The organism is Pseudomonas sp. TE21394 (assembly GCF_054057835.1).
In genome coordinates this window covers 2,220,526-2,276,668 of the sequence record NZ_JBSRZR010000001.1, presented here as the reverse complement: position 1 = coordinate 2,276,668, position 56,143 = coordinate 2,220,526, and the positions used below count along the sequence as shown (strand labels likewise).

General features: G+C 63.5%; 53 protein-coding genes (2 of these 53 running past the window's edge). 25 read left to right on the top strand and 28 right to left on the bottom strand.

What is annotated here, in order from left to right; all coding sequences use genetic code 11:
• A protein-coding gene (locus tag ACVWZT_RS10600) for a ParA family protein (RefSeq protein ID WP_186672219.1) crosses the window boundary here: on the bottom strand, positions 1-124 show its beginning. It extends 650 nt beyond the left edge of the window; 124 of the gene's 774 nt are visible here — the first part of the coding sequence; it begins with the start codon at positions 122-124; the stop codon falls past the left edge of the window.
• Positions 125-213: 89 nt separating this feature from the next.
• Positions 214-1,107, bottom strand: coding sequence for a LysR substrate-binding domain-containing protein (locus tag ACVWZT_RS10595; protein WP_457469254.1), 894 nt, complete (start codon positions 1,105-1,107; stop codon positions 214-216).
• Between the two features lie 165 nt (positions 1,108-1,272).
• Here ACVWZT_RS10595 and ACVWZT_RS10590 point away from each other — a divergent pair, with 165 nt between their 5' ends.
• A complete protein-coding gene (locus ACVWZT_RS10590) occupies positions 1,273-2,460 on the top strand; it encodes an MFS transporter (RefSeq protein WP_296232819.1) in 1,188 nt (395 codons plus the stop codon).
• 36 nt (positions 2,461-2,496) lie between these two features.
• Here the strand turns inward: ACVWZT_RS10590 and ACVWZT_RS10585 are convergent, their stop codons facing one another.
• From ACVWZT_RS10585 to pilM, 11 genes are all read right to left on the bottom strand, one after another.
• Positions 2,497-2,844, bottom strand: a complete 348-nt coding sequence (locus tag ACVWZT_RS10585) for a NirD/YgiW/YdeI family stress tolerance protein (protein WP_296232734.1) — start codon at positions 2,842-2,844, stop codon at positions 2,497-2,499.
• A 116-nt stretch (positions 2,845-2,960) separates the two neighbouring features.
• Positions 2,961-4,025: a uroporphyrinogen decarboxylase gene (gene hemE / locus ACVWZT_RS10580; protein WP_085677953.1), complete on the bottom strand. Its 1,065-nt coding sequence runs from the start codon at positions 4,023-4,025 to the stop codon at positions 2,961-2,963.
• Between the two features lie 236 nt (positions 4,026-4,261).
• Positions 4,262-5,680 (bottom strand): FAD-dependent oxidoreductase, encoded by a 1,419-nt coding sequence (locus ACVWZT_RS10575; RefSeq protein WP_013974599.1) that lies wholly within the window; start codon positions 5,678-5,680, stop codon positions 4,262-4,264.
• A 106-nt stretch (positions 5,681-5,786) separates the two neighbouring features.
• Positions 5,787-10,232, bottom strand: coding sequence for a glutamate synthase large subunit (gene gltB, locus ACVWZT_RS10570; RefSeq protein ID WP_296232729.1), 4,446 nt, complete (start codon positions 10,230-10,232; stop codon positions 5,787-5,789).
• 372 nt (positions 10,233-10,604) lie between these two features.
• The gene (locus tag ACVWZT_RS10565) at positions 10,605-12,233 is read right to left on the bottom strand and encodes an AAA family ATPase (RefSeq protein ID WP_457469251.1); all 1,629 of its coding nucleotides are present in this window, start codon (positions 12,231-12,233) and stop codon (positions 10,605-10,607) included.
• 15 nt (positions 12,234-12,248) lie between these two features.
• Positions 12,249-13,346, bottom strand: coding sequence for a 3-dehydroquinate synthase (gene aroB / locus ACVWZT_RS10560; RefSeq protein ID WP_296232725.1), 1,098 nt, complete (start codon positions 13,344-13,346; stop codon positions 12,249-12,251).
• Positions 13,347-13,444: 98 nt separating this feature from the next.
• Positions 13,445-13,963, bottom strand: a complete 519-nt coding sequence (gene aroK, locus ACVWZT_RS10555; protein WP_225779590.1) for a shikimate kinase AroK — start codon at positions 13,961-13,963, stop codon at positions 13,445-13,447.
• Positions 13,964-13,967: 4 nt separating this feature from the next.
• Positions 13,968-15,230, bottom strand: a complete 1,263-nt coding sequence (locus ACVWZT_RS10550) for a type IV pilus secretin PilQ (protein ID WP_296232723.1) — start codon at positions 15,228-15,230, stop codon at positions 13,968-13,970.
• Positions 15,154-16,161, bottom strand: a complete 1,008-nt coding sequence (locus ACVWZT_RS10545) for a pilus assembly protein PilP (RefSeq protein ID WP_457469249.1) — start codon at positions 16,159-16,161, stop codon at positions 15,154-15,156. The genes ACVWZT_RS10550 and ACVWZT_RS10545 overlap by 77 nt, the downstream gene beginning before the upstream one ends.
• Complete coding sequence (locus tag ACVWZT_RS10540; protein WP_296232719.1) at positions 16,158-16,694, bottom strand: PilN domain-containing protein; 537 nt, start codon at positions 16,692-16,694, stop codon at positions 16,158-16,160. Before ACVWZT_RS10540 ends, ACVWZT_RS10545 begins: the two co-directional genes overlap by 4 nt.
• Complete coding sequence (pilM, locus tag ACVWZT_RS10535) at positions 16,691-17,572, bottom strand: type IV pilus biogenesis protein PilM (RefSeq protein WP_457469248.1); 882 nt, start codon at positions 17,570-17,572, stop codon at positions 16,691-16,693. Before pilM ends, ACVWZT_RS10540 begins: the two co-directional genes overlap by 4 nt.
• A gap of 188 nt (positions 17,573-17,760) precedes the next feature.
• Here pilM and ACVWZT_RS10530 point away from each other — a divergent pair, with 188 nt between their 5' ends.
• On the top strand, positions 17,761-20,211 hold the full coding sequence (locus ACVWZT_RS10530) for a penicillin-binding protein 1A (RefSeq protein WP_296232717.1): 2,451 nt from the start codon (positions 17,761-17,763) through the stop codon (positions 20,209-20,211).
• A gap of 96 nt (positions 20,212-20,307) precedes the next feature.
• On the opposite strand, the gene ACVWZT_RS10525 is transcribed toward ACVWZT_RS10530, so the two are convergent.
• The 3 genes from ACVWZT_RS10525 to rpmE form a co-directional block, all read right to left on the bottom strand.
• On the bottom strand, positions 20,308-21,576 hold the full coding sequence (locus ACVWZT_RS10525; protein WP_296232715.1) for a malic enzyme-like NAD(P)-binding protein: 1,269 nt from the start codon (positions 21,574-21,576) through the stop codon (positions 20,308-20,310).
• A gap of 177 nt (positions 21,577-21,753) precedes the next feature.
• Positions 21,754-22,575 (bottom strand): thermonuclease family protein, encoded by an 822-nt coding sequence (locus tag ACVWZT_RS10520; RefSeq protein WP_457469245.1) that lies wholly within the window; start codon positions 22,573-22,575, stop codon positions 21,754-21,756.
• Between the two features lie 2 nt (positions 22,576-22,577).
• Positions 22,578-22,793: a 50S ribosomal protein L31 gene (rpmE, locus tag ACVWZT_RS10515; protein ID WP_003257833.1), complete on the bottom strand. Its 216-nt coding sequence runs from the start codon at positions 22,791-22,793 to the stop codon at positions 22,578-22,580.
• A 167-nt stretch (positions 22,794-22,960) separates the two neighbouring features.
• Here rpmE and ACVWZT_RS10510 point away from each other — a divergent pair, with 167 nt between their 5' ends.
• The 3 genes from ACVWZT_RS10510 to ACVWZT_RS10500 all read left to right on the top strand — a co-directional run bounded on the left by ACVWZT_RS10510 (position 22,961) and on the right by ACVWZT_RS10500 (position 27,736).
• Positions 22,961-25,180, top strand: coding sequence for a primosomal protein N' (locus ACVWZT_RS10510; protein WP_457469243.1), 2,220 nt, complete (start codon positions 22,961-22,963; stop codon positions 25,178-25,180).
• A gap of 119 nt (positions 25,181-25,299) precedes the next feature.
• Positions 25,300-27,036, top strand: coding sequence for an arginine--tRNA ligase (gene argS / locus ACVWZT_RS10505; RefSeq protein ID WP_457469241.1), 1,737 nt, complete (start codon positions 25,300-25,302; stop codon positions 27,034-27,036).
• 1 nt (position 27,037) lies between these two features.
• Entirely contained in the window at positions 27,038-27,736 is a 699-nt protein-coding gene (locus tag ACVWZT_RS10500; RefSeq protein WP_296232709.1) for an SPOR domain-containing protein, read from the top strand.
• A gap of 35 nt (positions 27,737-27,771) precedes the next feature.
• On the opposite strand, the gene ACVWZT_RS10495 is transcribed toward ACVWZT_RS10500, so the two are convergent.
• The gene (locus ACVWZT_RS10495; protein ID WP_296232707.1) at positions 27,772-28,191 is read right to left on the bottom strand and encodes an NINE protein; all 420 of its coding nucleotides are present in this window, start codon (positions 28,189-28,191) and stop codon (positions 27,772-27,774) included.
• Positions 28,192-28,356: 165 nt separating this feature from the next.
• Here ACVWZT_RS10495 and ACVWZT_RS10490 point away from each other — a divergent pair, with 165 nt between their 5' ends.
• Positions 28,357-28,986 (top strand): C40 family peptidase, encoded by a 630-nt coding sequence (locus ACVWZT_RS10490; RefSeq protein ID WP_296232706.1) that lies wholly within the window; start codon positions 28,357-28,359, stop codon positions 28,984-28,986.
• A 103-nt stretch (positions 28,987-29,089) separates the two neighbouring features.
• Here ACVWZT_RS10490 and ACVWZT_RS10485 read toward each other — a convergent pair whose 3' ends face one another.
• Positions 29,090-30,088 (bottom strand): type IV pilus twitching motility protein PilT, encoded by a 999-nt coding sequence (locus tag ACVWZT_RS10485; RefSeq protein WP_457469238.1) that lies wholly within the window; start codon positions 30,086-30,088, stop codon positions 29,090-29,092.
• 65 nt (positions 30,089-30,153) lie between these two features.
• Here ACVWZT_RS10485 and ACVWZT_RS10480 point away from each other — a divergent pair, with 65 nt between their 5' ends.
• From ACVWZT_RS10480 to ACVWZT_RS10440, 9 genes are all read left to right on the top strand, one after another.
• Complete coding sequence (locus tag ACVWZT_RS10480) at positions 30,154-30,843, top strand: YggS family pyridoxal phosphate-dependent enzyme (RefSeq protein ID WP_457469236.1); 690 nt, start codon at positions 30,154-30,156, stop codon at positions 30,841-30,843.
• Between the two features lie 38 nt (positions 30,844-30,881).
• The gene (gene proC / locus ACVWZT_RS10475) at positions 30,882-31,700 is read left to right on the top strand and encodes a pyrroline-5-carboxylate reductase (protein ID WP_457469234.1); all 819 of its coding nucleotides are present in this window, start codon (positions 30,882-30,884) and stop codon (positions 31,698-31,700) included.
• A 10-nt stretch (positions 31,701-31,710) separates the two neighbouring features.
• Positions 31,711-32,301, top strand: a complete 591-nt coding sequence (locus ACVWZT_RS10470) for a YggT family protein (RefSeq protein ID WP_114168978.1) — start codon at positions 31,711-31,713, stop codon at positions 32,299-32,301.
• Positions 32,302-32,400: 99 nt separating this feature from the next.
• A complete protein-coding gene (metX, locus tag ACVWZT_RS10465) occupies positions 32,401-33,540 on the top strand; it encodes a homoserine O-succinyltransferase MetX (RefSeq protein ID WP_457469232.1) in 1,140 nt (379 codons plus the stop codon).
• A 7-nt stretch (positions 33,541-33,547) separates the two neighbouring features.
• Positions 33,548-34,168, top strand: a complete 621-nt coding sequence (gene metW / locus ACVWZT_RS10460; RefSeq protein ID WP_296232699.1) for a methionine biosynthesis protein MetW — start codon at positions 33,548-33,550, stop codon at positions 34,166-34,168.
• A gap of 22 nt (positions 34,169-34,190) precedes the next feature.
• On the top strand, positions 34,191-34,625 hold the full coding sequence (locus ACVWZT_RS10455; protein WP_296232697.1) for a DUF4426 domain-containing protein: 435 nt from the start codon (positions 34,191-34,193) through the stop codon (positions 34,623-34,625).
• The gene (rdgB, locus tag ACVWZT_RS10450) at positions 34,622-35,218 is read left to right on the top strand and encodes an RdgB/HAM1 family non-canonical purine NTP pyrophosphatase (RefSeq protein ID WP_296232695.1); all 597 of its coding nucleotides are present in this window, start codon (positions 34,622-34,624) and stop codon (positions 35,216-35,218) included. The genes ACVWZT_RS10455 and rdgB overlap by 4 nt, the downstream gene beginning before the upstream one ends.
• Complete coding sequence (gene hemW, locus ACVWZT_RS10445) at positions 35,215-36,390, top strand: radical SAM family heme chaperone HemW (protein ID WP_457469229.1); 1,176 nt, start codon at positions 35,215-35,217, stop codon at positions 36,388-36,390. The genes rdgB and hemW overlap by 4 nt, the downstream gene beginning before the upstream one ends.
• 9 nt (positions 36,391-36,399) lie before the next feature.
• Positions 36,400-36,726: a DUF3392 family protein gene (locus ACVWZT_RS10440; protein WP_023378203.1), complete on the top strand. Its 327-nt coding sequence runs from the start codon at positions 36,400-36,402 to the stop codon at positions 36,724-36,726.
• A gap of 174 nt (positions 36,727-36,900) precedes the next feature.
• Here the strand turns inward: ACVWZT_RS10440 and trmB are convergent, their stop codons facing one another.
• The 4 genes from trmB to ACVWZT_RS10420 form a co-directional block, all read right to left on the bottom strand.
• A complete protein-coding gene (trmB, locus tag ACVWZT_RS10435) occupies positions 36,901-37,623 on the bottom strand; it encodes a tRNA (guanosine(46)-N7)-methyltransferase TrmB (RefSeq protein ID WP_170033409.1) in 723 nt (240 codons plus the stop codon).
• Positions 37,624-37,632: 9 nt separating this feature from the next.
• Positions 37,633-38,427: a thiazole synthase gene (locus ACVWZT_RS10430; RefSeq protein WP_296232691.1), complete on the bottom strand. Its 795-nt coding sequence runs from the start codon at positions 38,425-38,427 to the stop codon at positions 37,633-37,635.
• A 53-nt stretch (positions 38,428-38,480) separates the two neighbouring features.
• Positions 38,481-38,681, bottom strand: coding sequence for a sulfur carrier protein ThiS (thiS, locus tag ACVWZT_RS10425; RefSeq protein WP_003257817.1), 201 nt, complete (start codon positions 38,679-38,681; stop codon positions 38,481-38,483).
• 102 nt (positions 38,682-38,783) lie between these two features.
• Positions 38,784-39,155, bottom strand: a complete 372-nt coding sequence (locus tag ACVWZT_RS10420; RefSeq protein WP_457469226.1) for a DUF423 domain-containing protein — start codon at positions 39,153-39,155, stop codon at positions 38,784-38,786.
• A gap of 64 nt (positions 39,156-39,219) precedes the next feature.
• Here ACVWZT_RS10420 and mtgA point away from each other — a divergent pair, with 64 nt between their 5' ends.
• Positions 39,220-39,930 carry a monofunctional biosynthetic peptidoglycan transglycosylase gene (mtgA, locus tag ACVWZT_RS10415; RefSeq protein ID WP_296232685.1) on the top strand — a complete coding sequence of 237 codons (711 nt, stop codon included), beginning with the start codon at positions 39,220-39,222 and terminating at the stop codon, positions 39,928-39,930.
• A 115-nt stretch (positions 39,931-40,045) separates the two neighbouring features.
• Here mtgA and rpoH read toward each other — a convergent pair whose 3' ends face one another.
• The 4 genes from rpoH to ftsY all read right to left on the bottom strand — a co-directional run bounded on the left by rpoH (position 40,046) and on the right by ftsY (position 44,240).
• A complete protein-coding gene (gene rpoH, locus ACVWZT_RS10410) occupies positions 40,046-40,900 on the bottom strand; it encodes an RNA polymerase sigma factor RpoH (RefSeq protein WP_170033417.1) in 855 nt (284 codons plus the stop codon).
• A 111-nt stretch (positions 40,901-41,011) separates the two neighbouring features.
• Positions 41,012-42,037, bottom strand: coding sequence for a permease-like cell division protein FtsX (gene ftsX / locus ACVWZT_RS10405; protein WP_296232683.1), 1,026 nt, complete (start codon positions 42,035-42,037; stop codon positions 41,012-41,014).
• Positions 42,034-42,705 (bottom strand): cell division ATP-binding protein FtsE, encoded by a 672-nt coding sequence (gene ftsE, locus ACVWZT_RS10400; protein ID WP_009684915.1) that lies wholly within the window; start codon positions 42,703-42,705, stop codon positions 42,034-42,036. The genes ftsX and ftsE overlap by 4 nt, the downstream gene beginning before the upstream one ends.
• Positions 42,706-42,707: 2 nt before the next feature.
• Complete coding sequence (gene ftsY / locus ACVWZT_RS10395) at positions 42,708-44,240, bottom strand: signal recognition particle-docking protein FtsY (RefSeq protein WP_457469224.1); 1,533 nt, start codon at positions 44,238-44,240, stop codon at positions 42,708-42,710.
• 230 nt (positions 44,241-44,470) lie between these two features.
• Here ftsY and ACVWZT_RS10390 point away from each other — a divergent pair, with 230 nt between their 5' ends.
• From ACVWZT_RS10390 to ACVWZT_RS10365, 6 genes are all read left to right on the top strand, one after another.
• A complete protein-coding gene (locus tag ACVWZT_RS10390; RefSeq protein WP_296232681.1) occupies positions 44,471-45,826 on the top strand; it encodes a M16 family metallopeptidase in 1,356 nt (451 codons plus the stop codon).
• Positions 45,819-47,309, top strand: coding sequence for a M16 family metallopeptidase (locus ACVWZT_RS10385; protein WP_457469222.1), 1,491 nt, complete (start codon positions 45,819-45,821; stop codon positions 47,307-47,309). The genes ACVWZT_RS10390 and ACVWZT_RS10385 overlap by 8 nt, the downstream gene beginning before the upstream one ends.
• Positions 47,309-47,911, top strand: a complete 603-nt coding sequence (gene rsmD / locus ACVWZT_RS10380; RefSeq protein ID WP_296232676.1) for a 16S rRNA (guanine(966)-N(2))-methyltransferase RsmD — start codon at positions 47,309-47,311, stop codon at positions 47,909-47,911. Before ACVWZT_RS10385 ends, rsmD begins: the two co-directional genes overlap by 1 nt.
• Before the next feature lie 92 nt (positions 47,912-48,003).
• Positions 48,004-49,305: a M16 family metallopeptidase gene (locus ACVWZT_RS10375; RefSeq protein ID WP_457469220.1), complete on the top strand. Its 1,302-nt coding sequence runs from the start codon at positions 48,004-48,006 to the stop codon at positions 49,303-49,305.
• The gene (locus ACVWZT_RS10370) at positions 49,298-50,671 is read left to right on the top strand and encodes a M16 family metallopeptidase (RefSeq protein WP_457469218.1); all 1,374 of its coding nucleotides are present in this window, start codon (positions 49,298-49,300) and stop codon (positions 50,669-50,671) included. The genes ACVWZT_RS10375 and ACVWZT_RS10370 overlap by 8 nt, the downstream gene beginning before the upstream one ends.
• A gap of 60 nt (positions 50,672-50,731) precedes the next feature.
• Positions 50,732-51,724, top strand: coding sequence for a hydrolase (locus tag ACVWZT_RS10365; protein ID WP_457469216.1), 993 nt, complete (start codon positions 50,732-50,734; stop codon positions 51,722-51,724).
• Between the two features lie 49 nt (positions 51,725-51,773).
• Here ACVWZT_RS10365 and ACVWZT_RS10360 read toward each other — a convergent pair whose 3' ends face one another.
• Together ACVWZT_RS10360 and ACVWZT_RS10355 are read right to left on the bottom strand one after the other, a co-directional pair.
• Positions 51,774-52,628, bottom strand: coding sequence for a sulfurtransferase (locus ACVWZT_RS10360; RefSeq protein WP_457469214.1), 855 nt, complete (start codon positions 52,626-52,628; stop codon positions 51,774-51,776).
• 35 nt (positions 52,629-52,663) lie between these two features.
• On the bottom strand, positions 52,664-53,329 hold the full coding sequence (locus tag ACVWZT_RS10355; protein WP_296232815.1) for a TetR/AcrR family transcriptional regulator: 666 nt from the start codon (positions 53,327-53,329) through the stop codon (positions 52,664-52,666).
• A gap of 150 nt (positions 53,330-53,479) precedes the next feature.
• Between ACVWZT_RS10355 and ACVWZT_RS10350 the strand changes: the two genes are divergently transcribed.
• The 3 genes in view from ACVWZT_RS10350 to ACVWZT_RS10340 are tightly spaced (at most 21 nt apart) and all read left to right on the top strand, a layout consistent with a single transcriptional unit that may run on beyond the window.
• Positions 53,480-54,910 carry a coniferyl aldehyde dehydrogenase gene (locus ACVWZT_RS10350; protein WP_457469212.1) on the top strand — a complete coding sequence of 477 codons (1,431 nt, stop codon included), beginning with the start codon at positions 53,480-53,482 and terminating at the stop codon, positions 54,908-54,910.
• 10 nt (positions 54,911-54,920) lie between these two features.
• Positions 54,921-55,406 (top strand): twin-arginine translocation pathway signal protein, encoded by a 486-nt coding sequence (locus ACVWZT_RS10345; RefSeq protein WP_457469210.1) that lies wholly within the window; start codon positions 54,921-54,923, stop codon positions 55,404-55,406.
• A 21-nt stretch (positions 55,407-55,427) separates the two neighbouring features.
• Positions 55,428-56,143, top strand: partial view of a GMC family oxidoreductase N-terminal domain-containing protein gene (locus ACVWZT_RS10340; RefSeq protein WP_457469208.1) — the beginning only. Its footprint extends 883 nt past the window's final position; only the first 716 of its 1,599 coding nucleotides appear in the window; the start codon lies at positions 55,428-55,430; its stop codon lies beyond the right edge, outside the window.

The window sequence follows — 56,143 nt, the reverse complement described above, 5'->3', positions numbered from 1 at the left end:
TGGCCTGGGCATCCAGGTCGATCAGCAGGGTCCGGTAGCCTTCATTGGCACTGACCGCCGCCAGGTTGCAGGCGATGCTCGACTTGCCCACGCCACCTTTCTGATTGAACACCACGCGCCGCATGATTGACCTCCGTGTTTCAACGAATGCCCGAGTATGTGGCGGCGCCGCGGCAATGGCCAGTGCCATTTGCCGTTCACACCTGCAGGTCGTCAGTCATAGGACTGCCCGGTGACCAACTCGGCGAAAGCCTTGGCCATTGCCGACCTGCCGCGCTCACGCTGTACCAGCCACACCGCCGTCATCGCGCCGTCATCGAGCAAGGTGCGATATACCACGCCTTCGATGCGCATGCGCTGGAAGGATGCCGGCAGTACCGAAACCCCCAAGCCCGCCGACACCAGCCCGATGATGGTCATCGCTTCCCCCGCTTCCTGGGCAAAATGCGGGCTGAAGCCCGCCTGCCGCGCCAGGCTCAAGAGCTGCGCATGCAGGCCGCTGCCATAACTGCGCGGGAAGAACACGAACGGCTCATCGGCCAGTGCCGTCATGTACACGCCATGCTCGGAGCCTTCGGCCAGCGGGTGCGATGCGTTGATAACCGCTACCAGCGGCTCGCTGAACAGCTCTGTGGCGACCAGCCCCTCCGGCAGCGGCATCGGCCGCATCAACCCGACCTCGATGGATTCATCGAACACCCCCTCGGCGACATCGCGGCTGCTCATTTCCCTGAGGTTCAGGTGCACCGCCGGGAAGCGCTGGCGGAACGCATGGATGGCCTTGGGGATCTTCGAGGTGAAAGGGGCCGAGGAAGTGAAGCCGATCTTCATTTCGCCAAGTTCGCCCAATTGCGCACGCCGGGCCACATCGGCGGCCTTTTCCACCTGCGCCAGCACCTGGCGGGCTTCGTCGAGGAACAATCGCCCCGCCTCGCTCAGCTCGACCCGCCGGTTGGTGCGCTCGAACAACCGCGCGCCCAGTTCCTGCTCCAGCGCCTGGATCTGCTGGCTCAGGGGCGGCTGCGAAATACCTAGCTGGAGGGCGGCGCGACCAAAGTGCAGCTCTTCGGCAACGGCGATGAAATAACGCAGATGGCGCAGTTCCATATCAGCTCCAAACAAGTCGCCAAACATCTTAAATAGGTCGAACAATATATTGGATCTAATCATTAGCCAGCTATATGCTTTTTTTCATTGCACCAGAGGTCACCACCCGTGAAAACTGCTGTAGCGCCCCTCCCCGCCGAGCCAGAACCCGCCTCCTTGAACGAAATGTGGATCGAAAAGGGCACGCCTGCTTTCATGAAAACCGTGCTGGCCTTGTTCAGCGGCGGCTTCGCCACCTTCGCGCTGCTGTATTGCGTGCAGCCGATGATGCCATTGCTGTCGAAGGAATTTGCCATCAACGCGGCGCAGAGCAGCCTGGTGCTGTCGGTATCGACGGCGATGCTGGCGTTCGGCCTGTTGATCACCGGCCCCATTTCCGACCGCATCGGTCGCAAGCAGGTGATGGTCTTTGCCCTGGCCTGTGCCGCCCTCTCCACCTTGGCCAGCGCGGTAATGCCAAGTTGGGAACTGGTCCTGGCCACCCGTGCCCTGGTCGGGCTGTCCCTGAGCGGCCTGGCGGCAGTGGCGATGACCTACCTGAGCGAGGAGATCCACCCGCAGCACATCGGCCTGGCCATGGGCTTGTACATTGGCGGCAATGCCATTGGCGGCATGAGCGGGCGCCTGATCACGGGGGTATTGATCGATTTCGTCAGTTGGCACACGGCGATGCTGTCCATCGGTGGCCTGGCCCTTGCAGCCGCGCTGGTGTTCTGGAAAGTGCTGCCCGAATCGCGCAACTTCCGCCCACAGGCGATGAACCCACGTAGCCTGCTGGACGGCTTTGTCATGCACTTCAAGGATGCCGGCCTGCCCTGGCTGTTTCTTGAAGCCTTCCTGCTGATGGGTGCCTTCGTCACCCTGTTCAACTACATCGGCTACCGCCTGCTGGCCGGCCCCTACCATATGAACCAGGCGCTGGTCGGCTTGCTGTCGGTGGTGTACCTGTCGGGCATCTACAGCTCGGCGCAGGTCGGCGCCCTGGCCGACAAGCTAGGCCGGCGCAAAGTGTTCTGGGCCAGTATCGTGGTGATGGCCAGCGGCTTGCTGATGACCTTGGCCAGCCCGCTGGTAATGGTGATCGCGGGGATGCTGGTGTTCACCTTCGGCTTCTTTGGCGCGCATTCGGTTGCCAGCAGCTGGATCGGGCGGCGGGCGCTGAAAGCCAAGGGGCAAGCTTCGTCGCTGTACCTGTTCAGCTATTACGCCGGGTCGAGCGTAGCGGGCACCGCGGGTGGGGTGTTCTGGCACCATTGGGGCTGGAATGGCATCGGGTTGTTCATAGGTAGCTTGCTGGCGGTAGCGTTGCTGGTGGCGCTTTACCTGAGCAAGCTACCGCCTAAATCGAGCTGAACCCCGGGGGCCGTCTTGCAGCCCCAGAATGTCGGATCAGTTGATGATCTCGACGATGTCCACATCCACTTCCCGGCTCATCAGGTGCTTCTCCACCTCACCGGTCAGCTTGACCTTGGTCTTTTCATTGAAGGACGTCTGCGGCAGGTCTTCGTCATCGATCTCGACCGTGATGGTGCCGGTATTGTCCTTGAACTCGTACTTGTCGTCGTTGTTGACCTTCTTGGTCACGAAGCCCTGCAACACCACCGGGGTGTCATCGGCCGCATCGTTGGCGGCGGCAACAGTGGTGACCGGTTGGGCGCCGGGGCCGGTGTAGCTGGCCGCCAGGGCTGCGGTGCTGAACAGCGGTGCGAAGATCAGGGCGAGGTAGCGGGTTTTCATGAGGATAAGGTCCTGTTCCGGTTTCGATGGGACCAGATTAGCGACGATCGCTGAATTGAAACTTAATGCAAGAAAAAGCCCGGCACATGGCCGGGCTGTGGCTTTCAGCGACCAGCTCACTGATGGTATTGCGCCGACAGCTCATGCACGGCGTTGATGAACACGCCAGCGTGCTCCGGGTCGACTTCCGGGGTGATGCCGTGGCCCAGGTTGAACACATGGCCTGTACCGTGACCGTAACTGGCCAGGATCCGCGCCACTTCATTGCGGATGGCTTCGGGTTTGGCGTACAGCACGGTCGGGTCCATGTTGCCCTGCAGCGCCACCTTGTCACCCACACGGCGGCGAGCGTCGCCAATCTCGCAGGTCCAGTCCAGGCCCAGCGCGTCGGCGCCCGCTTCAGCGATGCTTTCCAGCCACAGGCCGCCATTCTTGGTGAACAGGATCACCGGCACCTTCCGCCCTTCGTGCTCGCGGATCAGGCCGCTGACGATCTTGCGCATGTAGGCCAGGGAAAACTCCTGGTATGCCGCCGCCGACAGGTTGCCGCCCCAGGTGTCGAAAATCTGCACGGCTTGGGCGCCAGCAAGGATCTGGCCGTTGAGGTAGCTGGTAACCGACTGGGCCAGCTTGTCCAGCAGCAGGTGCAGGGCCTGCGGGTTGTCGTAGGCCATCGCTTTGGTCTTGCGGAAGTCCTTCGACGAGCCGCCCTCGACCATGTATGTGGCCAGGGTCCAAGGGCTGCCGGAGAAGCCGATCAGCGGCACGCGGCCATTGAGCTCGCGGCGGATGGTGCTGACCGCGTCCATCACGTAGCCAAGGTCCTTCTGCGGGTCGGGGATCGGCAGCGCTTCGATATCGGCCGGGGTGCTGATGACCTTCTTGAAACGCGGGCCTTCGCCGGTTTCGAAGTACAGGCCCAAACCCATGGCGTCGGGGATGGTGAGAATGTCCGAGAACAGGATCGCCGCATCCAGCGGGTAGCGGTCCAGCGGCTGCAGAGTGACCTCGCAGGCGAACTGCGGGTTCATGCACAGGCTCATGAAGTCACCGGCCTTGGCGCGGCTGGCGCGGTACTCCGGCAGATAGCGGCCAGCCTGGCGCATCATCCACACTGGGGTAACGTCCACGGGTTGCTTGAGCAGTGCACGCAGGAAACGATCGTTCTTCAGGGCAGTCATGTCGGCATCCGGAAAAAAAGTGCGGGCATTTTCTCAGACGCCAGCACAAAAGGCACGGCCGGGGCCATGCGTTTTGTCTATTGGATGCCATGGATCAAGGAATTTTGTATACAAAAATGCCTTTGAGGCTGCTTTGCTGGTGATAGCGACACAACGCCGCAACGACAGGATATACGCGACCCCGGTAGCGGCGGCCTGGTGCCGCGAAAGGGCCGCAAAGCGGCCCCGACAATGGATCATACTTCGAGGTAGTCGAGGATACCCTCGGCAGCCGTACGCCCTTCGAAGATAGCCGTCACCACCAGGTCCGACCCGCGCACCATGTCGCCACCGGCAAACACTTTCGGGTTGCTGGTCTGGTGCTTGAACTTGCCCTTCTCCGGTGCCACCACTCGGCCCTGGCTGTCCAGCTGGATACCATGCTGCTCGAACCACGGCGCCGGGCTGGGGCGGAAGCCGAAGGCGATCACAACGGCATCGGCCGGCAGGATCTCTTCGGAACCCGGGATCGGCTCGGGGCTACGGCGACCACGGGCATCCGGCTCGCCGAGACGGGTCTCGACCACCTTCACGCCTTCAACCTTGTCCTCGCCGACAATGGCGATAGGCTGGCGGTTGTACAGGAACTTCACGCCCTCTTCCTTGGCGTTCTTCACCTCACGGCGCGAACCCGGCATGTTTGCCTCGTCACGGCGATAGGCACAGGTCACCGACTTGGCGCCCTGGCGGATCGAGGTGCGGTTGCAGTCCATCGCGGTGTCACCACCACCGAGTACCACCACCTTCTTGCCCTGCATGTCGACGAAATCTTCCGGCGACTTCTCGAAGCCCAGGTTGCGGTTCACGTTGGCGATCAGGAAGTCCAGCGCGTCGTGCACACCCGGCAGGTCTTCACCCGGGAAGCCACCCTTCATGTAGGTGTAGGTGCCCATGCCCATGAATACCGCGTCGTACTCGGCCAGCAGTTGTTCCATGGTCACGTCCTTGCCCACCTCGGTGTTCAGGCGGAACTCGATACCCATGCCGGTGAACACTTCACGGCGGTTGCTGAGCACGGTCTTTTCCAGCTTGAACTCCGGAATGCCAAAGGTCAGCAAGCCGCCGATTTCCGGGTTACGGTCGAATACCACCGGGGTCACGCCAGCGCGTACCAGCACGTCGGCACAGCCCAGGCCGGCCGGGCCAGCGCCAATGATGGCGACGCGCTTGCCGGTCGGTTTGACCTTGGACATGTCCGGGCGCCAGCCCATGGCGAAGGCGGTGTCGGTGATGTACTTCTCGACCGAGCCGATGGTCACCGCGCCGAAGCCGTCATTGAGGGTGCAGGCGCCCTCGCACAGGCGGTCCTGCGGGCATACACGGCCGCACACTTCCGGCAGGGTGTTGGTCTGATGCGACAGCTCGGCCGCCGCCAGGATATTGCCTTCGGAGACCAGCTTCAGCCAGTTGGGGATGAAGTTGTGGACCGGGCACTTCCATTCGCAATACGGGTTACCGCAGCCCAGGCAGCGGTGCGCCTGCTCCACGGACTGCTGCGGCTTGAACGGCTCGTAGATTTCCACGAACTCCTTCTTGCGCTGGCGCAGCAGCTTTTTCTTTGGGTCCTTGCGGCCCACTTCGATGAACTGGAAGTCGTTGTTCAGACGTTCAGCCATTTTTCAAAACCTCTTTACCGCAGTTGCCAGCCTCAGGCTGCAAGCTGCAAGACGATCACTTGAGCACGACAGGCCCCGCGCACGGGGCCGTCACTTGCAGCTGTTGTTACTGCGGGTTGGCACGGGTGCTGGACAGCAGATGCTTCAGGTTGGCCGCCTTTGGCTTGACCAGCCAGAAGCGCCGCACGTAGTCGTCCAGGTTCTCCGAGAGCTCACGCCCCCACTCGCTGCCGGTCTCCTCGACGTACTCGGCAAGGACCCGCGCCAGGTGGCTGCGATAGGCCTCCATCGCTTCACCACTGATCCGCTGGATTTCCACCAGTTCGTGGTTGAGCTTGTCGACGAAGGTATTGTCCATGTCGAGCACGTAGGCGAAGCCGCCAGTCATGCCAGAACCGAAGTTGTAACCGGTCTTGCCCAGGACGCAGACAAAGCCGCCGGTCATGTATTCACAGCAGTGATCGCCAGTACCCTCGACAACAGCGTGGGCGCCAGAGTTACGCACAGCGAAGCGCTCGCCCGCGGTACCGGCGGCGAACAGCTTGCCGCCAGTCGCTCCGTACAGGCAGGTGTTGCCGACGATGGCGCTGTGCTGGGTTTCGAACGGGCTGCCGGCTGGCGGCACGATGGTGACCTTGCCACCGGTCATGCCCTTGCCGACGTAGTCGTTGGCGTCGCCTTCCAGATGCAGGTTCAGGCCACCGGCGTTCCACACGCCAAAGCTCTGGCCCGCAGTGCCCTTGAAGCGGAAGGTGATCGGCGCCGCGGCCATGCCCTGGTTGCCGTGCAGGCGGGCGATTTCGCCCGATACACGCGCACCGATGGAGCGGTCGCAGTTGCAGATGTCGAGGCTGAACTCACCACCGGCCTGGTCGCGAATAGCCGGCATGGCCATTTCAACCATCTTCTCGGCCAGCTCGCCCTGGTCGAACGGCGGGTTCCTGTCGACTTCACAGAACTGCGGCTTGTCCGCCGGGATATGCGCGCTACCCAGCAGCGGCGACAGGTCGAGGTACTGCTGGCGCTCGGTGTCGCCTGGCAGTACATCGAGCAGGTCGGTACGCCCGATCAGCTCGCCCAGGCTGCGCACGCCCAGTTTGGCCAGCCATTCACGGGTTTCCTCGGCGACGAAGGTGAAGAAGTTGATCACCATGTCGACGGTGCCGATGTAGTGGTCCTTGCGCAGCTTGTCGTTCTGGGTGGCAACGCCGGTAGCGCAGTTGTTCAGGTGGCAGATGCGCAGGTACTTGCAGCCCAGGGCGATCATCGGTGCGGTACCGAAGCCGAAGCTCTCGGCGCCGAGGATGGCCGCCTTGATCACGTCCAGGCCGGTTTTCAGGCCGCCGTCGGTCTGTACCCGGACCTTGCCACGCAGGTCGTTGCCGCGCAGGGTCTGATGGGTTTCGGCCAGGCCCAGCTCCCACGGGGCGCCAGCGTACTTGATCGAGGTCAGCGGCGAAGCACCGGTACCACCGTCGTAGCCGGAGATGGTGATCAAGTCCGCATAGGCCTTGGCCACACCGGCGGCGATGGTGCCGACGCCTGCTTCAGCCACCAGCTTGACCGACACCAGGGCCTGCGGGTTGACCTGCTTGAGGTCATAGATCAGCTGGGCCAGGTCTTCGATCGAATAGATGTCATGGTGCGGTGGTGGCGAAATCAGGGTCACACCCGGCACCGCGTAGCGCAGCTTGGCGATCAGGCCGTTGACCTTGCCGCCTGGCAGCTGGCCACCCTCACCGGGCTTGGCACCCTGGGCGACCTTGATCTGCAGCACTTCGGCGTTGACCAGGTATTCCGGGGTCACGCCAAAGCGACCAGTGGCTACCTGCTTGATCTTCGAACTCTTGATAGTGCCATAGCGCGAAGGGTCTTCACCGCCCTCACCGGAGTTGGAGCGCGCACCCAGGCGGTTCATGGCCTCGGCCAACGCCTCATGCGCCTCTGGCGACAATGCGCCCAGCGAAATACCAGCGGAGTCGAAGCGCTTGAGGATGGCCTCCAGCGGCTCGATCTGCTCCAGCGGCAGCGGCTGCTCAGCCACCTTCACCTTCAGCAGGTCGCGGATCATCGATACCGGGCGCTGGTCGACCAGCGTGGTGTATTCCTTGAACTTGGCGTAGTCGCCCTGCTGCACGGCAGCCTGCAGGGTGTTGACCACGTCCGGGTTGTAGGCGTGGTATTCGCCTCCGTGGACGAACTTCAGCAGGCCGCCTTGCTGGATCGGCTTGCGCGCGCTCCAGGCCTCGGCAGCCAGCAGTTTCTGGTCGCTTTCAAGGTCTTCGAAACGCGCACCCTTGATGCGGCTGGACACGCCCTTGAAGCTCAGGCCAACCACTTCCTCGGACAGGCCGATGGCTTCGAACAGCTGTGCACCGCGGTACGAGGCGATGGTCGAGATACCCATCTTCGACAGGATCTTCAACAGGCCCTTGGAAATGCCCTTGCGGTAGTACTTGAAGACTTCATCCAGGTCACCCAGCACTTCGCCGGTGCGGATCAGGTCGGCCAGCACTTCGTAGGCCAGGTACGGGTACACGGCCGAGGCACCGAAGCCCAGCAGCACGGCGAAGTGGTGCGGGTCGCGGGCCGTGGCAGTCTCCACCAGGATGTTGCTGTCGCAACGCAGGCCCTGTTCAGTCAGGCGGTGATGCACCGCGCCAACGGCCAGCGAAGCATGCACCGGCAACTTGCCCGGGGCGATGTAGCGGTCGCTCAGCACCAGCTGGGTCTTGCCGCTGCGCACCGCTTCTTCAGCCTGGTCGGCGATGTTGCGGATGGCCGCTTCCAGGCCGACGCTCTCTTCATAGTTGAGGTCGATCAGCTGGCGGTCGAAGCCTTCGCGCTCCAGGTTCATCAGCGAGCGCCACTTGGCAGGCGAGATGACCGGCGAGCTGAGGATCACCCGCGAAGCGTGCTCCGGGGATTCCTGGAAGATGTTGCGTTCGGCGCCGAGGCAGATTTCCAGCGACATGACGATCGCTTCACGCAGCGGGTCGATCGGCGGGTTGGTCACCTGGGCGAACTGCTGGCGGAAGAAGTCGTACGGCGAGCGCACGCGCTGCGACAGCACGGCCATCGGCGTGTCGTCACCCATCGAGCCGACCGCTTCCTGGCCCTGCTCACCGAGCGGGCGTAGCACCTGGTCACGCTCTTCGAAGGTGACCTGGAACATCTTCATGTACTGCTTGAGCTGATCGGCGTCGTAGCTGGCCACACCCTGGTCGTCGGTCAGCGTGGCCTGGATGCGCGTGGCGTGCTGACGCAGCCAGCGCTTGTACGGGTGGCGCGACTTCAGGCGGTTGTCGATCGCATCGGTGTCGAGGATCTGACCGGTTTCGGTGTCGACGGCGAAGATCTGGCCAGGGCCGACACGGCCTTTGGCGATGACGTCCTCTGGCTTGTAGTCCCATACGCCGATTTCCGACGCCAGGGTGATGTAGCCGTTCTTGGTGGTCACCCAGCGCGCCGGGCGCAAGCCGTTGCGGTCGAGCAGGCACACCGCGTGGCGGCCCTCGGTCATGACGATACCGGCCGGGCCGTCCCACGGTTCCATGTGCATGGAGTTGTATTCGTAGAAGGCGCGCAGGTCGGCGTCCATGGTCTCGACGTTCTGCCAGGCTGGCGGCACCAGCATGCGCACGCCACGGAACAGGTCGATACCACCGGTAACCATCAGCTCGAGCATGTTGTCCATGCTAGAGGAGTCGGAACCGACGCGGTTGACCAGCGGGCCAAGCTCTTCGAGGTCGGGGATCAGGTCGTTGGCGAACTTGGTGCGACGGGCCATGGCCCAGTTGCGGTTGCCAGTGATGGTGTTGATCTCGCCGTTGTGAGCGAGGAAGCGGAATGGCTGTGCCAGCGGCCATTTCGGCAAGGTGTTGGTGGAGAAGCGCTGGTGGAACACGCAGATCGCGGTTTGCAGGCGCTCGTCACCCAGGTCCGGATAGAACGCCGCCAGATCGCGCGGCATCATCAGGCCTTTGTAGATGATGGTCTTGTGCGAGAAGCTGCAGATGTAGTGGTCGGCGTCATGGGCGTTGGCCACGGACGAACGGCGACGGGCACTGAACAGCTTGATGGCAAATTCCTGGTCGCTCAGGCCTTCGCCGCCGATGAACACCTGCTCGATCTGTGGCAGGCGCTCCAGGGCCAGGCGGCCGAGCACGCTGGTGTCGATCGGCACCTTGCGCCAGCCGACCAGCTTGAGGCCGGCTGCGAGGATTTCGCGGTCCATGTTGGCACGGGCGGCTTCGGCTTTGACCGGGTCCTGGTTGAAGAACACCATGCCGACAGCGTACTGCCTGGGCAGCTCGACGGCGAAATGTTCCTGGGCCACGGCGCGCAGGAACTGATCGGGCTTCTGCATCAGCAGACCGCAACCGTCCCCGGTCTTGCCGTCGGCGTTGATACCGCCGCGGTGGGTCATGCAAGTCAGTGCCTGCATGGCGGTTTGCAGAAGGTGGTGGCTCGGTTCACCCGTCATGTGGGCGATCAGGCCAAAACCACAGTTGTCCTTGAATTCTTCGGGATGGTACAGACCTGTTTTCATAGACACATTCTCACCAGGTTCACCTCTCAACGGAGGTAAATCTCTTTTTTAACAACCACTTACCATCCACGCCGATCAAACGCCAGCTTTTTGCGGTGGCCATGGAAAACCATTGTTGCACAGCGACAGCGATGCTCACAAATTTTCATGTCTCACCATTGAAAATTCATGTCGCAATTTTGAATGTTTTTACGCCATGCGCCGTGATAGCGGCTTGGCTCGAGTCTGAAGCGTTTCAGCCATGACTGCAAGTGAGGCTTTTGGCCGGCAGCCTGGGACAGAAAAGCCTGCCGCGCTCAGGCGCAGCAGGCTAGTCGAAGTTCTGTAATCGCTTAGCAACTGGGCAGCGGGGTGTTGCCGCCCGGAAGGTAATCAGCGAGCCGTGGCAAGCTCTTGTTGAACGCTGCCGACGGTACGTGGCCAAGGTTTACCAGCCTGGACCTTCGCTGGCAAGTTCTTGATTGCCGCAACCGCCGCGTCACGGTTGGCAAAGTTGCCGTAAGTGACGACGTATAGCGGTTTGCCCTGGAGGTTTTTCTTGAAGTAGCGATAGTCGCCACCCTGGGCCTTGACGAAGGCCTGGGCCGACGCTTCGGAGCTGGTACCGAGGATCTGCACCACGTAGTTGCCCGGCTTCTGCCCGGCGTACCAGCCACCGTTGCCATTGCCACCCACAGCTGGCTTCTCGGCAGGCTTGGCAGCTGGCTTGGCCACGGCAACCTGGGTCGGCGCCGGGGCTGGCTTGGCTGGCGCAACCGGCTTGGCAGGCTGGGTTGCGACAGGCTTAGGCTCAGGCGCAACCGGCTGTGGCTGTACCGGCTGGGCCGGCGCAACAGCGACAGGCTGGGCAGGTACTGGCGCCGGGCCCGCCTGCGCACCCTGCGGTGGCGCGATGGTGGTCACGGTAGGCGGCGGGTTGCCAGGCTGCAGCGCGGTATCACCGGCCGGGCTGCCCTCTTCGCCCTCGCCCATGCCGGCAGCCTGGGCCAGCGGCTCGCGCATCACCGGCTGCGACTGGCCAACCAGTGGTAGCGGCATCGGCTGGGACGAACCCGAGAACTCGATGGCCGGGTTGCCACCGTTGCCGTGGCCTTCACCCAGCGGCAGCTGTGCCTGGGCGACGGGCGCTTCGGCGGGCGCCTTGTCGCCTTTCCTGGGCATCAATACCGCGGCCGCTACGGCGACCACGACCACAGCGGACAACGCGAGCACGTGTTTTTTAGGCATCTTGAACCCCATGGATGGTCGCTTGGCCGTCGAGCGGCTGGCGATCATGGCTTCGATCAAAGTGTCACGGGCGACCTGGTTGATGTTGCCAGGCCAACCGTCAGAGTTTTCATGGATATCGACGATCTGTTCGCGGGTGAACACCTCGATGCCCCGGCCAGCCCCTTCCAGGCGCTGCTCAAGGTACTCGCGGGTTTCTTCTTCACTGTAGGGGGCGAGCTCGATGATGTGGAAGCGTTCTTCCTCGATATTCAGCTCATCCAGCCCGGCAATCAGCGAAGGTTCACCGAACAGGAACACATGCGGGCGCCCCTCCGGTACGCCTGCGGCCAATTCCAGCAACGCTTGGAGTGCCGACTCGTCGAGTTGTTCCGCATCGTCCACCAGCAAATACACTTCCTGGCCGGTCAGTGCCAATTGCACCACCTTGGCCAGGATTGCCGGCACTTCCGGCTGCGCCACATCCAGGCTCTGTGCGACCTGGCCAAGGACACTGGCCGCGTCGCTGGCACCGCGGGCAGACACCACGACGCTCTGCACTGCCTGCTTGTTGGTGCTGGCCACCAGGGCTTGGCGCAGCAGGGTCTTGCCGCTGCCCAGCGGACCGCTGACCACAAGCATCAATTGGCTGTAACGCGCCAGGTGATGCAACTGGCCGAGCACGGGCTTGCGCTGGGCCGGGAAGAACTTGAAACCGGGCACGCGGGGTGCGAACGGATCGTGGCTCAACTGGTAATGGTCGAGAAAGGCCTCATCGGCATGCAAACTGGTCATTGCGCTGTCACAACCTCAAAGCTGGGCCACGATCGCGCGGTAATCCGCCGACAACGTGGCCTGTAGTATCTCTTTCGGATAGTCGTCGGTAACTACGGCCTCGCCCATCTGGCGCAGCAGCACCAGACGCAGACGGCCGTCGAGCACCTTCTTGTCGACCGCCATGTGCTCCATGAAATGCGCCGGGGTCATTTCCTGTGGTGGCACCACCGGCAAACCTGCGTCCTGCAACAGGCGGATTCCGCGATCGCGCTCGGCCTGGTTGATCCAGCCAAGGCGCATGGACATTTCCAGGGCCATCACCGTGCCAGCCGCAACGGCTTCGCCGTGCAGCCACACGCCGTAGCCCATGTGGGTCTCGATGGCATGCCCGAAGGTATGCCCCAGGTTCAACGTGGCCCGTACGCCTGACTCGCGTTCGTCAGCACCTACCACTGCGGCTTTGGCTGCGCAGGAACGGCGGATGGCTTCGGTCAGCGCCGTCGGGTCGAGGGCACGCAGCGCCTGCATATTGTCTTCGAGCCAGGCGAGGAAGGGCTTGTCGCAGATCAGGCCATACTTGATCACTTCCGCCAGCCCTGCGGACAGTTCACGTGCCGGCAGGGTCTTGAGGCTGGTGGTATCGATCAGCACTGCATTGGGCTGATAGAAGGCACCGACCATGTTCTTGCCCAGCGGGTGATTGATGCCGGTCTTGCCGCCTACCGATGAATCGACCTGAGACAACAGGGTGGTCGGGACCTGGATGAAGTCGACACCGCGCTGGTAGCAGGCCGCGGCGAACCCGGCCATGTCACCGATCACGCCGCCACCCAGGGCGACCACGGTGGTACGGCGATCGTGTCGCGCCGTCAGCAGGCCATCGAAGATAAGTTGCAGGGTTTCCCAGTTCTTGTGGGCTTCGCCATCGGGCAACACCACTGGCAGTACCGAATAGGCACCCAGGGTCTTGCTCAGGCGTTGGAGATACAGGGGCGCGACGGTTTCGTTGGAAACGATGGCAACCTGCCGCCCGGCAATATGCGGGGCCAGCAACTCGGGCTGGTCCAGCAGGCCTTCGCCAATGTAGATCGGGTAGCTACGCTCGCCCAGGTCGACCTTAAGTGTCTGCATGTATCCCCACAATGTACTTGAGCGCGGCGCCTTCGCGACGGCGCCACGCGGTAACGTTCAAGCTCGCCTCGGCGCTGGTGGCCGAGAATAGTCCCGGGCTACCGGGGCGGCAACTGCTGCAAGCGTTCGAGAATGTCGATCACCACCATGCGCGGTGGCCGCTCGTCGGTTTCCACCACCAGATCGGCGATTTCGCGGTAAAGCGGGTCGCGGGTCTCCAGCAGGGCACGCAAGGTTGCCTCGGGATTGGCCGTGCGCAGCAGGGGGCGATTGCGGTCGCGCGCGGTACGGCCAACCTGTTGTTCCACCGAGGCATGCAGGTAGATCACCCGCCCCCCCCGGCGCAACGCCTGACGATTGGCTTCGCGCATCACCGCACCGCCGCCGGTTGCCAGAACCACGCCGTCGAGTGCGCACAGCTCGGCGATCATCGCCTGTTCGCGGTCACGAAAACCCGGCTCGCCTTCCTTGTCGAAAATCCACGGGATGTTGGCGCCGCAGCGCAGTTCGATTTCCTTGTCGGAATCCTTGAACAGCAGGCGCAGCTCTTTGGCCAATAGGCGTCCGATGGTGCTTTTACCAGCACCCATGGGTCCCACAAGTATCAAATTTCGCACAGAATCAACGACTCACAGCAATCGCCTGGTCACTCATGATACGCGGAGTCAGGAAGACCAGCAGCTCGGATTTTTTCTCTTGTAATGCATCGCGTCGAAACAGCCGCCCAACATACGGCAGATCGCCGAAAAATGGCACCTTGTCGACCACATTGTTTTGCGAAGTCGAATACACGCCGCCGATCACGATGGTTTCGCCATCCATCACGCGCACCTTGGCATTGACCTCGTTCTTGCGAATCGGCGGCACATTGTTCAGTGCGTTGACGTAATCCGGCTCGTCCTTGGTCACCCTGACGGTCATGATCACCTTGTTGTCCGGGGTGATCTGCGGGGTCACCTCCAGCGACAACGAGGCTTCGCGAAACGCGACCGAGGTGGCGCCGCTCTGGCTGGTTTCCTGATAAGGCACCTCGGTGCCCTTGAGGATCCTGGCGGTCTCCTTGTCGGCCGTGACCACCTTGGGCTGCGAGATGATCTCCCCATTGCCGCTCTTTTCCATGGCGCTGAGTTCGAGGTCGAGCAGCACACCCCCGCGCAGCAGGCCGAGGCCGATGCTGCTGCCGGCACGCTCCAGCCCGAGGTCGACGAACAGGTCTTTGCCCGGTTGCGGGCCCTCCAGGTAAAGCGGCCCGCCCCAGCGCACGCCGAGGCTCTTCTCGTAATCAACGTTGGCCTCGACGATACGCGCCTCGATCACTACCTGACGTACCGGTACATCCAGCTGCGCCACCAGTTGCCGCAATTCGCCAAGGCGCTCGGCCGGCTGATGCACCACCAGCGTGTTGGTGCGCTCATCGACACTCAGGCTGCCGCGCCCAATGCCGTCATCAGCCAGGCTCGCCAACAGCAACTCCGCCAGCTCGGCGGCCTTGGCATGGTGGATGGGCAGCAGCTCCCGGCGCAACGGCTGCAGTTGCGCCTCCAGCGCCTGCTCCACGCGGGTATCGAGCGATTGCGTGGCAAGCTCGGACGCAGGCGCCACCAGCAATACATTGCCTTCCTGGCGTCGGGCCAACCCCCTGCTACGCAGCACCAGATCAAGCGCCTGGTCCCAAGGCACGTCCTGCAGGCGCAAGGTGACATTGCCCTGTACGGCATCGCTGGCCACCAGGTTGACGCCGGCATAATCTGCCAGCACCTGCAACACCGCGCGGACCTCCACATCCTGGAAGTTCAGCGACAGCGGCTCACCCTGGTATGGCGTGGCCGACGCCAGCGGGATCGACAGCAGGGCTGCCAGCCCCAACTTCTTCACTCGTTTCATTCTGTTCCGGGGCCTCCTTGCCCAGGCGCTTTGCGAGGGTGAGGAAGGCAGTGCGCTCGTGCCAGCCCCCCGCCATGAACAGCCTTTCGCGCACCTCGACCTGACGCGGGTCGATCTGCGTCACTACGCCCTGGTCACGCCCCACCCGGTCACCCAGGCGCACACGGTAGAGCCTGCCAGCCACCCTCAGCAGCGCTTCGTGAGTGGCGCCGCGCGACAGACTGCCGACCATTTCCAACTGGGCCAGCGGCACGCTGGCCAGCCCGTCGCTCGGCAGCCGCGACGCCCCTGGGGCGAACGGGTCGATCGCAGGCACTGGTGTAGCAGCCCTGGCCGGCATCCGCGCCAGCACGGCGGGTGCTGACGTGGGCACCAGTGCCTGATAGGTATCAACCCGCAACTGAAGGCGCAGCAGGCCATCGGCTGCCACCAGCCGCAGGTAATCGCCGCGCAGCACTCGCGCCTGCCCCAGCCAGTCGCCCAGCCATTGGCGCAAGGCCGTGTAACGCCCCACAAGCTGCAGCTCCAGAGGTACCCGACGAAAGCCGGCCTGTTGTTCGCCTTCCAGCACGACGACCTGCTCGATGAGCAGACCGTGGGCCTGCCCCAGTGCCGCCAGGCGGTCGAGCAGATCACTCATGCCCTCGCCGGCCGCCAGCTGCCACTGAGCCTCCTTCAAACGTTGCTCGGCAAGCGCCACGGACGTCCGCAGTTGCTCCAGTTCGTAAACCCGCGCGGCGCTGGCGGCCTGTTGCTCGGTCAACCCGACGTGCCGGGCTGCCTCGTGCGCCTGCTGCTGCAACGGCGCCGGCAGGCGGATCATGCACCCCAGGCCAAAGAGCGCCACGGCCAGCAGAACTGGCGCCAGTTGCCTGAAACGGTTGGTACGGCCGACCGCAGTCAGCCAGGCCAGCAGCTTCGCTGCATTCATGACCAGAACGCCGAAACACGCGCACTCAGCAGAAACTCATCGCCGCCCGGCAGGCTTCTCATGCGCTTGAGTTCCAGGTCGAGCAATGCACTTGAGCGCTCCAGGTCGCGCATGAACTGCGCGACCACGGCACCCGACGTGGCCAGCCCCGTTACCTGCAGGCGGCCGCTTTCAAGGCTGAGATCGAGCAACTGAATGCCTTGTGGCAACGCAGCCTCAAGGTCCGCGAACACGTCGGCGAGTACATCCTGGTTGGCGCGCAAGCTTTCCAGTGACATCGCGCGGGCGAGCAGGGTTTCATGCCGCTCCCGCACATCGGCCAGCGGCTGCAGCTGTTCATTCAACAGGCCAATGGCTGCCTCGCGCTGGCTATTGGCAAGGGCCAGGTGCTCGCCGCGCTGGCGGGCGAGCTGGTCGACCAGCGTCACCGCGCAAAGGGCCAACAGTGCGCCAGCGACCAGCTGTCGGCGAAAACGGCGGAGTGCGGCCTGGCGCTGCCGTTCGCGCCAGGGCAGCAGGTTCAGCCGCATCATGGCTGCAACCCGCCAAGCGCCAGGCCGCATGCCAGGATCATCGAGCCATCGACGTGCTCAAGCCCAGCCAGGCCGGGCAGATGCCGACAAGGCATGTGCAGCCGGGCGCTCAGGCTTTGCAGCCAGCCCGGGTCGGTCGGGGTACTACTGACAAGCCACAGGCCCGCGGGCCGGGGCCCATCGGCAAACAGCGCGTGCAGGCACTCGGGCAACCGTTCTTTCATACCCGCTCCAGCCACTTGCAGGTCCCGGCGCTGGTGCAGCCGCCCCGGCTGCCAGTCATAAAGCGTCGCGCCGTGCGCTTCGATACGCAGCAGCGCTGTTGTCTTGGCCTCGCTACCTGGCAACAGGCGGCACAAGGCGATGCTGTCGATTTCCACGGCCTCCAACTGCAACCCCGCCTCGTCGACGATGGCTTCGAGGGGCGTCATCGCACTCTGCCGACATGCAGCCACCATTACCTCGACGCAACCTGGCTGAACGCCGGAGCCTCCGATGACCTGGAAATCCAGGGCAAGGTCTTCCAACGGAAAAGGAAACAGCCGCTCTGCGTCAGCCAGCAACTGCGCCTCCATTTCCGCCTCATCCTGGCCCGCTGGAAGCTGGCACAGCTTGCAAATCACCAGGTTGGCCGGCAGCGCCAGCGCGACTCGGCGTTGCCCCAGGCCGCTGCGGCGCCAGGCGCGCCGCAAGGCGGCCACCACTGCCACGGGCTCTGCCAGCCAATCGTTGCCAATTGGCGGCTCGAACGGTTCCTGCGCCGAGGCATGCACCCGGTAGCGCCGGCCACGCCGCTGCAGTTGCACGACACGAACAGTATCAGGGGCTATTTCCACCCCCACGAGTGAACCCGCATTCTTGCCGAAGCGTCCTGGCATCATGGCTTCCTTGTCGTAGCCGCAGCTATCTGTAGCAACCCCGCCAAGACCGGGCCGCGCCGTCGCCTCGAGGCGACGGGCAGCCTGACCGGTAACCCGGAGAGGCTAAAAAATGCTTATAATGCCCAGCGTTTTTTGGTCCGCCGGACCCGCGTGCAATCCACTCCCAACCTGGACACCGAAAAGCCTTGATACGCTTGCTGAAGTTCTTCTGGTGGTCTTCCGTCGCAGTCATCTGCGCGCTCGTACTCGGTGTGAGCGGTGCGTTTCTGTATCTTAGCCCCAGCCTGCCCTCGGTCGATTCGCTTAGAAGCATCCAGTTGCAGATCCCCCTGCGGGTGTACAGCAGCGACGGCAAGCTGATTGCCGAGTTCGGCGAAATGCGCCGCTCGCCGATCCGCTTCGCGGAAATCCCCCCACAATTCATCCAGGCACTTCTGTCAGCCGAGGACGACAATTTCCTCAATCACTACGGTGTCGACCCCAGCAGCCTGATGCGCGCCGCGACCCAGTTGGTAAAAACCGGGCATATCCAGACCGGCGGCAGCACCATCACCATGCAGGTGGCGAAGAACTTCTTCCTCACCAGCGAACGCAGTTTCTCGCGCAAGACCAACGAGATCCTGCTGGCCCTGCAGATCGAACGTGAGCTGACCAAGGACGAGATCCTCGAGCTCTACGTGAACAAGATCTACCTGGGCAACCGCGCCTACGGTATCGATGCCGCCGCGCAGGTGTACTACGGCAAGTCGATTCGCGATGTGAGCCTGGCGCAGATGGCGATGATTGCCGGGCTGCCCAAGGCCCCGTCGCGCTTCAACCCGCTGGCCAACCCGGTGCGCGCCAAGGAGCGCCGCGACTGGATCCTCGGCCGCATGTACAAGCTGGGCAAGATCGACGAAGCCAGCTACCAGGCCGCCCTGGCCGAGCCGTTGAATGCCAGCTATCACGTGCCCGCACCGGAAGTGAACGCACCCTATATCGCGGAAATGGCCCGCGCCGAAATGGTCGGTCGTTACGGCAGCGAGGCCTATACCGAAGGCTTCCGCGTCACCACCACGGTGCCCAGTGACATGCAGGAAATGGCCAACAAGGCCATCCTCAACGGTCTTTCCGAGTATGACGAGCGCCACGGCTACCGCGGGCCGGAAGCACGCTTCCCGGGCCGCACCCAGGCGGCCTGGCTGCAGGAACTGGGCAAGCAGCGCACGTTAGGGGGTCTGGAGCCGGCCATTGTCACCCAGGTCGAAAAGACTGGCGTCAAGGTGCTGACCCGTAGCGGCCAGGAAGAACTGGTGGCCTGGGACACCATGAAATGGGCCCGCCCCTTCATCAACAGCAATGCTCAGGGCCGCTCGCCGCAGTCACCGGCAGATGTAGCCCAGGTCGGCGACCTGGTACGTGTCCAGCGCCTGGAGGATGGCAAGCTCAAATTCAGCCAGGTACCAGGGGCCCAGAGTGCGCTGGTCACCCTCGACCCTTACAGCGGTGCCATCCGCGCGCTGGTTGGCGGCTTCTCGTTCGAGCAGAGCAACTACAACCGCGCCATGCAGGCCAAGCGCCAGCCGGGCTCCAGCTTCAAACCGTTCATCTACAGTGCCGCCCTGGATAGCGGTTATACCGCTTCCAGCCTGGTCAACGATGCTCCGATCGTGTTCGTTGACGAGTACCTGGACAAGGTCTGGCGACCGAAGAACGACACCAACACCTTCCTTGGCCCTATCCGCATGCGCGAGGCCCTTTACAAGTCACGTAACCTGGTGTCGATCCGCCTGCTGCAAGCCATGGGCGTGGACCGCACCATCGACTACATTGCCAAGTTCGGCTTCAACAAACAGGACCTGCCGCGCAACCTGTCGCTGGCCCTGGGCACCGCTACGCTGACCCCGATGGAAATTGCCACCGGCTGGAGCACCTTTGCCAACGGCGGCTACAAGGTTACCCCGTACCTGATCGAGCGCATCGAGAGCCGCAGCGGCGAGACCCTGTTCACCGCCAACCCGGCGCGGGTACCGCAAGGCGCCGAGGACCACGCCGGCCTGGCGGCGCCTGAACAGCCGATCAGTACCGCAGCCATGCCGGGTGAAGCGCCCGCCTTCAGCCAGGTGGCAGCTGCACCGCAGGCGCCAGCCGTGGCCGAACAGATCATCGACGGGCGTACCACCTACATCCTCACCAGCATGCTGCAGGATGTGATCAAGCGCGGCACCGGTCGCCGGGCGCTGGCGCTGGGCCGTACCGACCTGGCCGGCAAGACCGGTACCACCAACGAGTCCAAGGACGCCTGGTTCTCCGGCTACAACGCCGACTACGTGACCACCGTGTGGGTCGGCTTCGACCAGCCCGAAACCCTTGGTCGTCGCGAATACGGCGGCACGGCGGCACTCCCGATCTGGATGAGCTTCATGGGGGCGGCACTCAAGGACAAGCCTGAACATCCGCCCGCAGAGCCGGAGGGCATCCTCAGCCTGCGCGTCGATCCGGTCAGCGGTCGGGCTGCCTCGCCAAGCACGCCGAATGCCTACTTCGAGCTGTTCAAGGCCGAGGATTCGCCGCCTTCGGTGGACGAACTGGGCACCGGAGCGGCGCCGGGCAGCCCGCTGCCAGCGGATGAAGCGGCACCAATGGATCTGTTCTGAAGCAGCCACCCTGCAGGACCGCACTCATCGGGACAGCGGCAAACAAAAAGCCCCGGCTCATGCGAGCCGGGGCTTTCTTGTTTCGCTCAGCTGCAATCAGCCGTTGAACACGTCATCCACGCTCTTCAGCGGGTAGTGCTTCGGATACGGCAGGGTAGCGACGCCGGATTCGATGGCGGCCTTGGCCACAGCGTCGGAAACGACGGTGATCAGGCGGGCGTCCAGCGGCTTCGGAATGATGTACTCACGGCCGAACTCCAGGCCTTCGACGCCATAGGCTTCGCAGACTTCCTTCGGCACTGGCAGCTTGGCCAGGTCCTTCAGGGCGATAGCGGCAGCGATCTTCATTTCTTCGTTGATGCGCTTGGCGCGCACGTCCAGGGCACCGCGGAAGATGAACGGGAAGCCCAGTACGTTGTTGACCTGGTTCGGGTAGTCGGAACGGCCGGTAGCCATGATCACGTCGCTGCGGGTGGCGTGCGCCAGCTCCGGCGAGATTTCCGGGTCCGGGTTCGAGCAGGCGAACACGATCGGGTTGGCAGCCATCGACTTCAGGCCTTCGGCGCTCAGCAAGTTCGGGCCCGACAGGCCTACGAACACGTCGGCACCGTTGAGGGCGTCAGCCAGGGTGCGCTTGTCGGTCGCGTGGGCGAACTGCGCCTTGTACTGGTTGAGGTCGTCGCGGCCTGCGTGGATCACGCCGCTGCGGTCGATCATGTAGATGTTCTCGACCTTGGCGCCCATGCTCACCAGCAGCTTCATGCAGGAGATGGCAGCAGCGCCAGCACCCAGGCAAACGATCTTGGCGTCTTCCAGTTTCTTGCCGGCGATTTCCAGGGCGTTGATCATGCCGGCCGCGGTGACGATGGCGGTACCGTGCTGGTCATCGTGGAACACCGGGATGTCGCATTGCTCAATCAGGGTGCGCTCGATTTCGAAGCACTCAGGGGCCTTGATGTCTTCAAGGTTGATACCACCGAAGGTGATCGAAATACGGCGAACGGTGTCGATGAATGCCTGTGGGCTTTCCGACTCCACTTCGATGTCGAACACGTCGATACCGGCGAAACGCTTGAACAGTACGCCTTTACCTTCCATGACCGGCTTGGAGGCCAGCGGGCCGAGGTCGCCCAGACCGAGGATGGCAGTGCCATCGGAAATCACCGCAACCAGGTTGCCCTTGCCGGTGTATTTGTAAGCCAGCTCCGGATCACGGCCGATTTCGCGCACGGGCTCTGCAACGCCTGGGCTGTAGGCCAGGGCGAGGTCACGTGCGGTGGCAGTGGGCTTGGAAAGTTCGACGCTCAGTTTCCCCGGACGAGGTTGGGCGTGATAATCGAGAGCGGCGGTTTTCAGGTCTGACATGGTGGGCATTCCGCTGTTTACTGTTCTGACGGACCGCCGAGGATACGCAAAGAGCCGGGTAGCCACAAGACTGGCCGGTCACTTGTGTCAAGGCCTTTAGCCTACGACTTTACGCTATAACCCACGGGGCATACGGTCCACAGTGTGTACAATCCAATAGCGAAATGTCTACAACTTTTAGCCTGAAATACGCTCCAACATGCTTGGATCGGTCAATGACAACAGCCAGCGCCGCTGCCCTGGCTTGAGGCCGCCCTTGCGGGAACGATCCAGCACCCAGCCACGCGCTTCGACTTGGCGTCCCTTGAGGTTATCGAAGAAGCCGGCGGGGAAGTTGCGTAGCAGACGAGCGGGAACCTGCAGCACCACGGCATCGTCCAGGTTCAGCCAAACTCCGCCACGGTTGCGCTGCACAGCTTCGATACGGCCAGCAACAACGGCGAAACCGGACTGCCGCACCTGTTCGGCACGCAGCACTGGCGAGCGTCGCCACAGGCCGGCGCCAGCCTTGCGCGCCGCCTGCTCGGCAAGCTGGTGGCAAGCACTGAGGCGCACATTGGGGGCAACCGCCACCCGATAGCCCAAGCCCTCTCCGAGCAATTGCGCTGCCAGATTGTCGCCATTGCTGGAATAGATATGCGCCAAGGTTCGGCCGTACTTGTCTTTGCTGTCGATGCCAGGCACCAGACCGACTCGCCCGTCACTGGCCTTGACCAATACCTGCAGGCGCCGCCTGGCGGCCTCCGCATAGGGTTCGCTGCTACGCCCGTTGCGACCGATCTCCGGGGTATTGATGCCTATCAGCCGCACGCTGCGACCGTCGACCAGACGCAAGGTATCGCCGTCCACCACCTGGCGCACCGCCACCTGCTGAGGCCTGTCCGGCAGCGGGCAGAACGCCTGGGCCGGAAAGTGCCAGACGACAGCCATAAAAAAGGCGCCCACGAGGGGCGCCCTTTTTTGCAGCAATGCGAAACCCGAGGGGTTCGCCATGCGCATGATTACTTCTTGGTACCGAACATACCGAAGCGATCGGCGAACTTCTGTACGCGACCACCGGTGTCCAGAACTTTCTGCTTACCGGTGTAGAACGGGTGGCACAGGTTGCAAACGTCGATCGCCAGGGTGCTGCCCAGGGTCGAACGAGTTTCGAACTTGTTGCCGCAGCTGCAGGTGACTGCAACTACTTCGTAGTTCGGATGAATATCTGCTTTCATGGTCACTTCCTCGAGCTGCGTGCCGCCACCCAACACCAATTGTTGAATACCGCACGTAATTAGGCGGCGAATAATACCAGAGCGCTGCGCCAGTGCAAGTTGTCGCTTGCACCGACCGTCGTCTGCTAGGCTCGCCAGTTCTTGAAACGCCCTCCGAGACTTTCCGCGTGTCCGACGTCATTCTGCGCCTTGCCCTGCCCTCCCCGCTGCGTCGCCTGTTCGACTACAAGGCACCGGCGAGCATGGCGCGCCAGGCCTTGACTCCGGGCATGCGTGTTCGCGTGCCATTCGGCCGCCGCGAAATGATCGGCGTGCTGGTAGAGGTCTGTGAGCGCAGCGAGGTGCCGGCAGACAAGCTGAAACCGGCCAGCGCCCTGCTCGACCCGGTGTCACCGATCCCGCCATCGCTGTTCAAGCTGTGTCTGTGGACCGCCCAGTACTACCAGCACAGCCTGGGCGACACCCTGAGCTGGGCCCTGCCAACGCTGCTGCGCCAGGGCGAACCGGCCGAGATGCGCCAGGAGCGCTTCTGGCATGTCGCCCCCGGCGCCCGCCTGGAAGACCCGCGCATCGCCCGTGCCCCACGCCAGCGCGACGCCCTCAAGACCCTGGCCCAGCACCCGCACGGCGTGGCCCACAGCCTGCTGGCCAAACTCAACCTGAACAAGGACAGCCTCGACCTGCTGCTGGCCAAGGACCTGGTGCAGATCGAGGTGCGCCGCCACCTCCCGGCGTTGCGCCACGAACACTGGCTGGCGCAACCTGAGCTACCGCTCAACGAAGAGCAACGCGAGGCCTTTGATGCCGTGCGCGAAGGCTTCGGCGGCTTCGCGGCGTTCCTGCTGGCTGGCGTGACCGGCAGCGGCAAGACCGAGGTCTACCTGCAATTGATCCGGGAAACCCTGGAAGCCGGCAAACAGGCATTGGTGCTGATTCCGGAGATCAACCTCGGCCCGCAGACCCTGGCGCGCTTCGAGCAGCGTTTCAATGCCCGCATCGCCCTGCTGCATTCGGCGGTGAACGACCGCGAGCGCCTGGACGCCTGGCTGGCGGCACGGGACGGTGAAGCGGACATCATCATCGGTACCCGCTCGGCGTTGTTCACGCCGATGAAAAACCCTGGCCTGATCATCATCGACGAAGAACATGACGGTTCCTATAAACAGCAGGAAGGCCTGCGCTACCACGCCCGCGACCTGGCGCTGGTGCGCGCCCACCAGGAAAACATCCCGATCCTGCTCGGCTCGGCCACACCGTCACTGGAAACCCTGCATAACGCCCTCAACGGGCGCTACCGCCTGTTGCGCCTGAACCAGCGCGCCGGCGGCGCCCGGCCACCGCGCATGCTGCGCCTGGACGTCAAGAGCTTGCCGCTGGACAGTGGCATCAGCGGCCCGTTGCAGCAGGCCATCCGGCAGACACTGGAGGCGGGCCAGCAGGTGCTGGTGTTCCTCAATCGCCGCGGTTTTGCCCCGACCTTGCTGTGCCACGACTGCGGCTGGCTGTCGGAGTGTCCGCGCTGCGATGCGCGCATGACCGTGCACCAGCGCTCCGGCGTGCTGCGCTGCCACCATTGCGGTTATGACGAACGCCTGCCGCACCAGTGCCCGCAATGCAACCACGTCGACCTGCGCCCGGTTGGCGCCGGCACCGAGCGGGCCGAAGAGCGCCTCAAGGTGCTGTTCCCGGATTACCCGATCCTGCGCGTGGACCGCGACAGCACGGCACGCAAGGACGCCATGCACAACCTGTTCAGCACCATCCAGCGCGGCCAACCGAGCATTCTTGTCGGCACGCAGATGCTCGCCAAGGGCCACCACTTCCCACGGGTGACCCTGGTGGCCATCCTTGATGCCGATGGCGGGCTGTTCTCCGGCGATTTCCGCGCCAGCGAGCGCATGGCACAGCTGATCGTGCAAGTGGCCGGGCGTGCCGGGCGTGCCGAAGAGCCTGGCAAGGTCATCATCCAGACCCACCTGGCCGACCATCCCCTGCTGGTGCAACTGACCGAACAGGGCTACTTCGCCTTTGCCGAGCAGGCCCTGCAAGAGCGCCGGGCGGCAGGGCTGCCGCCCTACTCGCACCTGGCGCTGCTGCGCGCCGAAGCACACCGGCCAGGGCAGGCCGAAGGTTTCCTCGACGAGGCCTGCGCGGCCGCCGAACGTCTGGTAGCCGAGCAGGGCCTGGCAGGCATCGAGCTGCTGGGGCCGGTGCCGGCCCCGATGGAGCGGCGGGCCGGGCGCTTCCGCGCGCAACTGTTGCTACAGGCCAATACCCGCGCGCCTTTGCATCGACTGATCAGCGCCTGGTTGCTAGTGTTGGAGCAAATACCGAGCGGGCGGCAGGTACGCTGGTCACTGGATGTCGACCCGGTAGACCTTTACTGAAACCAGCTCCGCTTTGCGGCCCAAAGGTTGGCAACCTGCTCCCGGCCACGGATAATATCCAGTTTTTCCACCTGCGCATCGAAGCGCTCCACCGCGCTTGCGGTCGAAAAGAGATCCCCATGAAAGACACCATTCGCCAGCTGATCCAGCAAGCCCTCACCCAACTCGTCACCGACGGTGTGCTGCCTGAAGGGCTGTCGCCGGCGATCCAGGTGGAAAACGCCCGGGACAAGACCCATGGCGACTTCGCCAGCAACATCGCCATGATGCTGGCCAAGCCGGCCGGCATGAAACCGCGCGACCTGGCGGAAAAACTGATCGATGCCCTGCCCGCCAGCACCGATATCAGCAAGGTCGAGATCGCCGGCCCCGGCTTCCTCAACTTCTTCCAGAACACTGCCGCCCTGGCCAACCGCCTGGATGCCGCGCTGGCCGATGCCCACCTGGGGGCACACAAGGCCGGCCCAGCGCAAAAGGTGGTGATCGACATGTCGGCACCCAACCTGGCCAAGGAAATGCACGTCGGCCACCTGCGTTCGACCATCATAGGCGACAGCGTGGCGCGCGTGCTCGAATTCCTCGGCGACGAGGTGATCCGCCAGAACCACGTAGGCGACTGGGGTACCCAGTTCGGCATGCTGCTGGCCTACCTGGAAGAAAACCCGATCACCAGCGACGAGCTGTCGGACCTGGAAAACTTCTACCGTGCCGCCAAGAAACGCTTCGACGAATCCGAAGAGTTCGCCACCCGGGCACGCGGCCTGGTGGTCAAGCTGCAGGCTGGCGACCCGGACTGCATGGCGTTGTGGACACGCTTCAAGGACATCTCGCTGTCGCACTGCCAGAAGACCTACGAGCTGCTCAACGTCAAGCTGACCATGGCCGACGTGATGGGCGAGAGCGCCTACAACGCCGACCTGGCCAACGTGGTAGCCGACCTCAAGGCCAAGGGCATGCTGGTCGAAGACCAGGGCGCCCAGTGCGTATTCCTCGAGGAATTCAAGAACAGCGAGGGCGAGCCACTGCCGGTGATCGTGCAGAAGGCCGACGGCGGCTACTTGTACGCCACCACCGACCTGGCCGCCGTGCGCTACCGCAGCAACGTGCTCAAGGCCGACCGCGCCCTGTACTTCGTTGACCAGCGCCAGGCCCTGCACTTCAACCAGGTGTTCGAAGTCGCGCGCCGCGCAGGCTTCGTCGGCCACCCGATGCAGATGGAACACATGGGCTTCGGCACCATGAACGGCGCCGACGGTCGCCCGTTCAAGACCCGTGACGGCGGCACCGTGAAGCTGATCGACCTGCTCACCGAGGCCAAGGAGCGCGCCTACGCGCTGGTCAAGGAAAAGAACCCGAGCCTGGCCGACGAGGAACTGCGCCGCATCGGTGAAGTGGTGGGCATCGGCGCAGTGAAGTACGCCGACCTGTCCAAGCACCGCACCAGTGACTACAGCTTCAACTTCGAGCTGATGCTCAACTTCGAAGGCAACACCGCGCCTTACCTGCTGTACGCCTACACCCGTGTGGCCGGCGTGTTCCGCAAGCTGGGCAAGGGCTTTGACGAGGTCGAAGGCAACATCGTGCTGCAGGCACCTCACGAACAGGACCTGGCCGCGCGCCTGGCGCAGTTTGGCGAAATCCTCAACAACGTGGCCGACAAGGGCACGCCGCATGTGCTGTGCAGCTACCTGTACGACCTGGCCGGGCTGTTCTCCAGTTTCTACGAGAACTGCCCGATCCTCGCCGCCGAAACTGCAGAGCAGCAGCAGAGCCGTCTGCGCCTGGCAGCCCTGACTGGCCGCACCCTCAAGCAAGGTCTGGAACTGCTCGGCCTGGAAACCCTGGAGCGCATGTAAGTTGGCTGCCAAGAAAAAACCTGCCCCAAAACGCGGCGCCAGCCGCCAGACGGCGCCGGCCAAGCAGCCGATTCCCGGCTGGGTATGGCTGGCGGTCGGCCTGACCGTAGGCGCGTTCATCGTGTTCCTGATGAAGCTCGAGCCTGGTGGCGAAGACATCAAGCGGGCCAAGCCCGAGCAGCAGAAGCCAGAGAAGGTGGCCGAGGCCGGCAGGACGGCACAGGCCACGCCGCAGCAGCCGGTGAAGCCGAAGTATGACTTCTATACCCTGCTGCCGGAGACGGAGGTTATCGTGCCGCCGGAAGCCGTACCTGAGAAAACACCGCCCGTCCCGGCCCAGCCGGTGACACCGGTGACCCCCGCCGAAGCGGCAAAGATCGACACGGCGCGAGCTCAGGCGGCGTTGATGGGCCAGACTCCGCCACCGGCACCACCAGTGATCAAGCCAGCGGCAACCACCCAGTTCTTCCTGCAGGCCGGCTCGTTCCGCAAGCAGGCTGACGCCGACAAGGTCCGTGCGCAGATCATCCTGCTGGGCCAGGCGGTAAAGGTGGAGTCAGGCACGGTCAAGGACGAAACCTGGTACCGCGTCATGGTCGGCCCGTTCAGCAACCGCGAGCAACTGACCGGGGCGCAAAAGCAGCTGGCCGGGGCTGGTTTCAGCAACCTGTTGCTGCAACAACGGCAAACCCGCCAGTAGCCTGTAAATGGGGGCGCTTTGCGCCCCCAAGCCCCTCAGGCCCGGCCCGCGTTGCGCTCGGACACCTGGCTGTTCAACGTCCAGAAATCGTACAGCACCCCCACCAGGCAAAGCCCGCCGGTGAAGAAGTAGATGATCGCGGTCACCCACTTGCCTTGGTACAACCGGTGCAGGCCGAACACCCCGAGGAAGGTCAGCAGAACCCAGGCGATGTTGTAGTCGATGCGCCCGGACTCGAACCTCAAGTCGGCTTCACGGTCCATGGACGGGATCAGAAAAAGGTCGATCAACCAGCCGATGCCCAGCAGGCCCAGGGTCAGGAACCAGATGGTGCCGGTAACGGGCTTGCCGTAGTAGAAGCGATGCGACCCGGTGAAGCCGAAAATCCACAACAGGTAGCCAATGGTCTTGCTGTGGGTATCGTGGAACTGCGCTCCCTGTTGATAACTGTTCATTCGTAGCTCCTGCGGGTTATCCAAAAAAATTTCAAAAAAAATGTGACTTTTTCGTTGCAGGCCGACGTACGGCACCCGGACAGTCGACCAACGGATCAAAAATTGAACAAAAAGCTGTTATAAAGTTGCGCGCCCAACACACAACTATTCATAAGAGCTTCATCTATGCCGCCTTTACTCAAGACATGGCTGACCCTCTGCCTATTATTGCCCCTGGCCGCCCACGCCACCAATCGTGAGCAACGTCTCCCCAATGGTTTCACCGGCTACACCACCAATGCCTCGGTGAGACACACGCCGGTCAAGCAGACCGCGCTGCGTACCCGACCAAATAATGCAGCCGGCAGCAGCCGCAGCGTACCGGCCATTGCCATGTCGCCGAAGCAGAGCAGCGATGTGCTCAGCCGTGCGGTGAATGTGCTCGGCACGCCTTATGTCTGGGGCGGCAGCAGCCCGAAGAAGGGCTTCGACTGCAGCGGCCTGGTCAAGTACGCCTTCAATGATGTCGCCGATGTCGACCTGCCACGCACCTCAAACGCCATGGCACGAGGCCACGGGGTCAAGGTGGCCAAGGGAGACCTGAAGCCTGGTGATCTTATCTTCTTCAATATCAAGAGCCGTCGGGTGAATCACGTTGCCATCTACCTGGGCAATGACCGCTTCATCCATGCCCCGCGCCGTGGCAAACGGGTGAGCATCGACACCCTGAGCAAACCTTACTGGCAGAAGCATTATGTAGTGGCCAAACGGGTGCTGCCGAAAGAGCAGCAACAACTGAACCTGGCCAAGCGCTAATAGGTACCAGGCCTCTCCCGCTCCCACGGATACAGCGTCGCTCTCGCGTGCAGCGCTGTATCTGCGGGAACGGGTTAACGCGTCGAAAGGGTCGCCACCAGCACTACGAATCGCGAATCACCCCCCTCTCCCCCAACTGCCGCAACGCCCCCTCCATCGTCCGCATCCCCTCTGCACCACCCGCCTGCATCACCGAACACAACTGCGCCATCCGCCCTTCGCGCACCAGATTGCGCACCGCCGGCGTTGCCACCAGCACCTCCCGTGCAGCAACTCGTCCTCCACCCACACGGCTGACCAGCACCTGCGCCACTACAAGACGCAGTGCATCAGCCAGCATCGCCCGTACCAGCGCCTTCTCTTCGGCCGCAAACACCTCCACCAGGCGGTCGATGCTGTTGGCCGCCGAGCGGGTGTGCACGGTTGCCAGGACCAAGTGGCCGGTCTCGGCTGCACGCAACGCCAGGCGGATGGTTTCCAGGTCGCGCAGTTCGCCGATCATGATCACGTCCGGGTCCTGGCGCATCGCACTGCGCAGCCCCTGTGCATAACTTTTGCAATGGCGGCCGACCTCGCGCTGGGTGACCAGGCTGCGCTGGCTGCTGTGGATGACTTCGACCGGGTCTTCAAGCGTGATGATGTGTAGCGCCCGGCTCCGGTTCAACTGGTCGAGCAGAGTCGCCAAAGTGCTGGACTTGCCGCTGCCGGTTGGCCCTCCTACCAGGATCAGGCCATCCTGGCAACGAGCAACAGCTTGAAACACATCCGCCAGCTCGAGTTCATCGAGCGTGGCGATGCGCCCCGGGATCAGGCGAAAGGTGACTGCCAAGCCATTCAACTGGCGATACAGGTTCAGCCGAAAGCGCCCCAGCGCGGGCAGTTCCAGCGCCAGGTCCAGATCATCTCCCTGGGCCCACCGCCGTTGCTGGCCCTTGTCCAGCATGGCCGCCATGCCTTCGATCAAGGCGGCCGCAGCCAAGGGCGGCATGGCCATGCAGTGCAACTTGCCATCCAGGCGCAACATCGGTATCTGGCCCGCTGCCAGGTGCAGGTCGGAAGCCCCCGCGTCCACGGCCTGGGCCAACAGGTCGGTCACTTCCATGAGACTCCCCAAAGGCTTGCAAGTCGGTAGAATGCCGCAAACCCTAAAGCCGCCGGCACCAGTCCATGTCCACCCTAGCAGACAACCTTTCCGCTATTTCCGCCCGTATCGCCAGGGCTGCCCAGGCTGACGGGCGTGATCCGGCCAGCGTCCAGCTGCTGGCCGTGAGCAAGACCAAGCCCGCCAGCGCCATCCGCGAAATCCACGCCGCCGGCGTGCGTGATGTTGGTGAAAATTACCTACAAGAAGCGCTGACCAAGCAGCAGGCACTCAGCGACTTGCCCTTGATCTGGCACTTCATCGGCCCCATTCAGTCGAACAAGACCAAAGCCATCGCCGAGCATTTCGACTGGGTACATTCCGTGGACCGCCTGAAGATCGCCCAACGCCTGTCGGAACAGCGCCCTGCCGGGCTGGCACCGCTGAATATCTGCCTGCAGGTGAACGTCAGCGGCGAAGACAGCAAATCCGGCTGTGCACCGGCTGACCTTCCGGCCCTGGCCAACGCGGTAGCCGCGTTGCCCAACCTGCGGCTGCGCGGGCTGATGGCCATTCCCGAACCCACCGATGACCGCGCCGCCCAGGAGGCCGCCTTTGCCACCCTGCGCCAGTTGCAGGAAGCCCTGGGCCTCGGCCTGGATACCCTGTCCATGGGCATGAGCCACGACCTGGAAGCAGCCATTGCCCAGGGCGCGACGTGGGTGCGTATCGGTACTGCCCTGTTCGGTGCCCGCGATTACGGCGGCCACGCCTGATCCCATGCTTTACTCACTCTTTCCAACAAGGACCTGACATGAGCAAGACACGTATTGCCTTTATCGGCGCCGGCAACATGGCCGCCAGCCTGATCGGTGGTCTGCGTGCCCAGGGCCTGGACGACTCGCAGATCCGCGCCAGCGACCCGGGCGCCGAGACCCGCAGCCGCATCCAGGCCGAACACGGCATCGAAACCTTCGAGAACAACGCCGAGGCCATCGACGGCGCCGACGTGATCGTGCTGGCGGTCAAGCCGCAGGTCATGAAAGCCGTGTGTCAGACGCTGCAACCGCACCTGCAGGATGGCCAGCTGATCGTTTCCATCGCCGCCGGCATCACCTGCGCCAGCCTGCAGAGCTGGGTTGGCGCTCGCCCGCTGGTACGCTGCATGCCCAACACCCCTGCACTGCTGCGCCAAGGCGTGAGCGGCCTGTACGCCACCGCAGAGGTTTCCGCCGAGCAGCGCCAGCAGGCCGAGCAACTGCTGTCGGCCGTTGGCACCGCCCTGTGGCTGCAGCAGGAACAGCAACTGGACGCCGTGACAGCTGTCTCCGGCAGCGGCCCGGCTTACTTCTTCCTGCTGATCGAGGCCATGACCGCAGCAGGCGAAAAGCTCGGGCTGCCACGCGAAACGGCTTCTCAGCTGACCTTGCAGACGGCCTTGGGCGCCGCGCACATGGCAGTCGCCAGCGATGTCGATGCCGCCGAACTGCGCCGCCGTGTCACCTCGCCCGCCGGTACCACCGAAGCGGCGATCAAATCGTTCCAGGCCAGCGGTTTCGAAGCCATCGTCGAACAGGCCCTGCAAGCCGCAGCCACGCGCTCTGCGGAGCTGGCCGAACAACTGGGCAAATAAGGAGTTCCAGATGAATGCACTGTCCGGCGCCGCGATCTTCGTGGTGCAAACCCTGGTCAGCCTGTACCTGGTGATCGTCCTGCTGCGCTTCGTGCTGCAGTTGGTGAAGGCCAATTTCTACAACCCGCTTTGCCAGTTCGCGGTACGTGCCACCCAGCCGCTGCTCAAGCCGATTCGCCGGGTCATCCCCAGTGTCGGCGGGCTGGACACTTCGTCGCTGCTGCTGTCGGTGGTCATCCAGGCGCTGTTGATGGGTTTCGTGCTGATGGTCACCTACGGCACGTTCGGTGACATCCTGCACCTGCTGATGTGGGCAATCATCGGGATCACCTCGCTGTTCCTGAAGATTTTCTGGGTGGCGATGATCGTCATGGTGATCGTTTCCTGGGTAGCCCCCAACAGCCACAACCCGGCTGCCGAGTTGGCCTACCAGATCAGCGAACCGGTGCTGGCACCGTTCCGCCGCATCGTGCCCAACCTGGGCGGCATGGACATCTCGCCAATCTTCGCCTTCCTCGCGATCCAGGTGATCCAGTCGTTCGTCATGCCGCCGCTGGCCGCCTACGCCGGCATGCCACAAGAGCTGTGGCGGATGATCTGAGCCGCACCCGGCCCTGGTTGCTTCCAGCGGCAAGCCTCTGCTTGCCGCTGGGGGTAGCGCTCTTTAGACTGACGCCTCCGTCAAGCGTGAGCAGGGTCGATGTCCACTGTCTTTCCCGAAGATTCCGTCGGTCTGGTAGTACCGCAAACAGCCCGGTTCGATGAACCGCTGGCCCTGGCCTGTGGCCGCTCGCTGGCCAGTTACGAACTGGTCTACGAAACCTATGGCACCCTCAACGCCAGCGCCAGCAACGCCGTGCTGATCTGCCATGCCCTGTCCGGCCACCACCATGCCGCTGGCTACCATGCCGCCACCGACCGCAAGCCGGGGTGGTGGGACAGCTGCATCGGCCCCGGCAAGCCGATCGACACCAACCGCTTCTTCGTGGTCAGCCTGAACAACCTGGGCGGCTGCAATGGCAGTACCGGCCCCAGCAGCATCAACCCGGCCACCGGCAAGCCCTATGGCGCCGACTTCCCGGTGCTGACCGTGGAAGACTGGGTACATAGCCAGGTGCGCCTGGCCGACCGCCTGGGCATCCAGCAATGGGCTGCCGTGGTCGGCGGCAGCCTGGGCGGCATGCAGGCGCTGCAGTGGACCATCAGCTACCCCGAGCGCGTGCGCCATTGTGTCGATATCGCCTCGGCGCCCAAGCTGTCGGCACAGAACATCGCTTTCAACGAAGTGGCACGCCAGGCCATCCTCACCGACCCCGAATTCCACGGCGGTTCGTTCCAGGACCAGGGCGTGATCCCCAAGCGTGGCCTGATGCTGGCGCGCATGGTCGGCCACATCACCTACCTGTCCGACGACTCGATGGGCGAAAAATTCGGCCGTGAGCTTAAGAGCGACAAGCTCAACTACGACTTCCATAGCGTCGAATTCCAGGTCGAAAGCTACTTGCGCTACCAGGGCGAGGAGTTCTCCGGCCGTTTCGATGCCAACACCTACCTGCTGATGACCAAGGCGCTGGACTACTTCGACCCGGCCGCTGCCCATGGTGGCGACCTGGCGGCCACCCTGGCCCACGTCAAGGCGGACTACTGCATCATGTCGTTCACCACCGACTGGCGCTTCTCCCCGGCCCGCTCGCGCGAAATCGTCAATGCCCTGATGGCCGCACGCAAGAACGTCTGCTACCTGGAGATCGACTCGCCCTATGGCCACGATGCCTTCCTGATCCCCACGCCTCGCTACATGCAGGGTTTCGCGAACTACATGAACCGCATTGCCATCTGAGGACAGCATGAGAGCCGATCTGGAAATCATCCACGACTGGATCCCCGCCGGCAGCCGGGTACTCGACCTGGGCTGCGGCAATGGCGAGCTGCTGGCCTCGCTGCGTGACCGCAAGCAGGTCACCGGTTATGGCCTGGAGATCGACGCCGACAATATCGCCGCCTGCGTGGCCAAGGGCGTCAACGTAATCGAGCAGGACCTGGACCAAGGGCTGGGCAACTTCGCCAGCAACAGTTTCGACGTGGTGATCATGACTCAGGCCCTGCAGGCCGTGGAGTATCCCGACCGCATCCTCGACGAGATGCTGCGCGTGGGTCGCCAGTGCATCATCACCTTCCCCAATTTCGGCCACTGGCGCTGCCGCTGGTACCTGGCAACCAAAGGCCGCATGCCAGTGTCGGACTTCATGCCGTACACCTGGTACAACACGCCGAACATCCACTTCTGCACCTTTGCCGATTTCGAGGAGCTGGTGCACGAGCGCAAGGCCAGGGTGCTTGACCGCCTGGCTGTCGACCACTTGCACCGTAATGGGTGGGGTGGCCGGCTTTGGCCTAATCTTCTAGGTGAGATCGGTATCTACCGCGTCAGCAGCCCAGGCCTGCAAGAGCACCAGCTCGCTGTCTGACGCCCAGCGGAGGAACCACCCCATGCGTCGCCTAGCCCTGTTCCTGATCAGCCTGTGCCTGGCCCTGCCGGTACTGGCTGCCGATGCAGCCCGCCCCGAGCGCAAGGAAGTGTTTGGCGACGTGACGGTGCACTACAGCGCGTTTACCTCAAGCATGCTGACACCGGAGGTGGCTGCGGCCACCGGGCTGGTACGCAGCAAGAACCAGGGCGTGCTCAACATTGCCGTGCTCAGGGCCAACAAACCCGCCATGGCGGTGGTCAGCGGCACAGTCAAGGACCTGACCGGGCGCAGCAGCCCGCTGTCGTTCAAGCAGATAAACGAGCAAGGCGCGGTGTACTACATCGCCCAGTTCAAGATCGACCAGGCAGAGACCGTCACCTTCGACCTGAACATCGAAACCGGCGGCATCAGCAATTCCCTCAGCTTCAACCAGGAAGTGTTCCCAGGCGAATGATGAATTTCCAGCAACTCGTATTGGCCAGCCACAACGCCGGCAAACTCAAGGAACTCCAGGCCATGCTTGGCGCATCGGTGCAGTTGCGCTCGATCGGCGAGTTCAGCCAGGTAGAGCCGGAAGAAACCGGCCTGTCGTTCGTCGAGAACGCCATCCTCAAGGCGCGCAATGCCGCACGCATTTCCGGCCTGCCCGCCCTGGCCGACGATTCCGGCCTGGCAGTGGATTTTCTCGGCGGGGCGCCGGGCATCTATTCGGCGCGTTATGCCGACGGCAAGGGTGACGCGGCGAACAACGCCAAGCTGCTCGAAGCCTTGAAGGATGTACCCGAAGCCGAGCGCGGTGCGCAGTTCGTCTGCGTGCTGGCACTGGTACGCCATGCTGACGACCCGCTGCCGATCCTGTGCGAAGGCCTGTGGCACGGGCGCATCATGTTCGAGGCCAGCGGCGAGCACGGCTTTGGCTACGACCCGCTGTTCTGGGTACCGGAGCGCGGTTGCTCCAGTGCCGAACTGGCCCCTGCGGACAAGAACCAGCTCAGCCACCGCGCGCGCGCCATGGCCCAGCTGCGTCAACGTCTGGGCCTGGCATGATCGACACGCTGTCCACCCCCGGCGCGGCGGGTTTCACCAGCCTGCCGCCGCTGGCGCTGTACATCCACATTCCGTGGTGCGTACGCAAATGCCCTTACTGCGACTTCAATTCCCATGCCGCCGGCCCTGATCTGCCAGAAGATGCCTATGTTGCAGCCCTGCTGAGCGACCTCGACCAGGAACTGGCCGCCGTGCAAGGCCGGCCGATCAGCTCGATCTTCTTCGGCGGCGGTACGCCCAGCCTGTTCAGTGCCGACGCCCTCGGCCGTCTGCTGCGAGGCGTGGAGCAACGCATTGCGTTTGCGCCGGACATCGAAATCACCCTGGAGGCTAACCCGGGCACGTTCGAGCAGGACAAGTTCAAAGCCTACCGGCAAACCGGCATCAACCGCCTGTCGATCGGTGTGCAGAGCTTCCAGCCAGCCAAGCTGCAGGCGCTGGGGCGCATCCACAATGGCGATGAAGCGGTCCGCGCTGCCGGCATGGCGCGTGCCGCCGGCTTCGACAATTTCAACATGGACCTGATGCACGGCCTGCCCGACCAGTCGCTGGACGACGCGCTGGGCGACCTGCGCCAGGCCATCGACCTGGGGCCCACGCATCTGTCGTGGTACCAGCTGACCGTGGAACCGAACACGGTGTTCTGGAACCAGCCACCGGAGCTTCCCGAGGACGACATCCTCTGGGATATCCAGGAAGCCGGCCAGGCGCTGATGGCCGGCCATGGCTTCCGCCAGTACGAGGTCTCGGCCTATGCCCAGGCTAGCCGCGCCGCGCGGCACAACCTCAATTACTGGCGCTTCGGCGACTTCATCGGCATCGGTGCCGGTGCCCACGGCAAACTGACCTTCGCCGACGGGCGCATCCTGCGCACCTGGAAGACCCGTCTGCCCAAGGACTACCTGAACCTGGCCAAGCCGTTCAAAGCCGGCGAAAAGCTGCTGCCGGTCGACGAACTGCCGTTCGAGTTCCTGATGAATGCCCTGCGTCTGACCGATGGCGTGGAAGCCGAACTGTTCACCCAGCGCACCGGGTTGCCATTGGAACAGCTGCGCGAAGCGCGGCGCGCCGCCGAACAAAAGGGCCTTTTACAGGTCGAAGCGGATCGACTGGCGGCCACGCCGCGGGGCCAGTTGTTCCTCAATGACCTGCTGCAGTATTTCTTGAGCTAAGGATGACCCATGGATCTGGTACTTGATCTGCTCGCGACGGTTTCCCGCTGGAGCCGCAGCAACCTGTCGGAGATTTCGCTAGCCTTGGTAGGCTGCCTGCTGGTGCTGTTCGGCACCGATATCAAAGGCTGGGTGGAACAGCGCCTGGGCGGTTTGGCCGGCGCCCTGCGCGTGCCGTTCATGGCCTTGCTGGTGATGATCGGCAGTGGTGCGGCGTTGATCTATGCCACACCCTGGGTGGTGAAAGGGCTGGGCCAGTTCAACAACTATGCGCTGGCGCCGGTGCTGCTGGTGGTGCTTGTGCTGATTGGGGTAGTGGCCGATCGGCGGGGCTGAGCCAATCCACACAGTGGCATCGCGCGCCGCATTGCGGATGAACCCACTCCTACATTTGTTGCAACGTGACCATGCCCGCGAGGCCATGGCTGTCAGCCGGGTTGCTCAATCCTGTCGAAAAAAAACCGCCCTTCTCAGGGCGGTTTTTTCACATAGAAAGGCCATATCGGCCGATCAATCCACCTTCTCGAACTTCAAATCCCAAACCCCATGCCCCAGCCGCTCGCCACGGCGTTCGAACTTGGTGATCGGGCGTTCTTCAGGGCGCGGCACGTAGGTGCCATCGGCCGCACGGTTGCGATAACCCGGGGCCGCGCTCATCACTTCCAGCATGTACTCGGCATACGGTTCCCAGTCGGTGGCCATGTGGAACACGCCACCCGGCTTGAGCTTGCGCCGTACCAGCTCGGCGAACTCCAGCTGGACGATGCGGCGCTTGTGGTGACGAGCCTTGTGCCATGGGTCGGGGAAGAACAGCATGAGGCGGTCGAGGCTGTTGTCTGCCACGCAGCGGTTCAGCACTTCGATGGCGTCGCAGTCATACACCCGCAGGTTCTTCAACCCCTGAGTCAGCACGCCGTTCAGCAGCGCGCCAACACCCGGGCGGTGCACTTCCACACCGATGAAGTCCTGCTCCGGCGCGGCAGCCGCCATTTCCAGCAGCGAATGGCCCATGCCGAAGCCGATCTCCAGGGTGCGCGGCGCCGAGCGGCCGAATACCTGGTCGTAATCCACCGGACTGTCGGCCAGCGGCAGGATGTACAGCGGACCACCCTGCTCCAGGCCGCGTTGCTGGCCTTCGGTCATGCGCCCGGCGCGCATCACGAAACTCTTGATGCGGCGGTGCGGGCGGGCTTCGCCGTCAGGGGTGCTCGGCGTATCGTGCGATTCAGTCATCAGGGGCTCTTACTTGATCAGACCTTCCAGCGGCGAGGAGGCGCTGGCATAGAGTTTCTTCGGCATACGGCCGGCCAGGTAGGCCATGCGGCCGGCGACGATGGCGTGCTTCATGGCCTCGGCCATCAGTACCGGCTGCTGCGCGTGGGCAATGGCCGAGTTCATCAGCACCGCTTCGCAGCCCATTTCCATGGCAATGGTGGCGTCGGAAGCAGTACCCACGCCGGCATCGACCAACACCGGCACCTTGGACTCTTCCAGGATGATCTGCAGGTTGTAGGGGTTGCAGATACCCAGGCCGGTACCGATCAGGCCAGCCAAGGGCATGACCGCGATGCAGCCGACTTCGGCCAGCTGACGGGCGATGATCGGGTCGTCGCTGGTGTAGACCATCACGTCGAAACCGTCCTTGACCAGCACTTCGGCGGCCTTGAGGGTTTCGATCACGTTGGGGAACAGGGTTTTCTGGTCAGCCAGCACTTCCAGCTTCACCAGATTGTGGCCATCCAGCAGTTCGCGGGCCAGACGGCAGGTGCGCACGGCCTCGACCGCGTCATAGCAGCCGGCAGTGTTCGGCAGGATGGTATAGCGGTCCGGTGGCAACACATCGAGCAGGTTCGGCTCGCCCGGGTTCTGGCCGATGTTGGTACGGCGCACGGCAACGGTGACGATCTCGGCACCCGATGCCTCGATGGCCAGGCGGGTCTCCTCCATGTCACGGTATTTGCCGGTACCGACCAGCAGGCGCGACTGGAAGGTACGCCCGGCCAGAGTGAAGGGCTTGTCGCTACGAACGTTGCTCATGGTTGTTCCTCGGGAAAAGGTTGCAGGGCTTCAGGTGAACCGCCGGGCCGCGGTCAGCCGCCACCGATGGCGTGGACAACCTCGACCTGGTCGCCATCGTTCAGCAGCGTGCTGTCGTGCTGGCTACGCGGCACGATATCCAGGTTCAGTTCCACCGCGACGCGACGCCCGGTCAGCTCCAGGCGGGCCAGGAGGGCTGCGACGGACTCGCCAGCTGGCAATTCGTAAGGTTCACCGTTCAATTGAATGCGCATGCGCACGGCCACCATTGTGCTTTGGGGCCCGCATTCTAGCGCCGAACCGCCCTGCAACCCAAGGGCGGTGCACGCCATTAGTCGCGATTGTGGACTACTTGGTCAGCCCAGGCGCCAGGCCGCCAGGCCCAGACACAACCAGCCGGCCAGGAAGCAAAGGCCACCGAGCGGAGTGATCATGCCGAGCTTGCCCAGGCCGCTGAGGGTCAACAGGTACAGGCTACCGGAGAACAGCACTATGCCCAGGGCAAACAGCGCGCCCGCCCAGCCGACCAAGCGCCCGGGCAGGTGCACCGAGAGCACGGCGACGCCAAAGATCGCCAAGGCATGCACCAACTGGTAGGTGACACCGGTCTGGAAGACCGCCAGGTAGTCGGCTGTCAGCCGGCTTTTCAGGCCGTGGGCAGCAAAAGCGCCCAGGGCGATACCGGTAAAGCCGAAAAAGGCGGCAAGCATCAGGAAGCTGCGAAGCATGGGACGACTCCTCGGATCGGGTCTGTATAATGGCTCCTTCCATCCGTACGGCCAAGCCATCGCCATGCTGCCAAGCCTATTCCGCCGCCTCTCCCGCGCCCTGCTCTGGTTCGCCGCCGGCAGCATCGTGCTGGTACTGGTGTTCCGCTGGGTGCCGCCACCTGGTACGGCACTGATGGTCGAGCGCAAGGTGCAATCCTGGGTGAATGGCGAGCCAATCGACCTGCAGCGTGACTGGGAGCCTTGGGAGAATATCTCCGACGAGCTCAAGGTCGCGGTCATCGCTGGCGAGGACCAGAAGTTCGCCAACCACTGGGGCTTCGACATTCCCGCCATCCAGGCGGCGCTGGCCTACAACGAGCGCGGCGGCAACCTTCGTGGAGCCAGCACCCTGACCCAGCAGGTGGCCAAGAACCTGTTCCTGTGGTCCGGGCGTAGCTGGTTGCGCAAAGGGCTGGAGGCCTGGTTCACCGCACTGATCGAGCTGTTCTGGTCGAAGGAACGGATCCTCGAGGTCTACCTGAACAGCGCCGAATGGGGCAAGGGTGTGTTCGGCGCCCAGGCCGCGGCGCGTTACCACTTTGGCGTCGATGCCAGCCGGCTCAGCCGCCAGCAGGCCGCACAGCTGGCGGCAGTGCTGCCAAGCCCGATCAAGTGGAGTGCCAGTCGGCCGAGCGCCTATGTGGCCAGCCGCGCCGGGTGGATCCGGCGGCAGATGAGCCAGCTGGGTGGGCCCAGTTACCTGATGCAGCTCGACTCATCTCGAAAGCTTTGAATGTTGTGCCGACTCCTTCGCGGGTTTATCCGCGAACGAGTCAGATGAAACCAGCACAATAAAAAAGCCGCTCACCCGATCAGGGCCAGCGGCTTTCTGTGCGATCAACGCTGGATCAGGCAGCGATCAATGCCTTGACCTTGTTCATCGCATTCTTCTCCAACTGGCGAATGCGCTCAGCCGAAACACTGTACTTGTCCGCCAGCTCATGCAGCGTGGCCTTCTCTTCCGCCAGCCAGCGCTGATACAGAATGTCGCGGCTACGCTCGTCCAGCCCTTGCAGTGCTTCGTGCAGGTTGCTGGTGGAGTTGTCGCTCCAGTCGGCATCTTCCAGCTGCATCGCCGGGTCGTAGCGGTGGTCTTCCAGGTAGTGCGCAGGCGACTGGAATGCGCTGTCGTCATCAGCTTCCGCTGCCGGGTCGAAGGCCATGTCCTGGCCGCTCAGGCGGCTTTCCATCTCGCGCACTTCGCGCGGCTCGACACCCAGGCTTTCCGCCACACGGTGCACTTCGTCGTTGCTCAGCCAGGCCAGACGCTTCTTCTGGCTGCGCAGGTTGAAGAACAGCTTGCGCTGGGCCTTGGTGGTGGCCACCTTGACGATGCGCCAGTTGCGCAGGATGAACTCGTGGATCTCCGCCTTGATCCAGTGCACGGCGAAGGACACCAGGCGCACACCCATTTCCGGGTTGAAGCGCTTGACGGCTTTCATCAGGCCGACGTTGCCTTCCTGGATCAGGTCGGCCTGGGCCAGCCCGTAGCCGGCGTAGCTACGGGCGATATGTACGACGAAACGCAGGTGGGCCATCACCATCTGGCGAGCGGCCTCGACATCCTGCTCATAATAGAGACGCTCGCCCAGATCACGCTCCTGCTCGACCGTCAGCAGCGGAATGCTGTTGACCGTGTGCACGTAGGCTTCCAGGTTTGCACCGGGTACCAGGGCATAGGCAGGTTGCAACGATGTGGTCATTCAAGAACCTCCGACTTACCAGACTCGCACCTTGTGGGCGCTGCCAACATTGACCTGGAACGACGGTACAAGTTCCATAGTGAAGAATCTGTCAATGCTGGCACTTAAAAACTATCGCGGCGCCAGCTCGTTCAGGTGGCGGGCGACTGCAATCCATGCACCGATATACCCCAACAGCACCGCTCCGATCAAGAGCGACAGACCATCGGACGCCGGCACCCCACCCAGGGCGAAGTCACTGCCGTACAGCCCGGAAAGCCCTACTACCGCCTCGTTCAGCCAGTTCAGGCCAAACGCCAGGATACCCCACGCCAACACACCCGCGCCCAGGCCATACAGGGCCCCCATGTACAGGAAAGGCCGGCGCACGTAGGCGTCGGTGCCCCCGACCAGCTTGATCACTTCGATCTCGGTGCGGCGGTTTTCAATGTGTAGCCGAATTGTGTTACCGATTACTAACAGCAAGGCAGAAATCAGCATCACAGCCAGGCCGAAAACAAAACGGTCACCCAGCTTGAGGATCGCCGCCAGGCGCTCGACCCACAGCAGGTCGAGCTGCGCCACCTCAACCCGTGGCAGCTCGGACAAGCGCTGACGCAAGGCTTCCAGCGCCGGCTTGTCGACCTCGGTGGGGGTCACCACGACCACGCCGGGCAGCGGGTTGTCGGGCAGTTCACGCAGGGCTTCGCCCAGGCCGGACTGCTGCTGGAATTCCTCCAGCGCCTGTTCGCGGCTGACATACAGCGCGTCAGCCACACCGGGCATGCCCTTGATCTCATCGCGCAGCGCCTCGCCTTCGCGGCTGCCGGCATCAAGCTTGAGGTACAACGAAATCTGCGCGGCGCGCTGCCACGAGCCGCCGAGCTTTTCGACGTTCTTCAGCAGTAGCGACAACCCCATGGGCATGCTCAGCGCTACCGCCATCACCAGGCAGGTGAAGAAGCTGCCGATCGGCTGCTTGCCCAGACGGCGCAGGCTGTCGGCCAGGCTGGCACGGTGGCTTTCCAGCCAGGCATGCAACAGCGTGCGGAAATCCGGGCCGTCGTCGTCTTCACCGTGTTTTTTCTTCGCCGGTTGCGGGTCGGCCGGTTTCGGCGCAACCCGCTCGGAAACCTTCGGCGTACGTGTAGTGCTCATTGCCCGGCCTCCCCATCGCCGATCAAGCGGCCGCGCTGCAAGGTCAGCATGCGGTGGCGCATGCGCGCAATCAGTGCCAGGTCGTGACTGGCGATCAATACCGTGGTGCCCAGGCGGTTGATGTCCTCGAACACGCCCATGATCTCCGCAGCCAGGCGCGGGTCGAGGTTACCGGTGGGTTCGTCGGCCAGCAGCAGGGCCGGCTGATGCACGATGGCACGGGCAATACCCACCCGCTGTTGCTGCCCGGTGGACAGGTCGGCCGGGAACAGCTCGCCCTTGTCGGCCAGCGACACGCGTTCCAGGGCCGAGTCCACGCGCTTGGCAATCTCGGCCTTGGACAACCCGAGAATCTGCAGCGGCAAGGCGATGTTGTTGAACACCGTGCGGTCGAACAACAACTGATGGTTCTGGAACACCACGCCAATCTGCCGGCGCAGGAACGGGATCTGTGCGTTGCTGATCTGCCCCAGATCCTGCCCGGCCAGCATCAGCTTGCCGCTGGTCGGGCGTTCCATGGCCAGCAGCAGACGCAGCAAGGTACTTTTGCCAGCCCCCGAGTGGCCGGTGACGAACAGGAATTCGCCCCGGCGCGCCCGGAAACTCAGCTCATGCAACCCGACATGACCATTGGGATAACGCTTGGCAACCTGTTCGAATCGGATCATGGTCAGTCTCGCTCGGCGAACAGAGCCTTGACGAACGGCTCGGCTTCGAAGGTGCGCAGGTCGTCGATGCCTTCACCAACACCGATAAAGCGAATCGGCAGCTTGAACTGCTTGGCCAGGGCAAAGATCACCCCGCCCTTGGCTGTGCCATCCAGCTTGGTCAGGGCCAGGCCGGTCAGTTCTACGCTCTGGTTGAAGTACTTGGCCTGGCTGATGGCGTTCTGGCCGGTACCGGCATCCAGCACCAGCAGCACCTCGTGCGGCGCTTCGGCATCGAGCTTGCCGATAACCCGGCGGACCTTCTTCAGCTCTTCCATCAGGTTGTCTTTGGTATGCAGGCGGCCGGCGGTATCGGCGATCAGCACGTCGACGCCACGGGCCTTGGCGGCCTGCACGGCGTCGAAGATCACCGAGGCGGAGTCGGCCCCGGTGTGCTGGGCGATCACCGGGATCTGGTTGCGCTCACCCCATACCTGCAACTGTTCGACCGCCGCGGCACGGAAGGTATCACCGGCGGCCAGCATCACTTTCTTGCCTTCGAGTTGCAGCTTCTTGGCCAGCTTGCCGATCGTGGTGGTCTTGCCGGCGCCGTTCACCCCAACCACCAGAATCACGTAGGGTTTGTTCTGCGCCTGTACCACCAGCGGCTGTTCAACGGGACGCAGCAACGCAGCCAGTTCTTCCTGCAGCGATTTGTACAGGGCGTCGGCGTCGGCCAGCTGTTTGCGGGCGACCTTCTGGGTCAGGTTCTGGACGATGGTCGAGGTCGCCTCCACGCCGACGTCGGCGGTCAACAGGCGGGTCTCGATTTCGTCGAGCAGGTCGTCATCGATGACTTTCTTGCCCAGGAACAGGCTGGCCATGCCCTCGCCGATGCTGGCGCTGGTCTTCGACAGGCCCTGCTTGAGGCGTGCGAAGAAGCCGGGCTTGGCCTGCTCGACCGGTGCAGGTGCCGATGCCGGCTCGACCGGCGCTGCGGCAACAGCCACAGGGGCGACGGGGTCTGGTGCAGGGCGTTCCGGGATGGCCGGTGGAGCCTTTGGCTCCAGGTCCGGCACCAGAGCCACAGGTTCTTCAGCAACCGGCAGTACCAGGTTGCTGGCCGGCGCAGCAGGTTCGACCACGGCAGCAGTCTCGACCGGAGCCGCCTGCAAGGGTACGGAAGCAACCGGCTGCGGCGTTGACGCCACCAGTGGCTGGGAAGCGACCGACTCAGGCTCGGGGGCCTGCAATGGCTGGGAAGCCACCGGTTCGGGTGTCGGCGCGTGGGCTACTTGGGACTGGGCTGCTTCGGCGGCCTGCTGCGGCTCGGCCAGCACCGGCGCGGCAGGGGCCTGGACGGGCTCTGCGGCCTGCGGCGCTTGGCCGACAGGGGCCTCTACCGGAGCGGCTGCAGGCTGCTCGACGGCGTGGGTTTCGTGCGCGGGCGAGCCCGCCTCCGCAGGTTGCTGCGGCTTCTTGCGAAACCAGCTGAACAGGCCTTTCTTCTCACCAGCCTCGGCCGGTGCTTTTTTGTCGTCGTTGGAACCAAACATGGAAGACGGCTATCTCAGGGTAGCGATGGGCCAGCTACGGCGCATCGGGAATTCTCTCTACGCAGAACAGACTATCTTGAAGCCGGCTGGTTCATGCGCAACGTTTTGTCTTGATGTCCTGTGGGCCAGAACGGCGACAGGCATGGTCGCCAGGCAACCGGATCAGTATCCTAGCACCTCCTGGCCCACCGACGCTAAACCGGCGGGCCGCCGAACAGGTTGAACACTGTATGAATGCTCTAGCCCGCCGCGCCGCAGGCCTGTTGCTCGGCACGCTGTGCCTGCCGCTCGCAGCCTTCGCCGCCGATGTGCAACCCACCCACGAATTCATCCTCGACAACGGCCTTAAAGTGGTCGTGCGCGAGGACCATCGCGCCCCGGTGGCGGTCTCGCAGATCTGGTACAAGGTTGGCTCCAGCTACGAAACCCCGGGCCAGACCGGCCTGTCCCACGCGCTGGAACACATGATGTTCAAAGGCAGCGCCAAGGTCGGCCCTGGCGAGGCATCGCGCATCCTGCGTGACATCGGTGCCGAGGAAAATGCCTTTACCAGCGATGACTACACCGCCTATTACCAGGTTCTGGCCCGCGACCGCCTGCCGGTGGCCCTGGAGCTGGAGGCCGACCGCCTGGCCAGCCTGCGCCTGCCTGCCGACGAGTTCAGCCGCGAAATCGAGGTGATCAAGGAAGAACGCCGCCTGCGCACCGATGACCAGCCCAACGCCAAGGCATTCGAGCTGTTCCGCGCCATGGCCTACCCGGCCAGCGGCTATCACACGCCGACCATCGGCTGGATGGCCGACCTCGAGCGCATGAAGGTCGAAGAGCTGCGCCACTGGTATGAATCCTGGTACGCCCCCAACAATGCCACCCTGGTCGTCGTGGGCGACGTCACCGTCGACGAGGTCAAGGACCTGGCACAGAAGTACTTCGGCAGCATCCCCAGGCGTGCCGTGCCGCCGGCCAAGTTGCCCCTGGAACTGGCCGAGCCCGGCCAGCGCCAGCTGACCCTGCACGTACGCACCCAACTACCCAGCCTGATCTACGGCTTCAATGTCCCCGGCCTGGCCACTGCCAAGGACCCGCGCACGGTGCACGCCCTGCGCCTGATCTCGGCGCTGCTCGACGGCGGCTACAGCGCCCGCATGCCGGCGCGCCTGGAGCGTGGTCAGGAGCTGGTGGCCGGCGCTTCGTCCAGCTACAACGCCTTCACCCGCGGCGACAGCCTTTTCCTGATTTCGGCCACACCGAACGTACAGAAGCACAAATCCCTGGCGGACGTGGAAAAGGGCATCTGGCAACTGCTGGATGAGCTCAAGAACTCCCCACCCAGCGCCGAGGAAGTCGAGCGCGTGCGCGCCCAGGTCATTGCCGGCCTGGTCTACGACCGTGACTCCATCAGCAGCCAGGCCACCACCATTGGCCAGCTGGAAACCGTCGGTCTGTCCTGGAAGCTGATCGACAGCGAACTGGACGAGCTCAAACGCGTTACCCCGCAGGACATCCAGAACGCTGCGCGCACCTACTTCACCCGCGAACGCCTGAGCGTTGCCCATGTACTGCCCGAGGAGTCCGCTCATGAGTGACCGCCGCGCACCCTACCCGACCCTGCTGGCCAGCGGCATCCGTGCCCTCGCGCTGGCGGCCGTGCTGGCCGGACCGGCCATGGCCGACAACGTCACCAAGGCCGAAGGCAATGCCGCACGCCCGGCCAACACCTTGCAGTCGCTGGCCGAGCTGGATGGCAAGGCACCCAGCCGGCGTCAGTTGAACATTCAGCACTGGAACACCGCGGAAGGCGCCCGGGTGCTGTTCGTCGAGGCCCGCGAGCTGCCCATGTTCGACCTGCGCGTCACCTTCGCTGCTGGTAGCAGCCAGGATGGCGGCGTGCCAGGCCTGGCGGCCCTGACCAACGCCATGCTCAACGAAGGCGTGGCCGGCAAGGACGTGACCACCATCGCCGAAGGTTTCGAGGGCTTGGGTGCAGACTTTGGCAACGGCTCCTACCGCGACATGGCCATAGCCTCGCTGCGCAGCCTCAGCGCCAAGGACAAGCGTGAACCGGCGCTGAAGCTGTTTACCGAAGTGGCTGGCAAACCGACCTTCCCGGAAGAGGCCCTCAAGCGCATCAAGAACCAGATGTTGGCCGGCTTCGAATACGACAAGCAGAACCCCGGCAAGATCGCTGGCAAGGCCCTGTTCGCCGAGCTTTACGGTGACCACCCCTACGCCCACCCGAGCGACGGCACCGCCGACAGCATCAACCGCATCACCCTGGCACAGCTGCGCGCCTTCCATGCCAAGGCCTACACCGGCGGCAACGCGGTCATCGCGCTGGTCGGCGACCTCAGCCGCGCCGAAGCCGAAGCCATTGCCGCCCAGGTGTCCGCCGGACTGCCCAAGGGCCCGGCGCTGAGCGCCCCGGCCCAGCCCACTGAAGCCAGGGCAGGCCTGACTCACATCGACTTCCCGTCCAAGCAGACCCATCTGATGCTGGCCGAGCTCGGTATCGACCGCCAGGACCCGGACTGGCCAGCCCTCTCACTTGGCAATCAGATTCTCGGTGGTGGTGCTTTCGGCACCCGGCTGATGACCGAAGTACGAGAAAAGCGCGGCCTGACCTACGGCGTATATTCGGCGTTCAGCCCAATGCAGGTACGCGGCCCGTTCATGATCAATTTGCAGACACGCGCCGAACTCAGCGAAGGCACGCTCAAGCTGGTACAGGACCTTCTCGCCGACTACCTCAAGGCCGGTCCCACCCAGCAGGAACTGGACGATGCCAAACGCGAACTGGCCGGCAGCTTCCCGCTGTCCAATGCCAGCAATGCCAACATCGTCGGTCAGTTGGGCGCCATTGGCTTCTACAACCTGCCGCTCACCTGGCTGGAGGACTTCATGCAACAGTCCCAGGCGCTCACCGTCGAGCAGGTCAAGGCGGCCATGAACAAACACCTGTCAGCCGATAAACTGGTGATCGTCACCGTAGGCCCGAAAGTGCCAAAAAAACCGCTGCCAGCACCTACCGACAAACCCTCCGAGCAACCGCTCGGGGTACCGGAGCACTAATGCCTAGATCCACCCCTCCCGCCCGCCCGCAACCGGGCCAGAGCAAGGGCCAGGGCCACCTGCGCATCATCGCCGGCGAATGGCGCAGTCGCCGCCTGGCAGTACCGGATGGCGAAGGCCTGCGGCCAACGCCCGACCGCGTGCGCGAAACCCTGTTCAACTGGCTGGCCCCTTACATCGAAGGCGCCCGCGTGCTGGACGCTTTCACCGGCAGCGGCGCCCTGGTACTTGAAGCACTGTCCCGCGGGGCCGAAGACGCCGTGGCGCTGGACAGCAACCCGGTGGCTATCGCCAACCTGAAAAACAACCTCGAAATCCTGCGCTGCCCACGCGGGCAAATCCTGCAGACCGATGCGCTGCGCTACCTGCAAGGCCCGGCCAAGCAGCAGTTCGACGTGGTGTTCCTCGACCCGCCGTTCCACCAGGACCTGTTGGCCAACACCTGCAACCTGCTGGAGCAGAACCAGTGGCTGCACGAACAAGCGTGGGTCTACACCGAAAGCGAAACCGCGCCGTCGACCCTGCAACTGCCTGGCAACTGGCGCCTGCACCGTGAAAAGAAAACCGGCCAGGTGTACTACGCGCTCTGGCAACGGGGCTGACCGAAAAGCCGCAGGTTGGCTAATTAGATACCGCCATCCCGCCTGCGTTGTCATTGAAGCTGCTCCTTCGTTCTTGCAGGAGCACTTCAACCATGACCGATCGCCCCTCCCCCCCCACGCTACCAAGCGCGGTGCAATCCCTCCTCCTCGACAATGGCTTGCGCATCTACTTGCGCGAAGATCATCGCGCCCCGCTGGTCAGCGTGCAGCTTTGGTATCACGTCGGGTCCAGTTATGAACCGCAGGGCCACAGCGGCCTGTCCCACGCACTGGAGCATTTGCTCTTCGAAGGCAGCAGCAAACTGGCGCCGGGCGAGTATTCGACGCTCATGACCCGCCTGGGCGGTGAGCCAAATGCATTCACGGGCTCGGACGCCACTGTTTTTCCACTCACATTGCCGGCCAGCCGCGTGGAAATCGCCCTGGAGGCCATGGCCGATGTCATGGCCAGCGCCACCCTGAGCGATACGCCATTTGCCAGGGAGCTGGCGGTTGTCATGGCCGAGCGGCGTGCGAATGTCGAGAACAGCCCGCTGGCACTTGCGCTGGAGCATCACCACTTGCTGACCTACGGCGACGCCGGTTATGGCACGCCTGTGATCGGCCACAAAGTCGATCTTGAGCACTTAACTCCGGCGGCGGCACAAACCTGGTATCGGACCTGGTACCACCCCAACAACGCCACACTCGCGGTCGCCGGCGACATAACCTTGTCGCAGCTGCAAACACTCGTTACCCGGCATTTTGCTGGCATACCCGCCCATCGCCTTCCCCCGCGCCAGGTACCAATGGGCCTTCCAAACCCAGGCATGCGCCAGCAGACCCTGCGCCTGCCAGGCCTGTACACCGGCGCGGTGCTCGGCTTCAACCTGCCCAGCCAATGCACCGCTGGGTCGGATGCACAAGCCTATGCGCTGCGGTTACTGCCCGAAATCCTTGCTGATGGCCACGCCAGCAGGCTGAAACGGCTGCTGGCGGTGGAAGAGCCGCTCCTCCAGGGCCTGCGAGCGGCCTATGAACCCTGGCAACGCGGCGACAGCATGCTTGCCCTTTACGCATTTTGCAGCCCGCACGTCACCCCGGAGGCCGCAGCCGAGCGATTGATGCTCGAGATCGGTGCATTTCGCCAGGCGGCGCCCACCAGGCAAGACCTTGAGCGCGCCAAGGCACGCCTGCTGGCCCGGCAACAGTTCGAAAGGGATGACATCGACAAACAGGCGCGTGCCATCGGCAAACAGGCGGCTTGCGGGCTAGACCCGGTTGCCCTGGATGACGAGCGACAAGCCATAGAGGCCGTGACGGCCGAGCAGGTGGGCCAGGCAGCCCATGACTTCCTGACCGAATCCCGAGCCGCCATGACTTTCATGCACGCCAAGGAGAACGCTCATGCGTGACACCATTTCGATTGCGCCACAACCAACCGTAGCCAGCAGCGTCGGGAGCAGCTTGATGTCCACCCAAGGGCTTGATCTGGACCTGTTCGAAACCCTGCACGTACCGGTCCAGGCCTGGACCACGATGGCCGGCACAGGCGTGAAGTTCATCGAGGCCCGCGGACTGCCAATCGTCGACGTGGTATTGCGGTTCAAGGCTGGCACCAGCCAGGACACCGACCAGTCCGGCTTGGCAGCCCTGACGTTCTACATGCTTGACGAAGGCAGCCAGCAGCATACGGCGAGCCAACATGCAGAGCATCTGGAACGCCTGGGCGCGATCACGGAAAAAAACATAGGCCTGGAGCATGCGACGCTCAGTTTGCGCAGTCTTGGCAACGAGAAAATACTCGATGCGGCCCTGGAGCTGTTCATCGACCTCGCTGCAAATCCTGCTTTTCCGCCACTTGCACTGGACAACATAAAACCGCAGCTACAACGCCTTAACGCATCGCGAGAACGGCAGCCTGGCGTCAAGGCGCGCACAGAAGCATTCCGTTATTTGTTCAACGGCCACCCTTATGGCAATTATCTGGGAAGCACCCGACAGGGAATGGAATCTGTAACTGTCGACGACCTGCGCAAGTTCCATAAACGCGCCTATGCGGCCAGCAACCTTGAAATAGTCATGGTGGGTGACCTTTCCTTGAGCACAGCCCAAGCGATCGCTCAACGGATCAGCCAGGCCCTGCCGCAGGGCTGGACAGCTGCTGAACTGCCTGCCGTACCCACGGTCACCAGCGCAACGATCAACATCCAACAACCTGGTGCAAGCGTTGCCACGCTGCTTGCACTGCCCATGAATGTGCCTGCCAACGACCCAGAGTTTCTTCCCCTGATACTGGCCAGCGAAGTACTTGCAGGAAGCCTGGAGTCCCGCTTGATGATGGAGTTACGCCAACGTCGCGGCCTTACCTACGGCATCCACAGCATGGTAAAGCCCTTGAGTGCGGGTGGGGTGTTCGCCGTTGAATGGGAAATCGCCCCCCGATACCTCCAGGGCTCGCAAGCGTTGGTAGAGGCCCTGCTGCGCGAATTCATCGACAAAGGGCCAACCGAAGCGGAATTGCAGCTCGCCCGCAAGCAGCTGGCCGGGCAACTGCTGCGTGCCGTTGCACAAAACCGGAGCCTGGCAGCATTGCTCACCCGGGTCACCCATCAACGCCAGCCCGCCGATCATCTGAACACCTACATCGAGCGCATCAGTGCAACCTCTGCGGCAGATGTCCGCTCGGTCATGCAACGCCGGCTGGACCTCGACCACAAGGTATTGGTCAGTGTCGGCCCTGCGGCCGAGCAGCAGCCGCTGCCGCCTACCGACCAATAGCGCAGGTACAGTGGCGCTATTTCATGGCACTCTAGGCAGGCACACCACGAGTCGCCCAGCATGCCCAGTTCGAGCGCCACATTCCGCCCAGCCATCGGTCTGTCCAACCCTCACCTGCAAACCCTGTGGGGGCCACTGTGGCGCAAGCTGCCCGACCTGCCACGCAGCCGCGAGCGGCTGTGGCTGGCCGATGGCGATTTCATCGACCTGGACTGGCACGGCCCGCACCATGCACATACTCCTCTGGTACTGGTGCTGCACGGGTTGACCGGTTCATCCCACTCGCCTTACGTCAAAGGCTTGCAGCAAGCGCTGCTGGCCTGCGGCTGGGCCAGCGTGGCGGCGAACTGGCGCGGTTGTTCGGGCGAACCCAACCTGCTCCCGCGCAGCTACCATTCCGGTGCCAGCGAAGACCTGGCAGAAATTGTCAGCCACCTGCGCGCCCAGCGCCCGCTGGCACCGCTGTATGCGGTGGGCTATTCGCTGGGCGGCAATGTGCTACTCAAGTACCTGGGCGAAAGCGGCGTCGCCAGCCAGCTGGAAGCCGCAGTGGCGGTGTCGGTGCCATTTCGTCTTGACCATTGTGCCGACCGTATCGGCCAAGGTTTCTCCAAGGTGTACCAGGCGCATTTCATGCGCGAGATGCTGGCGTACGTGAAACTCAAGCAGCGGCACTTTCACGACAACGGCCAGCATGAACGGCTGGCGACACTGCAACGGCTGGGGCCGCTGGACAAGTTGCGCACATTCTGGGACTTCGATGGCAAGGTCACCGCCCCACTGAACGGCTTTCGCGACGCGAACGACTACTATCGCCGCTCATCGAGCCACTTCTTCCTGGGCGGCAACCGCACGCCGACACTCATCATCCATTCAAGCGATGATCCATTCGTTTCAGACCACAGCCTGCCCACGGCACGTGAGCTGGCACCACAGACCCGTTTCGAACTGCATGACCGGGGTGGCCATGTGGGTTTTGTCGATGGCAGCTTGCGCAACCCGGCATATTACCTGGAGCGGCGGATTCCGCAGTGGCTGTTGCAAGGCCAGTAACGCGGTAACGGCCTCAACGTCGGCAAGCCGGCGATGAGGCCAGGCCTGCCTATTCACCGGTCGCTACGCCACGCGCCGGGTCGTTGATCCATTCACTCCAGGACCCGGCATACAGTTTGCCAAGCGGATACCCCGCCAGCGCCAGCGCAAACAGGTTATGGCAAGCAGTCACCCCAGATCCGCAATACGAAACCAACTGCTCCGGCGCGCGCCCTGCCAGCTTCTCGGCAAAGCGCTGCCTGAGCTGCTCCGCCGGCAGGAAGCACCCGTCAGCCCCCAGATTGTCGGTGAACGCTGCGCACTGCGCGCCAGGGATATGCCCCGCCACCGGGTCGATCGGCTCCACTTCCCCGCGAAACCGCGGCAATGCACGCGCGTCGAGCAAAGTCATGTCATCTGCACCCAAACGCTTGGCCAGATGCCCGGCGTCGATCAGCAGCTTGGCGTCCGGCTCACCTGCGAACGTGCCTTCCCGCTTGGCTGGCGGGTCGAGGCTCAGCGGCAGGTGAGCCGCATGCCAGGCCTTCAGCCCCCCGTCGAGGATCGCCACACCGCTGCGCTTGCCCAGCCAGGCCAGCAACCACCACGCTCGGGCGGCAAAGGCGCCAGGGCCGTCGTCGTACAGCACCACCTCGCTGTCATTGTCCACGCCCCACTCGCGCAGGCGCTCGACAAGCCGCTGCGCATCCGGCAACGGGTGGCGCCCGGTGCGGCCTTTGCTCACAGGCCCGCTCAGGTCACGCTCCAGGTCGGCAAAATGCGCCCCGGCAATATGCCCCTGGGCGTAGCTGCGTTGGCCATAGTCCACATCCTCCAGAGCAAAGCGGCAGTCGAGTATCACCAACTTGGCCGAACCCAGACGCTCGGCCAACTGCTGCGGGGTGATCAATTGCGCAAGGGGCATGACAATCTCCTGATCGATGGCACTAGGGCCCCGGGTTACTTCGCCAGGGCCTGGTTGAACGGTACATGGAATTCCTGACACAGGGCGTCCACGGCGCTGCGGGCATTCTCGGTGACAAAGCCAAGCTCCAGCACCAGCACCTGATAGACGCCACGCTTGAAGGCTTCTTCGCCCAGATGCGCGGAATGCTCCCGCGTGGTACTAAGAAAACGCACCCAGGACGTCAGCACGATCCAGGCGTTGATGGTCAGCGATTCGATCTGCGCCGGCACCATGGCCAGGATCCCCGCCTCGACGAAGCCGCGGTAGATGGCCTGGCCCTGGCGCAAGCAGCGCTCGGAAAAGCGCCGGTAACGGGCCGCCAGCTCCGGGTCACTGTCGAGCAGATGCTCCAGGTCCCGGTGCAGGAAGCGGTAGTTCCACATTGCTGCCAGCAGGGCCTTGAGGTAGAAGCGCTTGTCTTCCACGGTCGCCGGGCGGCCTTGCGGCGGGCGCAGGAAGCTGTCCACCAGGTCTTCGTACTGGCTGAACAACAGGGCGATGATCGCCTGCTTGTTGGGGAAGTGGTAATACAGGTTGCCGGGTGAGATTTCCATGTGTGCGGCAATGTGATTGGTACTGACGCTGCGTTCACCCTGCTGGTTGAACAGCTCAAGGCTGTTCTGCACGATGCGCTCTCGGGTGTTCATGCGCGGCGCCATGCTCGGCTCCCAGTCTGCGGGCTTCATCAAAAGGTCATCTTACGGCGTATTGGCGGTGGAATACACCGCATGAGTGCGCGGAAAAAGTCGCACCATCGCCTGGATTAGAGTATAGGCTCTAAGGATTTCCCGCCCGGACTCGCCACTGCCATGAACTCGCCTAGTGCCCTGCCTATTGTGCAATCCGACACCGACCTGGCGGCGATGTTCGCTGTTCAGCGCCGGGCCTTTTCCGGCAACCCGCTGCCACCTGCGGCGCAGCGGCGGCAATGGCTGAAAAGCCTGCGCGAGGCCTTGCTGGCCGGCCAGGCGGAGCTGATCGAAGCCATCGGCCAGGACTTTGAAGGGCGCAGCGCCAACGAGACCCTGCTGGCCGAACTGCTGCCCTCGGTGCAGGGCCTGCGCCACGCCGAAAAGCACCTGCAACGCTGGATGCGCGCCAGCCGACGCCGCGTCAGCCTGGCCTTTCAGCCAGCCAGCGCGCAGGTGCGTTATCAACCCTTGGGCGTGGTCGGCGTCATCGTGCCGTGGAACTACCCGTTGTTCCTGGCCATCGGCCCGCTGACCTGCGCCCTGGCTGCTGGCAACCGGGTCATGCTCAAGCTCAGCGAAGCCACACCGGCTTGCGGTCGAGCGCTGAAACAGCTGCTGGAGCGCGTATTCCCCACCGACCTGGTCAGCGTTGTGCTTGGCGAAGTCGAGGTGGGCAAGGCCTTCGCCCGCCTGCCTTTCGACCACCTGCTGTTCACCGGTGCTACCAGCGTCGGGCGTCAGGTGATGCTGACTGCGGCACACAACCTGACTCCGGTCACCCTGGAACTGGGTGGCAAGTCGCCGGCAATTGTCTCGGCCGACGTACCGCTGGACAGTGCCGCCGAACGCATCGCTTTCGGCAAGACCCTGAATGCTGGCCAGACCTGCGTCGCACCCGACTACGTGCTGGTGCCGCGCGAGCGGCTGCAGGCCTTCAGCGACGCCTACCAGCGTGCCGTACGCCAGCTGTACCCGCGCATCGCAGACAACCCCGACTATACCGCCATCATCAACCCGTACCAGCTGCAGCGCTTGCAGCGCCTGCTGGATGACGCCCGTGCCAAGGGCGCGCAGGTGCTGGATATCTACCCCGATGAAACCCGCCAGGGTCGGCGACTGCCGCCGCACCTGTTGCTCGACGTGCACGACGACATGCAAGTGATGCAGGACGAGATCTTCGGCCCGCTGCTGCCGCTGGTGCCCTACGACAGTCTCGAACAGGCGCTGGCCTACATCAACCAACGACCACGCCCGCTGGCGCTGTATTACTTCGGCTATGACCGCGCCGGCCAGGAGCAGGTGCTGCGTCACACCCATTCCGGCGGCGTGTGCCTGAACGACACCTTGCTTCAGGTGGCCCAGGACGACCTGCCATTCGGCGGCATCGGCCCTTCGGGTATGGGCCACTACCATGGCCATGACGGGTTCCTCACCTTCAGCAAGGCCAAGGCGGTATTGGCCAAGCAACGTTTCAATGCTGCGCGGCTGATCTACCCGCCTTATGGCAAAGCCCTGCAGCGCCTGGTGTTCAGGCTGTTCATCCGCTGAGGGCCAACCCATGCACCGCCGCGAACTGTTGCGTTTCAGCCTTGGCGCCAGCCTGATGCTGGCCGGTACCAGCCTGGTCGGTTGCCGCGCACAAACAGCCGCGACCGGTTACCACGCATTGCGCGACGATGACCTGCCGCTACTGAGTGCGCTGATCCCGGTGGTACTGGCCGACACACAGGCCACCGAACCATTGGTGCTGCACAGCCTTGACGACAAGCTGGCGGCGCTGTCGCCTGAGATGCTCAAGCTCACCCGGCAATTGTTCGACGCGCTCAGCCTGCCGCTCACCCGCGGCCCGCTGACGGGTGTCTGGGGCGCCTGGGAACAAGCCAGCCCCGCGCAAGTCAGGGGCTTCCTGCAGCGTTGGCAGCACAGCTCACTGAACCTGCTGCGCATGGGGCACGCCTCACTACTGCAGTTGCTGCAAATGGCCTGGTACGAACGCCCTGAATCCTGGGCCGCGTGCGGCTACCCAGGGCCACCGAAGATCTGAAAAACAACAAGAGCAGCGCAAATGCCTGTACCCGACCCGTTTCGCCAAGGCCTGGAGGGTGGCTGGATCACCCATGACGCCTCGCGCCTGGAGCAGGACCTTACCCTGGAAGCCGACGTTGCCGTGATTGGCAGCGGTGCCGGTGGCGCAACCAGTGCACAGATGCTCAGCGCCGCCGGCTTCAAGGTGCTGTTGATCGAAGAAGGCCCGTTGAAGACCAGCAGCGATTTCCACCTGCTGGAAAACGAAGCCTACGCCAGTTTGTACCAGGAAGGCCTGGGCCGCATGAGCAAGGATGGCGCCATCACCATTCTGCAGGGCCGCGCCGTGGGTGGCACAACGCTGGTCAATTGGACCTCGAGTTTTCGCACCCCGCCCGAGACCCTGGCGCACTGGGCCTCGGCCCACAACGTGAGCGGCCTGGACGAAACGCAGATGCGCCCCTGGTTCGAACGCATCGAACAGGAGCTGGGCATCAGCCCCTGGGGACTGCCGCCGAACGCCAACAACGACGTGCTGCGCCGTGGCTGCGAGCAGCTGGGCTACCGCTGGGCGGTGATTCCGCGCAACGTGCGCGGCTGCTGGAACCTGGGCTATTGCGGCATGGGCTGCCCTGTGAATGCCAAGCAATCAATGCTCGTGACCCGCATACCCGCCACTCTCGAGCAAGGCGGCGAGTTACTCTATCTGGCCCGCGCCGAGCGCTTCGAGCACAACGGCGAACGCATCCATGGCCT

What these genes read in the sequence shown, in the direction of transcription:
- ACVWZT_RS10595 (WP_457469254.1), bottom strand. Translation starts at nt 1,107, where the DNA reads ATGGAACTGCGCCATCTGCGTTATTTCATCGCCGTTGCCGAAGAGCTG.
- ACVWZT_RS10590 (WP_296232819.1), top strand. Translation starts at nt 1,273, where the DNA reads ATGTGGATCGAAAAGGGCACGCCTGCTTTCATGAAAACCGTGCTGGCC.
- ACVWZT_RS10585 (WP_296232734.1), bottom strand. Translation starts at nt 2,844, where the DNA reads ATGAAAACCCGCTACCTCGCCCTGATCTTCGCACCGCTGTTCAGCACC.
- hemE (WP_085677953.1), bottom strand. Translation starts at nt 4,025, where the DNA reads ATGACTGCCCTGAAGAACGATCGTTTCCTGCGTGCACTGCTCAAGCAA.
- ACVWZT_RS10575 (WP_013974599.1), bottom strand. Translation starts at nt 5,680, where the DNA reads ATGGCTGAACGTCTGAACAACGACTTCCAGTTCATCGAAGTGGGCCGC.
- gltB (WP_296232729.1), bottom strand. Translation starts at nt 10,232, where the DNA reads ATGAAAACAGGTCTGTACCATCCCGAAGAATTCAAGGACAACTGTGGT.
- ACVWZT_RS10565 (WP_457469251.1), bottom strand. Translation starts at nt 12,233, where the DNA reads ATGACCAGTTTGCATGCCGATGAGGCCTTTCTCGACCATTACCAGTTG.
- aroB (WP_296232725.1), bottom strand. Translation starts at nt 13,346, where the DNA reads ATGCAGACACTTAAGGTCGACCTGGGCGAGCGTAGCTACCCGATCTAC.
- ACVWZT_RS10550 (WP_296232723.1), bottom strand. Translation starts at nt 15,230, where the DNA reads ATGAAACGAGTGAAGAAGTTGGGGCTGGCAGCCCTGCTGTCGATCCCG.
- ACVWZT_RS10545 (WP_457469249.1), bottom strand. Translation starts at nt 16,161, where the DNA reads ATGAATGCAGCGAAGCTGCTGGCCTGGCTGACTGCGGTCGGCCGTACC.
- ACVWZT_RS10540 (WP_296232719.1), bottom strand. Translation starts at nt 16,694, where the DNA reads ATGATGCGGCTGAACCTGCTGCCCTGGCGCGAACGGCAGCGCCAGGCC.
- pilM (WP_457469248.1), bottom strand. Translation starts at nt 17,572, where the DNA reads ATGCCAGGACGCTTCGGCAAGAATGCGGGTTCACTCGTGGGGGTGGAA.
- ACVWZT_RS10525 (WP_296232715.1), bottom strand. Translation starts at nt 21,576, where the DNA reads ATGTCAGACCTGAAAACCGCCGCTCTCGATTATCACGCCCAACCTCGT.
- ACVWZT_RS10520 (WP_457469245.1), bottom strand. Translation starts at nt 22,575, where the DNA reads ATGCGCATGGCGAACCCCTCGGGTTTCGCATTGCTGCAAAAAAGGGCG.
- rpmE (WP_003257833.1), bottom strand. Translation starts at nt 22,793, where the DNA reads ATGAAAGCAGATATTCATCCGAACTACGAAGTAGTTGCAGTCACCTGC.
- argS (WP_457469241.1), top strand. Translation starts at nt 25,300, where the DNA reads ATGAAAGACACCATTCGCCAGCTGATCCAGCAAGCCCTCACCCAACTC.
- ACVWZT_RS10495 (WP_296232707.1), bottom strand. Translation starts at nt 28,191, where the DNA reads ATGAACAGTTATCAACAGGGAGCGCAGTTCCACGATACCCACAGCAAG.
- ACVWZT_RS10490 (WP_296232706.1), top strand. Translation starts at nt 28,357, where the DNA reads ATGCCGCCTTTACTCAAGACATGGCTGACCCTCTGCCTATTATTGCCC.
- ACVWZT_RS10485 (WP_457469238.1), bottom strand. Translation starts at nt 30,088, where the DNA reads ATGGAAGTGACCGACCTGTTGGCCCAGGCCGTGGACGCGGGGGCTTCC.
- ACVWZT_RS10480 (WP_457469236.1), top strand. Translation starts at nt 30,154, where the DNA reads ATGTCCACCCTAGCAGACAACCTTTCCGCTATTTCCGCCCGTATCGCC.
- proC (WP_457469234.1), top strand. Translation starts at nt 30,882, where the DNA reads ATGAGCAAGACACGTATTGCCTTTATCGGCGCCGGCAACATGGCCGCC.
- ACVWZT_RS10470 (WP_114168978.1), top strand. Translation starts at nt 31,711, where the DNA reads ATGAATGCACTGTCCGGCGCCGCGATCTTCGTGGTGCAAACCCTGGTC.
- metX (WP_457469232.1), top strand. Translation starts at nt 32,401, where the DNA reads ATGTCCACTGTCTTTCCCGAAGATTCCGTCGGTCTGGTAGTACCGCAA.
- metW (WP_296232699.1), top strand. Translation starts at nt 33,548, where the DNA reads ATGAGAGCCGATCTGGAAATCATCCACGACTGGATCCCCGCCGGCAGC.
- ACVWZT_RS10455 (WP_296232697.1), top strand. Translation starts at nt 34,191, where the DNA reads ATGCGTCGCCTAGCCCTGTTCCTGATCAGCCTGTGCCTGGCCCTGCCG.
- rdgB (WP_296232695.1), top strand. Translation starts at nt 34,622, where the DNA reads ATGATGAATTTCCAGCAACTCGTATTGGCCAGCCACAACGCCGGCAAA.
- hemW (WP_457469229.1), top strand. Translation starts at nt 35,215, where the DNA reads ATGATCGACACGCTGTCCACCCCCGGCGCGGCGGGTTTCACCAGCCTG.
- ACVWZT_RS10440 (WP_023378203.1), top strand. Translation starts at nt 36,400, where the DNA reads ATGGATCTGGTACTTGATCTGCTCGCGACGGTTTCCCGCTGGAGCCGC.
- trmB (WP_170033409.1), bottom strand. Translation starts at nt 37,623, where the DNA reads ATGACTGAATCGCACGATACGCCGAGCACCCCTGACGGCGAAGCCCGC.
- ACVWZT_RS10430 (WP_296232691.1), bottom strand. Translation starts at nt 38,427, where the DNA reads ATGAGCAACGTTCGTAGCGACAAGCCCTTCACTCTGGCCGGGCGTACC.
- thiS (WP_003257817.1), bottom strand. Translation starts at nt 38,681, where the DNA reads ATGCGCATTCAATTGAACGGTGAACCTTACGAATTGCCAGCTGGCGAG.
- ACVWZT_RS10420 (WP_457469226.1), bottom strand. Translation starts at nt 39,155, where the DNA reads ATGCTTCGCAGCTTCCTGATGCTTGCCGCCTTTTTCGGCTTTACCGGT.
- mtgA (WP_296232685.1), top strand. Translation starts at nt 39,220, where the DNA reads ATGCTGCCAAGCCTATTCCGCCGCCTCTCCCGCGCCCTGCTCTGGTTC.
- rpoH (WP_170033417.1), bottom strand. Translation starts at nt 40,900, where the DNA reads ATGACCACATCGTTGCAACCTGCCTATGCCCTGGTACCCGGTGCAAAC.
- ftsX (WP_296232683.1), bottom strand. Translation starts at nt 42,037, where the DNA reads ATGAGCACTACACGTACGCCGAAGGTTTCCGAGCGGGTTGCGCCGAAA.
- ftsE (WP_009684915.1), bottom strand. Translation starts at nt 42,705, where the DNA reads ATGATCCGATTCGAACAGGTTGCCAAGCGTTATCCCAATGGTCATGTC.
- ftsY (WP_457469224.1), bottom strand. Translation starts at nt 44,240, where the DNA reads ATGTTTGGTTCCAACGACGACAAAAAAGCACCGGCCGAGGCTGGTGAG.
- ACVWZT_RS10390 (WP_296232681.1), top strand. Translation starts at nt 44,471, where the DNA reads ATGAATGCTCTAGCCCGCCGCGCCGCAGGCCTGTTGCTCGGCACGCTG.
- ACVWZT_RS10385 (WP_457469222.1), top strand. Translation starts at nt 45,819, where the DNA reads ATGAGTGACCGCCGCGCACCCTACCCGACCCTGCTGGCCAGCGGCATC.
- rsmD (WP_296232676.1), top strand. Translation starts at nt 47,309, where the DNA reads ATGCCTAGATCCACCCCTCCCGCCCGCCCGCAACCGGGCCAGAGCAAG.
- ACVWZT_RS10375 (WP_457469220.1), top strand. Translation starts at nt 48,004, where the DNA reads ATGACCGATCGCCCCTCCCCCCCCACGCTACCAAGCGCGGTGCAATCC.
- ACVWZT_RS10370 (WP_457469218.1), top strand. Translation starts at nt 49,298, where the DNA reads ATGCGTGACACCATTTCGATTGCGCCACAACCAACCGTAGCCAGCAGC.
- ACVWZT_RS10365 (WP_457469216.1), top strand. Translation starts at nt 50,732, where the DNA reads ATGCCCAGTTCGAGCGCCACATTCCGCCCAGCCATCGGTCTGTCCAAC.
- ACVWZT_RS10360 (WP_457469214.1), bottom strand. Translation starts at nt 52,628, where the DNA reads ATGCCCCTTGCGCAATTGATCACCCCGCAGCAGTTGGCCGAGCGTCTG.
- ACVWZT_RS10355 (WP_296232815.1), bottom strand. Translation starts at nt 53,329, where the DNA reads ATGGCGCCGCGCATGAACACCCGAGAGCGCATCGTGCAGAACAGCCTT.
- ACVWZT_RS10350 (WP_457469212.1), top strand. Translation starts at nt 53,480, where the DNA reads ATGAACTCGCCTAGTGCCCTGCCTATTGTGCAATCCGACACCGACCTG.
- ACVWZT_RS10345 (WP_457469210.1), top strand. Translation starts at nt 54,921, where the DNA reads ATGCACCGCCGCGAACTGTTGCGTTTCAGCCTTGGCGCCAGCCTGATG.